The following is a 49,205-nucleotide window of genomic DNA, read 5'->3' on the forward strand; positions in this document are numbered from 1 at the left end:
CCTTTTCCGGCGCAGCAAAATCCCCGCACTGGCCTTATCATCGCGCTGTAATCCGCCGACCGGCCCATGCCATGAAATTCGCCATTGCCCTCTTCGCTCCTCCCCACTCGCCCGCCGCCCGGCGCGCCCTGCGCTTCGCCGAGGCGGTGCTCGCCGGCGGCCACGAGATCGTCCGCCTGTTCTTCTACCAGGACGGCGTGCACAGCGCCTCGAGCAACCCGGTGAGCGGCCAGGACGAGCTGGACGTGGCGGCGGCCTGGACGCGCTTCGTCGAAGAGCACCGGCTCGACGCCGTGGTATGCATCGCCGCCGCCCTGCGCCGTGGCGTGCTCAACGCCGAGGAGGCCGCGCGCTACCAGCGCCCGGCGGCCAACCTGCAGGCGCCCTGGGAGCTGTCCGGCCTCGGCCAGCTGCATGAAGCGGCACAACTGGCGGACCGCCTGGTCTGCTTCGGAGGCGACTGATGGCCAAGTCCCTGCTGATCGTCAGCCGCCAGGCCCCGTGGAGCGGCCCCGGAGCCCGCGAGGCGCTGGACATCGCCCTGGCCGGCGGTGCCTTCGACCTGCCCATCGCCTTCCTCTTCCTCGACGATGGGGTGTTCCAGCTGGCGCCCGGCCAGGCCCCCGCCAGCCTCGAACAGAAGGACCTGCAGGCCAACCTGCAGGCCCTGCCGCTGTTCGGTGTCGAAAGGCTCTACGCCGCCGCCCGTAGCCTCGCCGAGCGCGGCCTGCCCAGTGCAGGCCTGAACCTGCCGGTGGAAGTGCTGGACGACCTCGCGCTGCGCCAGCTGACCCAGCAATACGACCAGGTGATCACCCTCTGATGAGCACGCTGCATCTGCTTTCCCACTCCCCGTTCGGCGATGGCCGCTTCGACAGCTGCCTGCAACTGCTGTCCCACGACGACGGCCTGCTGCTCAGTGGCGATGCCGTCTACGCCCTTGCCGCCGGCAGCGCCCCGCGCCAGCGCCTGGAGCACCTGTCCAACGCCTGCTTCGCCCTCGCCGAGGACCTGCAGGCGCGCGGCCTGCAGGCACAGCTGCCGGCCAACCTGAAGGCGCTGGACTACCCCGCCTTCGTCGAACTCTGCACCCGCTACGACAAGGTCAACGCCTGGCTATGACTACCCTGATGGTGGAAGGGCGCGGCATCGCCCTGGACAAGGACGGCTACCTGCAGTACCTGGACGACTGGTCGGTGCCGGTCGCCGAGGCCCTGGCCCAGCAGGAAGGCCTGCACCTCTCGCCGGAGCACTGGGAAATCCTCCACCTGCTGCGCGAGTTCTATGCGCAGTTCCAGCTGTCGCCGGCCAACCGCCCGCTGATCAAGTACGTAGCCCAGCGCCTGGGCGCGGAAAAGGGCAGCAGCCTGCACCTCAACCTCCTGTTCAAGGGCACCCCGGCCAAGCTTGCCGCCAAGCTCGCCGGCCTGCCGAAGCCGACCAATTGCCTATGACCGCCGCTCCCCTCGTCCTGCAGACACCCGCCGAACACCCCTTCGCGCAGTTCGTGCGCATCCTCGGCAAGGGCAAGCGCGGCGCGCGCAGCCTGACCCGCGAGGAAGCCCGCGAGGCCCTCGGCATGATCCTCGATGGCCAGGTCGAGGAGGCGCAGCTGGGCGCCTTCCTGATGCTGCTGCGGCACAAGGAGGAAAGCGCCGACGAGCTGGCCGGCTTCACCGAAGCCGTGCGCGCCCGCCTGGACGCACCGCGGATCGCCGTCGATCTCGACTGGCCCAGCTATGCCGGCAAGAAGCGCCACCTGCCCTGGTACCTGCTGGCCGCCAAGTGCCTGGCCGGCAGCGGCACCCGCGTGCTCCTGCACGGCGGCGGCGCGCACACCGCCGGGCGCCTGTACACCGAGCAGTTGCTGCAGGCGCTGGACATCCCGCTGTGCCGCGACTGGAACGCGGTGGGCGAAGCGCTCGACCGCGGCGGCCTGGCCTTCGCCCCGCTGGTGGACTGGATGCCGGTGCTGCAGCGGGTGATCGACCTGCGCAACACCCTCGGCCTGCGCTCGCCCATCCACTCCCTGGTGCGCCTGCTCAACCCGCTGGGGGCCACCTGCATCCTGCAGAGCATCTTCCACCCCGGCTACCAGGAGACCCACCGCGAAGGCAGCCGCCTGCTCGGCGACCGCGCCATCGTGATCAAGGGCGAAGGCGGCGAGATCGAGATCAACCCGGACAGCCCGGCGCACCTCTACGGCACCGAGGCGGGCCAGAGCTGGGACGAGGAATGGCCGGCCCTCTCGGCGCTGCGCCACGTCAAGCCGGAGCGGCTGGAGCCGCAGGTGCTGGCGGAGGTCTGGCGCGGCGAACGGGAGGACGCCTACGGCGAACTGGCGGTGGTCGCCACCATCGCCCTGGGCCTGCGCGGGCTGGGCCGCGACCGCGAGGCGGCCTTCGCCGAGGCCCGGCAACGCTGGGCTGCCCGTGACAAATCGATCGGATAGATAGTTTCCACCCTGTTTTTGCAGCGATCCATCGATGGCAAGGGCGTAGACTGGCTCCCATACCCTTTCATGAGGAGCCAGTCATGGGACAGCTCATCGATGGCCGCTGGCATGACCAGTGGTACGACACCAGCAAGGACGGCCACTTCCAGCGCGAGAACGCGCAACGCCGCAACTGGGTCACCGCCGACGGCAGCGCCGGCCCCAGCGGTGAAGGCGGCTTCCGCGCCGAGGCCGGGCGCTACCACCTGTACGTTTCCCTGGCCTGCCCCTGGGCGCACCGCACGTTGATCTACCGCCAGCTCAAGGGCCTGGCCGGGCTGATCGACGTCTCGGTGGTCAGTTGGCTGATGCTGGAGAACGGCTGGACCTTCGACCGCAGCCTGGGCTCCACCGGCGACGCCCTGGACGGCCTGGAGTTCCTGCACCAGCGCTACACCCGCGACGACCCGCACTACACCGGCCGCGTCACCGTGCCGGTGCTGTGGGACAAGCAGCGCAAGCGCATCGTCAGCAACGAGTCGGCGGAAATCATCCGCATGTTCAACTCGGCCTTCGACGGCCTGACCGGCAACGACCTGGACCTCTACCCCACGCCGTTGCAGGGCGAGATAGACGCGCTGAACGAGCGCATCTACCCGGCGGTGAACAACGGCGTGTACCGCGCCGGCTTCGCCACCACCCAGGCGGCCTATGAAGAGGCCTTCGTCACCCTGTTCGAGGAACTCGACTGCCTGGAGAAGCGCCTGGGCGAGCGGCGCTACCTGGCCGGCGAGTACCTGACCGAGGCCGACATCCGCCTGTTCACCACGCTGGTGCGCTTCGACGCCGTGTACCACGGGCACTTCAAGTGCAACCTGCGGCGCCTGGCGGATTACCCGAACCTGTCCGGCTGGCTGCGCGAGCTTTACCAGTTGCCGGGAGTGGCGAGCACGGTGAACTTCCAGCACATCAAGAACCACTATTACGGCAGCCACCGCACCATCAACCCGACCGGCATAGTGCCGCTGGGGCCACAGCAGGACTTCAGCGGGCCGCACGGGCGCGGGCACCTGCCGGGCAAGGGGATTGCGCGCAAGGGTTGAAGGCGCAACGGTCTTGAACCTCGGCGAGGCCCATGCGGCATGGCGATGGGTATCGCTTCGCTCCACCCATCCTACGGAATCGGCGCTTCGGGTTCGGCCACGGCGTTGGCGGCAAGAACAGCAATGGCGTACAACCGCGAACGGTTGTACGCCCTACGGGTGGGCCTGGCGTAGGGCGCATAACGCCTCCGGCGTTATCCGCCGTTTGACCTTGGCCGCATTCCGCTCGGTGCCGGGCACGGAGCCGCCGTCGGAGGCGCGCCACGGAGTTGCCGACAGGAAAGGTGTAGCGGCGGATAACCGCGAACGGTCATTCGCCCTACGGTCAGGAATTCGGCGCCTCAGAGCGGCTTGTCGATGCCGTCGTAGATTTTCTGCAGGGCGTCCAGGCGTTCCTGGTAGCGTTTCTTCAGGCAGGCCTTGTTGCTGCCGCAGGCGCGGCGCTGGTCCAGCCAGGCCAGCTGGGCGTCGCCCATGTTGCCGCGCATGCCCATGGCGAACAGGCCGCTGAGCAGGCGGTAGGTGGTGGCCATCTGCACGTCCAGCTCGGACAGCTGGCGGTCGGCGCAGATGGCTTTTTCATCGGTGTGGCGCGCCTTCCTGCAGTCGAAGCTGGCGGCGCCGGCCGGCAAGGCCGCGGCAGCCAGGGCGCAGGCCGCGCCCCAGGCCATCGTAGCGCGCCAGGCTTTCATCGCTGACCTTCGAACCAGGCGAGCTTGTCGCGCAGGGTGACCACCTCGCCGACTATCACCAGCGTCGGCGCGTGCACCTCGTGCTCGGCGACCAATTGCGGCAGATTGGCCAGGGTACCGGTGAACACCCGCTGGTGTTCGGTGGTGCCCTGCTGGATCAACGCGGCGGGCGTGTCGGCGGAGCGGCCGTGGCGCACAAGCTCCTCGCAGATCACCGGCAGGCCCACCAGGCCCATGTAGAACACCAGGGTCTGGCCCGGGGCCACCAGGTTGTTCCACGGCAGGTCGCTGGTGCCGTCCTTCAGGTGGCCGGTGACGAAGCGCACCGACTGGGCGTAGTCGCGGTGGGTCAGCGGGATGCCGGCGTAGGCCGCGCAGCCGCTGGCCGCGGTGATGCCCGGCACCACCTGGAAGGGGATGCCGTTGGCCGCCAGCTCGTCGATTTCCTCGCCGCCGCGGCCGAAGATGAACGGGTCGCCGCCCTTCAGGCGCAGCACGCGCTTGCCCTGTTTGGCCAGCTCGACCAGCTTGCGGTTGATCTCGTCCTGGGGCACCGCGTGGTCCGCGCGGCGCTTGCCGACGTACAGGCGGTCGGCGTCGCGGCGGCACAGTTCGAGGATGGCCGGGGCCACCAGGCGGTCGTAGAGCACCACGTCGGCCTGCTGCATCAGGCGCAGGGCGCGGAAGGTCAGCAGGTCCGGGTCGCCGGGGCCTGCGCCGACCAGGTAGACCTCGCCACGGGCTTCGGCCTGGCCTTTTTCCAGCTTGTCCGCCAGCAGGCGCTCGGCTTCCGCCGGCTGGCCGGCGAGCATGCGTTCGGCCACCGGGCCCTGGAACACCTCTTCCCAGAACTGGCGGCGCTGTTGCAGGTCCGGCAGGCGCCGCTTGACCGCTTCGCGGAAGCGGCTGGCCAGCCCGGCCAGCTGGCCGTAGGTGGCGGGGATCCAGGTTTCCAGCCGTGCCCGCAGCAGGCGCGCCAGCACCGGCGCGTCGCCGCCGCTGGAGACGGCCACCAGCAAGGGCGAGCGATCGACGATGGCGGGGAAGATCACGCTGCACAGCGCCGGCGCGTCCACCACGTTGACCGGCACGCCGCGGGCGTGGGCATCGCGGGAGACCTGGGCATTCAGCGGCTCGTCGTCGGTGGCGGCGATGGCCAGCACGCAGTCGGCCAGGTCGCCCTCGGCGTAGCGGCGTTCGAGCAGTTCGCCAGCGCCCTGCTCCACCAGTTCGCGCAGCTCGCTGTGGACCTGGGGCGCGACCACCCGCAGCACGGCGCCCGCGCTGTCGAGCAGGCGCGCCTTGCGCAGGGCGACCTCACCGCCGCCGACCAGGAGTGCGCGACGCCCGCGCAGGACGTGGAACAGCGGCAGCGCATCCATCTCAGCCGATCACCTCGATGCCGCCCATGTAGGGCTTGAGCACCTCGGGGACGCGGATGCTGCCGTCGGCCTGCTGGTAGTTCTCCAGCACGGCGACCAGGGTGCGGCCCACCGCCAGGCCGGAGCCGTTGAGGGTGTGCAGCAGTTCCGGCTTGCCGGTTTCCGGGTTGCGGAAGCGCGCCTGCATGCGGCGGGCCTGGAAGTCGCCGCAGTTGGAGCAGGAGGAAATCTCGCGGTACTTGTCCTGGCTCGGCACCCAGACTTCCAGGTCGTAGGTCTTGGCCGCGCTGAAGCCCATGTCGCCGGTGCACAGCGCCAGCACGCGGTACGGCAGCTCCAGGGCCTGCAGCACCTTCTCGGCGTTGCCGACCAGGCTTTCCAGGGCTTCCCAGGACTTGGCCGGGTCGACGATCTGCACCATCTCGACCTTGTCGAACTGGTGCTGGCGGATCATCCCGCGGGTATCGCGGCCCGAGGCGCCGGCTTCGCTGCGGAAGCACGGGGTGTGGGCGACGAACTTCAGCGGCAGCTCCCGGGCGTCGAGGATCTGCCCGGCGACGATGTTGGTCAGCGAGACTTCGGCGGTGGGGATCAGGTACAGGTCGGCCTCGCCATCGCGGCCGATCTTGAACAGGTCTTCCTCGAACTTCGGCAGCTGGCCGGTGCCCTGCAGCGCCGGCGCCTGCACCAGGTACGGGGTGTAGGCCTCCTCGTAGCCGTGCTCGCGGGTGTGCAGGTCGATCATGAACTGCGCCAGGGCGCGGTGCAGGCGGGCGATGGGGCCGCGCATCAGGGCGAAGCGGGCGCCGGACAGCCGCGCGGCGGTCTCGAAGTCCAGCCAGCCGTGCTGCTCGCCGAGGGCGACGTGGTCCTTGATGGCGAAGTCGAAGCTGCGCGGGGTGCCCCAGCGGCGCACTTCGAGGTTGTCTTCCTCGTCCGCGCCCACCGGCACCGACTCGTGGGGCAGGTTGGGGATGGTCAGCAGCAGCGCGTCCAGCTCGGCCTGGATCACGTCCAGCTCGCGCTTGCCGGCTTCCAGCTCGTCGGCCATGCGGTTGACCTCGGCCTTGAGCGGCTCGACGTCCTCGCCACGCTTCATGGCCTGGCCGATCGACTTGGAACGCGCGTTGCGCTCGGCCTGCAGGGTCTCGGTGCGGGTCTGCACGGACTTGCGCTGGTTCTCCAGCGCCTCGATGCGCGCCACGTCCAGGGTGAAACCGCGGGCGGCGAGGCGGTCGGCCACTTCCTGCGGCTGGGTGCGTACCAGTTTGGAATCGAGCATGGTCTGTTCTCGTGTCTAGTGTCGGCGGCGCTCGGGCGCCGCTCAGGATTTTCTGCGTTTTCTCGGGCTGGCCCGGTCCAGGGCCGCCAGGTGCTTGAGCTTCTCGCCGATCTTCAGTTCCAGGCCACGGGGCACGGGCTGGTAATACTGGCGCGGTTCGAGCCCTTCGGGGAAGTAGTCTTCCCCGGCGGCGTAGGCGTCGGGTTCGTCATGGGCGTAACGATACTCCTCGCCGTAGCCGAGGTTCTTCATCAGTTTGGTCGGTGCGTTGCGCAGGTGCAGCGGCACTTCCAGCGAGCCGTTCTCGGCGACGTCGCGGCGCGCCGTGTTGTAGGCGTTGTAGACCGCGTTGCTCTTCGGCGCGCAGGCCAGGTAGACGATGGCCTGGGCGATGGCCAGTTCGCCTTCCGGGCTGCCCAGGCGCTCCTGCACGTCCCAGGCGTGCAGGCACAGGGTCAGGGCGCGGGGGTCGGCGTTGCCGATGTCCTCGCTGGCCATGCGCACCACGCGGCGGGCGATGTACAGCGGGTCGCAGCCGCCGTCGAGCATGCGCGCGTACCAGTAGAGCGCGCCGTCGGGGCTCGAGCCGCGCACCGACTTGTGCAGGGCGCTGATCTGGTCGTAGAAGGCCTCTCCGCCCTTGTCGAAGCGCCGGCGGCTGTCGCCCAGCAGGTTCTGCAGCAGCTCGGGGCTGATCTCGCCGCCGTCCTCGGCCAGGTCGGAGGCGTTCTCCAGCAGGTTGAGCAGGCGTCGGCCGTCACCGTCGGCGGCGGCCATGAGGATGGCGAAGCTTTCCTCCGGCAGGCTCAGGTGGCGCTTGCCGAGGCCCTTGTCCTCGCTCAGCGCGCGCTGCACCAGCTTGCGCAGGGCGGCCTCGTCCAGGCTTTTCAGCACGTAGACGCGGGCCCGCGAGAGCAGTGCGTTGTTCAGCTCGAACGAGGGGTTCTCGGTGGTGGCGCCGATGAAGATCAGGGTGCCGTCTTCGACGTAGGGCAGGAAGGCGTCCTGCTGGCTCTTGTTGAAGCGGTGCACCTCGTCGACGAAGAGGATGGTGCGGCGGCCGTACTGCGCGGCCTGCTGCTTGGCCATCTCCACCGACTGGCGGATTTCCTTCACCCCCGAGAGCACCGCGGAGATGGTCTCGAAGTGGGCGTCGGAGACCTGCGCCAGCAGCTTGGCCAGGGTGGTCTTGCCCACCCCCGGCGGGCCCCAGAAGATCATCGAGTGCAGCGCGCCCTGCTCCAGCGCCTCGCGCAGCGGCTTGCCGCGGGCGAGCAGGTGCTCCTGGCCGACGTATTCGTCCAGGCTGGCGGCGCGCAGGCGCGCGGCCAGGGGCTGGGCTACGGGTTCGGAACGGAACAGGTCCACGCTGCTACCTCACAGGCGCCGGCGGCGCCCGCTCACTCCTGGATGACGTCGACGCCCTTGGGCGCCTCGAAGACGAACTGCTTGGCGTCCACCGGCTGGTTCATCTTCACGTCGAAGAACAGGATGTTGGTGCGCTGGCCGACGCTGTCGATCAGCTGCATGTCGTTGACCACCCCGTTGCGGAAGGAAATCCGCAGGTTGTCGAACAGGGTGTCCTTGTCCTTCGGCTTGAGGATGAAGTCGACCACGTTGCCGCCGTCCTTGCTGGTGATGTCGAAGCTCTCGTGGATCTTCGAGATGTCACCGGAGAGCAGCAGCGCCGGGGTCTGGGTCAGGCGCTGGTCGAGCTTCTGGATGGTCACCTGCTGCAGGTCCGGGTCGTACAGCCAGATCTTCTCGCCGTTGGAGATCAACAGCTGCTCCTGGGGCGCGTCGGTGTGCCAGCGGAACAGGCCCGGGCGCTTGAGCGCCAGGTTGCCGGCGGTCTCCTGCAGGCGGGTGCCGCTGCCGTCCAGGGTCAGCTGGGAGAAGCGCGCGCTCAGGGTCTGGGCCTTGCTCAGCATCGCACTCAGGCGCTGGGTGGCGGCATCGTCGGCGTGGGCCTGGATGCCGGCGACGGCCAGCGCGGCAAGCACGAGCATGCGGATCAGTCGCATGGAAATCCTCGATCAGTCGCGGATGGGGGCCGGCGCGGTCACTTCGCGCGAGCCGTTGGAATTCATCGGGGTGACCACACCGGCCATTTCCATCGCCTCGATCATGCGCGCGGCGCGGTTGTAGCCGATCTTCAGCTTGCGCTGCACCGCGGAGATGGAGGCGCGGCGGCTCTCGGTGACGAAGCGTACGGCCTCGTCGTACAGCGGGTCGTCCTCGCTACCCTCGCCACCTTCACCGCCGCCGCCACCTTCGAAGCTGCCGCCACCGCCTTCATCGGCGCCGGCGAGGATGTCCTCGATGTAGTCGGGCGCGCCGCGCAGCTTCCAGGCCTCGACCACGCGGTGTACCTCGTCGTCGGAGACGAAGGCGCCGTGGACGCGGATCGGCAGGCCGGTGCCCGGCGGCAGGTAGAGCATGTCGCCGTGGCCCAGCAGCTGTTCGGCGCCACCCTGGTCGAGGATGGTCCGCGAGTCGATCTTGCTCGACACCTGGAAGGCGATGCGGGTCGGGATGTTGGCCTTGATCAGGCCGGTGATCACGTCCACCGAGGGGCGCTGGGTGGCGAGGATCAGGTGGATGCCCGCGGCCCGCGCCTTCTGCGCGATACGGGCGATCAGCTCTTCGACCTTCTTGCCGACGATCATCATCATGTCGGCGAATTCGTCCACCACCACCACTATGGTCGGCAGCGTGTGCAGCAGCGGCGCCTCGTCTTCCATGCTTTCGCGGCGGTACAGCGGGTCGGTCAGCGGCGTGCCGGCCTCCTCGGCGTCCTTCACCTTGCGGTTGAAGCCGGCCAGGTTGCGCACGCCCATGGCGGCCATCAGCTTGTAGCGCCGCTCCATCTCGGCGACGCTCCAGCGCAGGGCGTTGGCCGCCTCCTTCATGTCGGTGACCACCGGGCAGAGCAGGTGCGGGATGCCCTCGTAGATCGACAGTTCGAGCATCTTCGGGTCTATCATGATCAGCCGCGCATCCTGGGGCGTGGACTTGAACAGGATCGACAGCAGCATGGCGTTCACCCCCACCGACTTGCCCGAGCCGGTGGTACCGGCCACCAGCAGGTGCGGCATCTTCGCCAGGTCAGTGATGACCGGGTGGCCGCCGATGTCGTGGCCCAGGGCCAGCGGCACGGTGGACTTGTGCTCGTCGTACTCCGGGGTCATCAGCACTTCGGAGAAGCGCACCATCTGCCGGTCTTCGTTGGGGATCTCGATGCCCACGGTGGTCTTGCCGGGGATGACCTCGACCACCCGCACGCTGATCACCGCCAGCGAGCGCGCCAGGTCCTTGGCCAGGTTGGAGATGCGGCTGACCTTCACCCCCGCCGCCGGCTGGATTTCGAAACGGGTGATCACCGGGCCCGGATGCACCGACTCGACCACCACCTCGACGCCGAACTCCTTGAGCTTGATCTCCAGCAGGCGCGACATGGCCTCCAGCGACTCCGGGGAGTAGCTGCGCTTCTTCTCGCCGGCCGGATCGAGGATCGACAGCGGCGGCAGGGTGCCTTCGACGGCGGTGTCGACGAACAGCGGCGCCTGTTTTTCCTTGAGCACGCGCTTGCTGGGCTCGGCGGGCTTGGGCGGCGGCGGCGCGTCGATCTTCGGCGCCGGGCGCTTCTCGCGCTCCTGCACGCTCTTGGCCAGGGCCTCCTCGCGCTCGATCAGGCGTTCCTTGACCTTGGCCTGCTCGCGGCGGTCCGGCACCACGGGCGCAGCCACCTCGGCAACGCGCTCGTCCACCTCGCGCAATTGCGCGACCAGCTGCCGGTGCTCGCTGCGCGCGCTCCACCAGCGGTTGAAGGCGTTCTGGATCAGCTCGAAGAGGTCCAGGGTGATCTTCCCGGTGACGTCCATCACCTGGAACCAGGACAGGTCGGCGAACACGGTCAGGCCGAACAGGAACAGGGCGATGAACAGCAGGGTGCTGCCCTGCACGTTGAGGGCGTTCAGCGCCAGTTGGCCGAGGCTCTCGCCCACGGCGCCGCCGGCGGAGGCCGGCAGGTGGCCGCCACCGATGTGGAAATGGATGTAGGCCAGCGCCGAGCCGGAGAGGATCAGGAACACCAGGCCGATCAGCCGCCAGGAGAACAGCCAGCCGCTGAACTCCCAGGACATGTGGCGCTTGCGGAAGATCTGCCAGGTCTTGACCCCCAGCAGCAGCGGGAACAGGTAGGCGAAGTAGCCCAGCGCGACGAAGAGGATGTCGGCGCTCAGGGCCCCCAGGCGACCAGCGGCGTTCTGCACCTGCTCGACGTGGCTGGAATGGCTCCAGCCCGGATCGGACGAATCGTAGGTGAGCAGCGCCATCCACAGGTAGAGGCAGAGCGCGCCGAGCGCGATCAGGGCCCCTTCCTTCAGGCGAATGTGCAATTGCTGACGCCAGGCTGCGGCGTGGCTAGCGGTGGTCGAGTCCTTCAAAACGCGTCTATTCCTGCGCACTGGGCGCGTCCGAGAGTCATCTGGCGACAAAACGGGCCTATTGTACGGCTTTGGCCGCTCGATGCCACAGGGCCCGCCACGGCGCCTTTTGCCGCCTTTTCCAGGTTCGGTGTAGCATAGCCCACCAAGGTTTCACGGCAGCTCAATTGGAGCATGCATTCTCTTACGTGACAAAGGCTTATGGAGTCTTTTTATGAGTGAAGTCAAGCATTCGCGCCTGATCGTCCTGGGCTCCGGCCCGGCGGGTTACACCGCTGCCGTGTACGCCGCGCGGGCCAACCTCAAGCCTGTTGTCATCACCGGCATCCAGCCCGGCGGCCAGCTCACCACCACCACCGAGGTCGACAACTGGCCCGGCGACGTCGAGGGCCTGACCGGTCCCGCCCTGATGGAGCGCATGGAGCAGCACGCCAAGCGTTTCGATACCGAGATCGTCTACGACCACATCCACACCGCCGAGTTGCAGCAGAAGCCGTTCATCCTCAAGGGTGACAGCGGCACCTACAGCTGCGACGCCCTGATCATCGCCACCGGCGCCTCCGCGCAATACCTGGGCATGGCTTCGGAAGAGGCCTTCATGGGCAAGGGCGTCTCCGCCTGCGCCACCTGCGACGGCTTCTTCTACCGCAACCAGGTGGTCTGCGTGGTCGGCGGCGGCAACACCGCGGTCGAGGAAGCGCTGTACCTGGCCAACATCGCCAAGGAAGTGCACCTGATCCACCGCCGCGACAAGCTGCGCTCGGAGAAGATCCTCCAGGACAAGCTGTTCGAGAAGGCGAAGAACGGCAACGTGCGCCTGCACTGGAACACCACCCTGGACGAAGTCCTGGGCGACGACATGGGCGTGGTCGGCGTGCGCCTGAAGGACGTGAACAGCGGCGAGACCCGCCAGTTGGACCTGGCCGGCGTGTTCATCGCCATCGGCCACAAGCCCAACACCGACCTGTTCACCGGCCAGCTGGAAATGCGCGACGGCTACCTGGTGGTCAAGGGCGGCGGCGAAGGCAATGCCACCGCCACCAGCATCCCCGGCGTGTTCGCCGCCGGCGACGTGGCCGACCACGTCTACCGCCAGGCCATCACCTCGGCGGGCGCCGGCTGCATGGCCGCGCTGGACGCCGAGAAATACCTCGACGACAGCCACTGACAGGCCCGGGGAGGGCCCCGCCCTCCCCTACCCCGCCATGCTCAGCTGGCTTTCCCGCGGCAATTTCGACTTCCCGCCCCTCGACCAGGCCCTGCACGAGCCCAACGGCCTGCTCGCGGCCGGTGGCGACCTCGACCCGCGCCGCCTGGTGGCCGCCTACCGCCACGGCTGCTTCCCCTGGTACCAGGACGACCAGCCGATCCTCTGGTGGTCGCCGGACCCGCGCACCGTGCTCTTCCCCGACGAACTGCACGTCTCCCGCAGCCTGGCCAAGTGCCTGCGCCAGGGCCGCTACCGGGTGACCTTCGATACCGCCTTCGACCAGGTCATCGCCGCCTGCGCCGCCCCGCGCGACTATGCCGACGGCACCTGGATCACCCAGCCGATGCAGGACGCCTACCGCCAGTTGCACCGCCAGGGCATCGCCCACTCGGTGGAAAGCTGGGACGGCGAGCAGCTGGTCGGCGGCCTCTACGGCCTGACCATGGGCCGGCTGTTCTTCGGCGAGTCCATGTTCAGCCGCGCCGACAACGCCTCCAAGGTGGCATTCGTCACCCTGGTGCAACATCTGCGCGCCGCCGGGTTCGTATTGATCGACTGCCAGATGCCCACCCAGCACCTGCACAGCTTCGGCGCCCGCGCCATCAGCCGCGCCGACTTCGCCAGCCACCTGCGCCGTCATCTCGACGAAACGCCGCTCTGCGACTGGCGTTCGCAAGCGGACTCGCGCGGACTGGCATAAACTTGCCAGAGGGTTATCGCGGGGGTTGACCATGACCGAACTGGCCCGACTGAAGTTCTACGCGACGCAGCCGCACCCATGCAGCTACCTGCCCGAGGAGCAGGCCACCACTCTGTTCCTCGATCCCAGCCAGCCCATGGATGCGCAGCTGTATGCCTCGCTGTCGGAAGTCGGTTTCCGTCGCAGCGGCGAGCACCTCTATCGCCCGCACTGCCAGCACTGCACCGCCTGCATCCCGGCGCGCATCCCCGCCGGCGGCTTCCAGCCCAACCGCCAGCAGAAGCGCATCATCAAGCGCAACGCCGACCTCAAGGTGCTCAAGCGCCGCCCGGCCTTCACCGAGGAGTACTACGCGCTGTACATGCGCTACATCGAGCAGCGCCACGCCGACGGCGACATGTACCCGCCCAGCCGCGACCAGTTCAGCACCTTCCTGGTGCGCGACCTGCCGTTCAGCTGCTTCTACGAGTTCCGCCTGCAGGGCCGCCTGCTCGCCGTGGCGGTCACCGACGTGCTGCCCAACGGCCTGTCGGCGGTCTACACCTTCTACGACCCCGACGAGGAACGCCGCAGCCTGGGGCGCTACGCCATCCTCTGGCAGATCGCCGAGACCGAGCGCCTGGGCCTGTACGCGGTGTACCTGGGCTACTGGATCAAGAACTGCCGGAAGATGAACTACAAGACCCAGTACCGGCCCATCGAACTCTTCGTCAACCAGCGCTGGGTGGCGCTCAGCTGAAGCCGGTGCGCCGCTTCTGGCGTATGACATGGATTTCAGGCACAATACTCGCCTTTTTTCAGGCCACCCAGGCCATTCATAGACACCGAGGGCTCTACTGCATGTCGAAAGAAGACAGCTTCGAAATGGAAGGCACTGTCGTCGACACCCTGCCCAACACCATGTTCCGCGTGGAGTTGGAGAACGGGCACGTCGTTACCGCGCACATCTCCGGCAAGATGCGCAAGAACTACATCCGCATCCTGACCGGCGACAAGGTTCGCGTCGAACTGACTCCCTACGACCTGAGCAAGGGTCGCATCACCTACCGCGCACGCTGAGCGCCGAGCGCAAGGTGAAACCGGGCTCCGGCCCGGACGAATAGCAAAACGCCCGGCATTGCCGGGCGTTTGCGTTTGGGCCGAAAAGCCGACCGTCAGGCCGGCTCCGCGGTGACCACCTCGTACTCGAAGACCAGCTCGCCGTCCTTCAGGTCGATGTGCGCCACGCCACCGTGCTCGGCCAGTTCGCCGAACAGGATCTGCTCGGCCAGGGGCCGCTTGATCTTGTCCTGGATCAGCCGCGCCATCGGGCGAGCGCCCATCTGCGGGTCGTAGCCCTTCTCCGCCAGCCAGTTGCGCGCCGTGTCGCTGACCTCGAGCTGGACGCGCTTGTCCTCCAGCTGCGCCTGCAGCTCGGTGAGGAACTTGTCGACCACGCTCTTGATCGTCTCGTGGCTGAGCCGGCCGAACTGGATAATGGTGTCCAGGCGGTTGCGGAACTCCGGCGTGAAGCTCTTCTTGATCACTTCCATGGCATCGCTGGTGTGGTCCTGCTGGCTGAAGCCGATGGAGGCCCGTGCCGCGGTTTCCGCGCCGGCGTTGGTGGTCATGATGACGATGACGTTGCGGAAGTCCGCCTTGCGCCCGTTGTTGTCGGTCAGGGTGCCGTGGTCCATCACCTGCAGCAGCAGGTTGAAGACTTCCGGGTGGGCCTTCTCGATCTCGTCCAGCAACAGCACGCAGTGCGGCGTCTTGGTGATGGCCTCGGTGAGCAGGCCGCCCTGGTCGAAGCCGACGTAGCCCGGCGGGGCGCCGATCAGCCGCGATACCGTGTGCCGCTCCATGTACTCGGACATGTCGAAGCGCACCAGTTCCACGCCCAGCGCCTTGGCCAGCTGGCGCGCCACCTCGGTCTTGCCCACCCCGGTGGGGCCGGCGAAGAGGAAGGAGCCGACCGGCTTGTCCGGCGACTTCAGCCCCGCCCGGGACAGCTTGATGGCGGTGGACAGCGACTCGATGGCCGCGTCCTGGCCGAACACCGTCAGCTTGAGGTCGCGCTCCAGGTTGCGCAGCAGCTCCTTGTCCGAACTGGTGACGTGCTTGGGCGGGATCCGCGCGATCTTCGCCACTATGTCCTCGACCTGGGCCACCTCGATGCGCTTCACGCGCTTCTCTTCCGGCTGCAGGCGCTGGTAGGCGCCAGCCTCGTCGATGACGTCGATGGCCTTGTCCGGCATGTGCCGGTCATTGATGTAGCGTGCGGCCAGCTCGGCGGCGGCGCGCAGGGCCTCGTCGCTGTACTCGACGTGGTGGTGCTGCTCGAAGCGCGGCTTGAGCCCCTTGAGGATGCCCACGGTGTCTTCCACCGATGGCTCGGTGACGTCGACCTTCTGGAAGCGTCGCGCCAGGGCGCGGTCCTTCTCGAAGATGCCACGGAATTCCTGGAAGGTGGTCGAGCCGATGCAGCGGATCTCGCCCGAGGAAAGCAGCGGCTTGAGCAGGTTGGACGCATCCATCACCCCGCCGGACGCCGCGCCGGCGCCGATGATGGTGTGGATCTCGTCGATGAACAGTACCGCGTGCGGGCGCTTGCGCAACTCGTTGAGCAGCGCCTTGAAGCGCTTCTCGAAGTCACCGCGGTACTTGGTTCCGGCCAGCAACGCGCCCAGGTCCAGGGAATAGACCACGCTGTCGGCCAACAGGTCCGGCACCTGGCCGTCGACGATGCGCTTGGCCAGGCCTTCGGCGATGGCAGTCTTGCCGACACCGGCCTCGCCCACCAGCAGCGGGTTGTTCTTGCGCCGCCGGGCGAGGATCTGCGCCACGCGCTCCACCTCGGATTCGCGGCCGACCAGCGGGTCGATGCGGCCCTGGCGCGCCAGGTCGTTGAGGTTGCTGGCGTAGGCGTCCAGCGGGTGGCTGGAAGTGGAGGACTCGCCGCCCTCCTCGTCCTGCATCTCCTGGTCGCTTTCCTGGTGCTCGGCATGGCCGGGCACCTTGGAGATGCCGTGGGCGATGTAGTTCACCACGTCGATGCGGGCGACGCTCTGCTGCTTGAGCAGGAACACCGCCTGGCTCTCCTGCTCGCTGAAGATGGCCACCAGCACGTTGGCGCCGGTCACTTCGCGCTTGCCGGAGCTCTGCACGTGGAACACCGCGCGCTGCAGCACGCGCTGGAAGCCCAGGGTCGGCTGGGTCTCGCGGTCCTCGTCGTGCTGCGGGATCAGCGGCGTGGTGGAATCGATGAATTCCTGCAGATCACGACGCAGCTTGTCCAGGTTCGCCCCGCAGGCGCGCAGCACGGTGGCCGCCGCCTCGTTGTCCAGGAGCGCCAGCAGCAGGTGCTCGACGGTCATGAACTCATGCCGTTTTGCCCGCGCTTCCTTGAAGGCGAGATTGAGGGTGACTTCGAGCTCTCGATTCAACATGGCTTCACCTCGCTCCAAACATCCGCATCAGCTTTCTTTCTCAATCTCACACAACAGTGGATGCTGGCTCTCCCTCGCATACTGATTGACCTGCATGGCCTTGGTCTCGGCGATGTCACGGGTGAACGTGCCGCAGACCGCCTTGCCCTGAGTATGTACGGTCAACATGACCTTGGTCGCCTGCTCCCGGTTCATGTTGAAGTACAGCTCCAGTACCTCTACCACGAAATCCATCGGCGTGTAGTCATCGTTGAACATGATGACCCTGTACATCGGCGGAGGTTTCAGGGCCGGCTTGGATTCCTCGACCGCGAGCCCGGCCCCCTCTTCCTCAAGGGGATCGGGACGGTCCTGATTGAATGTTAGTCGAATCTGGCTACTTGCATGCATGCTGGAATAAATGGGTTCGCAACGTGGGAATTAAAGGCCTGAGTGGAGTTTGACCTGAATCTCAGGCGCGGACGAGAGCGCCTTGACTAACCCCAAAACGGTGTTACAAACAAAGGATACCCCACAGCGGGTATCAGGCGTTCTGCGGCCCTGGAATCTCTAGGGTTGGAGCGGAATCGTAGTGGATGATACTCCAGCGATGGAGTCCTTTGCAGAGGGATATCAGCATGCTCAGCGGTAAGGTCAAGTGGTTCAACAACGCCAAGGGCTATGGGTTCATCCTGGCCGACGGCCGAGATGAGGACCTGTTCGCTCATTACTCGGCGATCCAGATGGATGGCTACAAGACGCTCAAGGCCGGCCAGCCGGTCAGCTTCGAGATCCTGCAAGGTCCGAAGGGTCTGCATGCGGTGAACATCCAGCCGATCGGCGCCAGCGCGCCGGCCAGCACCGCCCAGGCCAGCCCCAGCAGCGAGGTGCAGAGCGTCACCGCAGAAGCCTGATCCCCCTGCCCCGCCATTACCGGCGAAGCAAATGAAGAAAGGCCGGCGAGCACCGGCCTTTTTTCGTTGTCTCACGCCTGTTACATCTTGGCGATCATGGCCTCGCCGAACTCCGAGCAGGACGCCAGCTTGGCGCCTTCCATCAGCCGCTCGAAGTCGTAGGTCACGGTCTTGGCCGCGATGGCGCCGTTCATCCCCTTGATGATCAGGTCGGCCGCCTCGCTCCAGCCCATGTGCCGCAGCATCATCTCGGCGGAGAGGATCAGCGAGCCCGGGTTGACCTTGTCCTGCCCGGCGTACTTGGGCGCGGTGCCGTGGGTCGCCTCGAACATGGCCACCGAATCCGACAGGTTGGCCCCCGGGGCGATGCCGATGCCGCCCACTTCCGCCGCCAGGGCGTCGGAGAGGTAGTCGCCGTTCAGGTTCAGGGTGGCGATCACGTCGTATTCGGCCGGACGCAGCAGGATCTGCTGCAGCATGGCGTCGGCGATCACGTCCTTGACCACGACGTTGCGCCCGGTCAGCGGATTCTTGAACTGCATCCAGGGGCCGCCGTCCAGCAGTTCGGCGCCGAACTCCTCGCGGGCCAGCTCGTAGCCCCAGTCCTTGAAGGCCCCCTCGGTGAACTTCATGATGTTGCCCTTGTGCACCAGGGTGACCGAGCTGCGGTCGTTGTCCACGGCGTACTGCAGGGCCTTGCGCACCAGGCGCCGGGTGCCTTCCCGGGATACCGGCTTGATGCCGATGCCGCAATCCTCGGTGAAGCGGATCTTCTTGACGCCCATCTCCTCGGTGAGGAACTTGATGATCTTCTGCGCCTCGGGCGAGCCGGCCTTCCACTCGACGCCGGCGTAGATGTCCTCGGAATTCTCGCGGAAGATCACCATGTCCACGTCGCCGGGCTTCTTCACCGGGCTGGGCACGCCTTCGAACCAGCGCACCGGGCGCAGGCAGACGTAGAGGTCGAGCTGCTGGCGCAAGGCCACGTTGAGGGAGCGGATGCCGCCGCCGACGGGGGTGGTCAGCGGCCCCTTGATGGACACCACGTAGTCGCGCACGGCCTCCAGGGTCTCTTCGGGCAGCCAGGTGTCCTGGTCGTAGACCTGGGTGGCCTTCTCGCCGGCATAGACCTCCATCCAGGCGATCTTGCGCTGGCCCTTGTAGGCCTTTTCCACGGCTGCATCGACGACGTCTATCATCACCGGGCTGATATCAACGCCGATGCCGTCGCCTTCGATGTAGGGAATGATCGGGTTGTTCGGTACATTCAGGGAATTGTCGGCATTGACGGTGATGCGCTCACCTGCGGCCGGCACCTGGATCTTCTGGTATCCCATGCTGAACTCCGTGTTGTGGTTGAACCCTGTTGCAGCCCCTGAGGGTAGCCCAGTTGCCCGCCCCTAACCACAAACTTATGCCTTAGTCTAAAAGCCTCGGATGCGTCACCCCGCCGATAGAGTGGTATACTGCGCGCCGTGACTTCACAGTCATCGAGGTCCGGGCCGTCTGGGACCAGACCCCTCTCCTCGCAACGGCCACGTCGCCACCCTGACGTGGTCGTACAACGCTCTACTGGCGCCCCAATATCCCCGCGGCAATTCTCGAATGCCGGCACCTTGCCGTGTCGGACGAAAGCGCCCACCAAGGCGTATCGAGACTCTGTGCGCGCCCAGCAAAGAAGAGAGTCATAGTAGATGTCCAACCGCTCGAAGATCACCTACACCTTCACCGACGAAGCACCCGCCCTCGCCACCTACTCGCTCCTCCCGATCGTCAAGGCCTTCGCCGCCTCCGCCGACATTGACGTCGAAACCCGCGACATCTCTCTTGCAGGACGCATCCTCGCCGCCTTCACCGACAAGCTCGGCGACAAGACCATCGAAGACGACCTGGCCTACCTGGCCAAGCTGGCCACCGCCCCCGACGCCAACATCATCAAGCTGCCGAACATCAGCGCCTCGGTACCCCAGCTCAAGGGCGCCATCGCCGAGCTGCAGGCCCTGGGCTACGCCGTCCCGGACTTCCCGGAAGACCCGCAGACCGACGAAGAGAAAGACACCCGCGCCCGTTACGCCAAGATCCTCGGCAGCGCCGTGAACCCGGTCCTGCGCGAAGGCAACTCCGACCGCCGCGCCCCGGCCGCGGTCAAGGCGTACGCCCGCAAGCACCCGCACAGCATGGGCAAGTGGAGCATGGCCTCGCGTTCGCACGCCGACTACATGCGCGGCGGCGACTTCTTCTCCAGCGAGCAGTCGGTCACCGTTCCCAAGGCCGGTGAAGTGCGCATCGAGTTCGTCGGCAAGGACGGCAAGGTCGAGCTGAAGAAGAAGCTGGCCCTGCAGGAAGGCGAAGTCCTCGACAGCATGTTCATGAGCTGCAGCAAACTGCGCGCCTTCTTCGAGAAGACCCTGCAGGACTGCAAGGAAACCGGCGTCATGTGGTCCCTGCACGTCAAGGCGACCATGATGAAGATTTCCCACCCGATCGTCTTCGGCCACGCCGTCACCGTCTACTACAAGGACGTGTTCGACAAGTACGGCAAGCTGTTCGAAGAGCTGGGCGTGAACCCGAACAACGGCATCTCCAGCGTCTACGACAAGATCAAGTCGCTGCCGGCCTCCCAGCAGGAAGAAATCCTCCACGACATCCACGAGGTGTACAGCCACCGCCCGGAAATGGCGATGGTCGACTCGGTCAAGGGCATCACCAACCTGCACATCCCCAGCGACGTGATCGTCGACGCCTCCATGCCGGCGATGATCCGCAACTCCGGCCAGATGTGGGGCAAGGACGGCAAACAGAAGGACACCAAGGCGGTGATGCCGGAGAGCACCTACGCCCGCATCTACCAGGAGATGATCAATTTCTGCAAGACCAACGGCGCCTTCGACCCGACCACCATGGGCAGCGTGCCGAACGTCGGCCTGATGGCGCAGAAGGCCGAGGAATACGGCTCCCACGACAAGACCTTCGAGATGGAAGCCGACGGCACCATGCGCGTGGTCGACGCCGACGGCAAGGTGCTGATGCAGCACGAAGTCGAAGCCGGCGACATCTGGCGCGCCTGCCAGACCAAGGACGCCCCGATCCGCGACTGGGTCAAGCTGGCCGTCACCCGCGCCCGCCAGTCCAACACCCCGGCCATCTTCTGGCTGGACCCGGAGCGCGCCCACGACAACGAGCTGCGCAAGAAGGTCGAGCTGTACCTGAAGGACCACGACCTGACCGGCCTGGACATCAGCATCAAGGGCTACAACGAAGCCATCCGCACCAGCATGGAGCGCATGATCCGCGGCCAGGACACCATCTCGGTGACCGGCAACGTACTGCGCGACTACCTGACCGACCTGTTCCCGATCATGGAACTGGGCACCTCGGCCAAGATGCTCTCCATCGTTCCGCTGATGGCCGGTGGCGGCATGTACGAGACCGGTGCCGGCGGTTCGGCGCCCAAGCACGTGCAGCAGCTGGTTGAAGAGAACTACCTGCGCTGGGACTCCCTGGGCGAGTTCCTGGCCCTGGCCGTGTCCCTGGAGGAAGAAGGCATCAAGACCGGCAACGCCAAGGCCAAGGTCCTGGGCAAGACCCTCGACGAAGCCACCGGCAAGCTGCTGGACAACAACAAGTCCCCGGCGCGCAAGGTCGGCGAGATCGACAACCGCGGCAGCCACTTCTACCTGGCGCTGTACTGGGCCCAGGCCCTGGCCGCGCAGAACGACGACGCCGAGCTGAAAGCCCACTTCACCCCGCTGGCCAAGACCCTGACCGAGCAGGAAGCGACCATCGTCGCCGAACTGAACGGCGCCCAGGGCAAGGCCGTGGACATCGGTGGCTACTACCGCTCCAACCCGGAGAAAACCAGCCAGGTGATGCGCCCCAGCGCCACCTTCAACGCCGCCATCGACTCGCTGAACTGAGCCGACGGCTAGCGTGACCGACGAAAACCCCGGCCTTGTGCCGGGGTTTTTCATTTCAGGGCGTTAGCGCATACGTTTTTCGGCTTTTCGTAGGAGCGAGCTTGCTCGCGAACAGGCTCCCGGTTGTTTCGGCGTCAGGCTGCGCTCCGCACCCTCTCCCCAGCCCTCTCCCTGAAGGGAGAGGGGGCTAGTCCGTGCCGGCTGGGAGCATGGTTTTAGCCGGATACTTCAGGAGCTGCCGGCGAACTCAGGAGTATCCGAGCATACCGATCGGTCCCCTCTCCCTTCAGGGAGAGGGCTGGGGAGAGGGTTGCGGAGTCAACCCAACACACCGCACCCGCCGGGAGGCACTGTTCGCGAGCAAGCTCGCTCCTACAAAAGCCTCCACCCAACACCGTCCCCACCCTCCAGGGTTATCATGCCCATTTCCCCCGGAGGACCACCCATGCGCTGGCAACCGCATATCACAGTCGCAACCATCGTCGAGGATCAGGGCCGCTTCCTGCTGGTGGAGGAAACCTCCCACGGCAAGGCCGTGCTGAACCAGCCCGCCGGCCACCTGGAGGCCGACGAGAGCCTGCTGCAGGCCGCCGTGCGCGAAACCCTCGAGGAAACCGGCTGGGAAGTCGAACTGACCGCGGTCACCGGCATCTACCTCTATACCGCGCCGAGCAACGGCGTCACCTACCAGCGCGTGTGCTTCGCCGCCCGCCCGCTGCGGCATCGCCCGGAGCTGCCGCTGGACGACGGCATCATCGGCCCGCGCTGGCTGACCCGCGAGGAGCTGGAAGCCCGCAAGGACAGCTGGCGCAGCCACCTGGTAGCGCGCTGCATCGACGACTACCTGGCCGGCGGACGCTTCCCCCTGGCACTGATCCGCGATGCCGAACTGCCCGTGCCGAACCCGGCCTGATAGAATCCCGCTTTTGCACCGAAGCCCGCGATAGCCTGCCATGTCCGATTCCAGCCCCACCTCCCCCGTCCAGCCCGGCAAGGGCCGCGTCATCGTCGGCATGTCCGGCGGCGTGGACTCCTCGGTTTCCGCCCTCCTGCTCAAGGAGCAGGGCTACGAGGTGGAAGGCCTGTTCATGAAGAACTGGGAAGAGGACGACGGCACCGAGTACTGCACAGCCATGACCGACCTGGCGGACGCCCAGGCCGTCTGCGACCGCATCGGCATCAGGCTGCACACTGCCAACTTCGCCGCCGAGTACTGGGACAACGTCTTCGAGTACTTCCTCGCCGAGTACAAGGCCGGGCGCACGCCGAACCCGGACATCCTGTGCAACCGCGAGATCAAGTTCAAAGCCTTCCTCGACTACGCCCTGGCCCTGGGCGCCGACCTGATCGCCACCGGCCACTACGTGCGCCGCCGCGACATCGACGGCCGCACCGAGCTGCTCAAGGGCCTGGACCCGAACAAGGACCAGAGCTACTTCCTCCACGCCGTGGGCGGCGAGCAGATCGCCCGCACGCTGTTCCCGGTGGGCGAGCTGGAGAAGCCGGAAGTGCGCGCCATCGCCGAGAAATACGGCCTGGCCACGGCGAAGAAGAAGGACTCCACCGGCATCTGCTTCATCGGCGAGCGGCGCTTCAGCGACTTCCTCAAGCAGTACCTGCCGGCGCAGCCGGGCGATATCGAGACCACCGGCGGCACCGTCATCGGCCGCCACGCCGGGCTGATGTACCACACCATCGGCCAGCGCCAGGGCCTGGGCATCGGCGGCATGAAGAACGCCGACGACAGCCCCTGGTACGTACTGGAGAAGGACCTGGCGCGCAACGTGCTGGTCGTCGGCCAGGGCAACGACCACCCCTGGCTGTTCTCCCGCGCCCTGCACGCCTCCAGCATCTTCTGGGTGAACCCGCTGGAGCTGCCCGAGCCGCGCGCATTGCGCGCCAAGGTGCGCTACCGCCAGGCCGACCAGGACTGCCTGCTGGAGCGCACCGCCGACGGCTACCGCGCGGTGTTCGACGAGCCGCAGCGCGCCGTCACCCCGGGCCAGTCCGTGGTGTTCTACGACGGCGAGGTGTGCCTGGGCGGTGGCGTGATCGAATCGGCCGAGCCGGCCTACCCCAAGGAGCGTGCATGAGCGAGTTGCGCGACCAACTGATCGCCCTCGCCGGCGTCTTCGAAGCCGCCGCCCTGGTGGACCGCCTGGCCCGCACCGGGCAGATTCCCGAAGCCCCGCTGGGCTGCATGCTCGGCAGCCTGCTGGTGCGCGAGCCGAAGACCACCCTGGACGTGTTCGGCGGCGACATCCACAACCTGCGCGAGGGCTTCCGCGCCCTGGCCAGCGCCCTGGAGCGCGACCCCAACAGCCTGCAGCGCGAACCGCTGCGCTACGCGCTGTCGCTGATCGGCCTGGAGCGCCAGTTGGCCAAGCGCGACGACATGCTCGACCTGATCGGCTCGCGCCTGGACCAGGTGCAGCAGCAGGTGCAGCACTTCGGCCTGGTCCACGAGAACGTCATCGCCTCCTGCGCCGGCCTCTACCAGGACACCCTGAGCACCTTCCGCCAGCGCATCCAGGTGCACGGCGACATGCGCTACCTGCAGATCAACGCCAACGCCGCGCGCATCCGCGCCCTGCTGCTGGCCGGCATCCGCTCGGCGCGCCTGTGGCGGCAGCTGGGCGGCAACCGCTGGCAAATGGTGTTCAGCCGGCGCAAGCTGCTGGGCGAACTGCGCCCGATCCTGCGCGGCGCCGACTGAAGCCGCCGGGGCGCCCGCACGGGCGCCTTCCGTATGGCAGCAAGTACGGGCGAAGGCGCGCCCATTCGTATATGATGTGCGCCCTTTTCGTTGACCGACAGCCACGAGAACGCCCCATGCAGCTTTCCTCCCTTACCGCGGTTTCCCCCGTCGACGGCCGCTACGGCAGCAAGACCAGCGCCCTGCGTCCGATCTTCAGCGAATACGGCCTGATCCGTTTCCGCGTCCTGGTGGAGGTCCGCTGGCTGCAGCGCCTCGCGGCGCACGCCGGCATCCCCGAGGTCGCGCCCTTCTCCGGCGAAGCCAACGCCCTGCTCGACAAGCTGGCCGAGGACTTCCAGCTGGAGCACGCGCAGCGCATCAAGGAAATCGAGCGCACCACCAACCACGACGTCAAGGCCGTGGAGTACCTGCTCAAGGAGCAGGCCGCCAAGCTGCCGGAACTGGCCAAGGTCAGCGAGTTCATCCACTTCGCCTGCACCAGCGAGGACATCAACAACCTGTCCCACGCCCTGATGCTGCGCGAAGGCCGCGACCAGGTGCTGCTGCCGCTGATGCGCCGGATCGCCGAGTCGATCCGCGAGCTGGCGGTCCAGTTCGCCGACGTCCCCATGCTCTCGCGCACCCACGGCCAGCCGGCCTCGCCGACCACCCTGGGCAAGGAACTGGCCAACGTGGTCTACCGCCTGGAGCGGCAGATCAAGCAGGTCGCCGAAGTCGAACTGCTGGGCAAGATCAACGGCGCGGTGGGCAACTACAACGCCCACCTGTCGGCCTACCCGCAGGTGGACTGGGAAGCCAACGCCCGCGAGTTCATCGTCCATGACCTCGGCCTGGCCTGGAACCCCTACACCACCCAGATCGAGCCGCACGACTACATCGCCGAGCTGTTCGACGCCATCGCCCGCTTCAACACCATCCTCATCGACTTCGACCGCGACGTCTGGGGCTACATCTCCCTGGGCTACTTCAAGCAGAAGACCGTGGCCGGCGAGATCGGCTCCTCGACCATGCCGCACAAGGTCAACCCGATCGACTTCGAGAACTCCGAGGGCAACCTGGGCATCGCCAACGCGATCTTCCAGCACCTGGCCAGCAAGCTGCCGATCTCCCGCTGGCAGCGCGACCTGACCGACTCCACCGTGCTGCGCAACCTCGGCGTCGGCTTCGCCCACAGCGTCATCGCCTACGAAGCCAGCCTCAAGGGCATCGGCAAGCTGGAGCTGAACGCCGCGCGCATCGCCGAAGACCTGGACGCCTGCTGGGAGGTCCTGGCCGAGCCGGTGCAGACCGTGATGCGCCGCTACGGCATCGAGAACCCCTACGAGAAGCTCAAGGAGCTGACCCGCGGCAAAGGCATCAGCGCCGAGGCCCTGCAGGTGTTCATCGACGGCCTCGACATGCCCGCCGAAGCCAAGGCCGAGCTGAGGAAGCTGACCCCGGCGAATTACATCGGCAACGCCGCCGCCCAGGCCAAGCGCATCTGACATGCGCTGAACATTTGCACGCCCGGCTGTGCCGGGCGTTTTTGTTTCAAGGACTTACATATGAATCCTGCTATTCCTCTTCAGCTCCTGGGCGGCATCAGCGCCGATGAATTCCTCCGCGACTACTGGCAGAAGAAACCCCTGCTGGTGCGCCAGGCCATCCCCGGTTTCGAAAGCCCGCTGGAGGCCGACGAACTGGCCGGCCTGTCCCTGGAAGACAGCGTCGAGTCGCGCATCATCCTCGAACACGGCAAGACGCCCTGGGAAATGCGCCGCGGCCCCTTCAGCGAGGACACCTACAAGGAACTGCCCGAGCGCGACTGGACCCTCCTGGTGCAGGCCGTCGACCAGTTCGTGCCGGAGGTCGCCGAACTGCTGGAGCACTTCAAGTTCCTGCCCAGCTGGCGCATCGACGACGTGATGATCAGCTATGCCGCGCCAGGCGGCGGCGTAGGGCCGCACTTCGACAACTACGACGTGTTCCTGCTGCAGGGCCATGGCCGCCGCCGCTGGAAGATCGGCCAGCTGTGCGATGCCGACAGCCCGATGCTGCAGCACGCCGACCTGCGCATCCTGGCCGACTTCCAGCAGAGCGACGAATGGGTGCTGGAACCCGGCGACATGCTCTACCTGCCGCCGCGCGTGGCCCACTACGGCATCGCCGAGGACGAGTGCATGACCTACTCGGTGGGCTTCCGCGCGCCCAGCGCCGCCGAAGTGCTGACCCACTTCACCGACTTCCTCGCCCAGTTCCTCTCCGACGAGGAGCGCTACACCGATGCCGGCATGGCCGCGGTGAAGAGCGGCGAGGACCAGCACAAGATCCAGCGCGACGCCCTCGACCGCCTGAAGAACCTGCTGCAGGAGCACATGAGCGACGAACGCCTGCTGCTCACCTGGTTCGGCCAGTTCATGACCGAGCCGCGCTACCCGGAACTGGTGGCCGGCGAGGAAATCGACGACGCGGACCTGCGCCAAGCCCTCGAGGACGGCGCCGTGCTGGTGCGCAACCCCAGCGCGCGCCTGGCCTGGAGCGAAGTGGACGTCGGCCTGCTGCTGTTCTCCAGCGGCCAGAGCGTGGTTCTGCCCAAGACCATGGAGCCGCTGCTCAAACTGGTCTGCTCGGCGGACGCACTGCACAGCGACAACCTCGGCCAATGGCTGGGCGATGAGGATGGGCGTAAGCTGTTGGCAGAATTGGTCAAACAGGGCAGTTTGGAGTTTGCCGATGAGTAACAAGATCAGGGTTCGCCTGGCCGACTGGCAGAAGGACAATGCCGACCTGCGGCGCATCCGCGAGGCGGTCTTCATCGCAGAGCAATCGGTGCCGCCGGAACTGGAATGGGACGCCGAGGATGCGGAAGCCGTGCACTTCCTCGCCTTCGAGGGGGACTACGCGATCGGCACGGCGCGCCTGCTGCCCGACGGCCACATCGGCCGGGTGTCGGTACTCAGGGACTGGCGCGGGCTGAAGGTCGGCGACCTGCTGATGCGCGCCGCCATCGAGGAAGCCGAGCGCCGCCAGCTCAAGCGCCAGCTGCTGACCGCCCAGGTCTACGCCATCCCCTTCTACGAGCGGCTAGGCTTCAAGGTGGCCAGCGGCGAATTCCTCGAAGCCGGCCTGCCCCACGTCGACATGGTGCGCGAAAGCGCCTGAGGAAACCGCGATGAAAGACGCCCCGGAACCTGAAGGCATCGACTTCCATTCCCCGGGGCGTTTTACCGTGCACAACCCGGAACCCGAGCTGCCGGCCTCCCGCCCCTGGGAGCCGGCGCCCTTCCGCCTCGGCGACGACAGCGGCCTGCAGCGTTTCGGCGAACCCGAAGCGGCCCGCGCCCACGCCCTGGCGCTGATGCAGCAGGCCCAGCGCAACCTGTGCCTGTACAGCCCGGACCTGGAAGCCTGGCTGTACAACCACAGCAGCATCCAGCAGGCCTGCACCCGCCTGCTGCTGCGCCACCCGCAGAACCGCCTGCGCATCCTCCTGCGCGACAGCACCCGCCCGGTCAAGGAAGGCCACCGCCTGCTCAACCTCAGCCGGCGCCTGTCCAGCAACCTGCACATCCGCCTGCTCAACCCGGACTACCCCAGCCCGGAACAGGCTTTCCTGCTCGCCGACCAGCTCGGCCTGCTGCTGCGAACCGAACCGGCGCTGCCCGCCGGCCACGCCCACTACAACGACCCCGGCCGCGTCCGCCAGTTGCAGGCGCAGTTCGACCAGGCCTGGGACACCAGCCGGTCCGACCCGAACCTGCGGAGCTTCCTGTTGTGAGCCATCACCGAACCGCCCTGCTCCTCGCCTGCGCCATCAGCCTGGCCGCCCAGGCCGCGCCGCGCACCGAGATCCTGCCGCTGAGCTACCGCACCGCCGACGAAATACTGCCGGTGGCCCAGCAGGTCCTGGGCAACGAAGGCCGGGTGACCGCCTACGGCAACCAGTTGGTGGTCAACGCCGAGCCGGCGAAGATCCGCGAACTGCAGCAGGTGCTGGAGCAACTGGACACCCGCCCCCACCGCCTGCTGATCAGCGTCGACACCAGCGACTCCAGCCAGCGCAGCCGCAGCGGCTACTCGGTGAACGGCTCGGCCAGCGTCGGCAACGTCGAGATCCAGAGCGGCCGCGGCGAGGTCCACGGCCGCGACCAGGTGCGCATCATCGACAGCTCCACCGCCAGCCGCAGCGGCGGCGTGCAGCAGGTCCAGACCACCGAGGGCTCGCCGGCGCTGATCCAGGTCGGCCAGAGCCAGCCGGTGTACAACGTCGGCGTCGGCCCCTACGGCCAGGTCTACAGCCAGACCGAGTACCGCGACGCCAACCGCGGCATGTACGTGACCGCCACCCTCAGCGGCAACATCGTCCACATCGACCTGGACACCCGCAACGACCGCTTCAACAACAGCGCCCCCGGCGCCATGGACACCGCCGGCACCAGCACCCGCCTCAGCGGCCGCCTCGGCGAGTGGATCGAGGTGGGCGGCACCAGCGAAAACAGCCGTAGCGACCAGGGCGGCCTGACGCGCAACTACAGCACCCAGGGGCGCAGCGACAGTAGCCTGCGGGTGAAGGTCGAAGTGCTCGACTGAGCCTTCCGGAGGTGACCGGGGAGTCCTCCTTAGACCTTCGTGTAGTAGTCCAAAAAAAACACTACAAAACGTTTGACGAACGATTGTTCGAAAGGCATGATGGCCTCGCTCCCGCTAACCAGGGGCCCTGAACCGGGCCTCCGGGCCGAGGCCACAGCCCACTCGTTGTGCCGGTCCGTGTTGTTACAGCCCACAAGGCGAAATGACGAGGTTGCGACTGGCAAGAAGTTGTCCTGAGGGACGGGGAAGCAAAGAACGTATCAGCAAGATGGTCGAATGCAGCCATTCGCCCTCGCCCAACGGCAGCCACGAGCCGGCAAGCGATCCCGAATGCCATCGCTGCGATCATCTACCTGTTCGCCCGCTCCACCCCCTCTCCCTCTGCGTCAATCCTTCCAGTCGTCATTTCGCCATCTGCGGCGAGCAACCCGCTCCACTACCGTGACTACACACAGGTCTGGCGTGGGAAGTCGGTGCTCAACCAACACATTTTTTGAAGGATTGTTGACCATGTCCGCATATCAGAACGACATCAAGGCCGTTGCCGCCCTGAAAGAGAAGTTCGGCAGCAGCTGGAGCGCTATCAACCCCGAGTCCGTCGCCCGTATGCGCGCCCAGAACCGCTTCAAGACTGGGCTGGACATCGCCAAGTACACCGCGGCCATCATGCGCAAGGACATGGCCGAGTACGACGCCGACGCTTCCGTCTACACCCAGTCGCTGGGTTGCTGGCACGGCTTCATCGGTCAGCAGAAGCTGATCTCCATCAAGAAGCACCTGAAGACCACCAACAAGCGCTACCTCTACCTGTCCGGCTGGATGGTCGCCGCGCTGCGTTCGGACTTCGGCCCGCTGCCCGACCAGTCCATGCACGAGAAGACCGCGGTTTCCGGCCTGATCGAAGAGCTCTACACCTTCCTGCGCCAGGCTGACGCCCGCGAACTGGACCTGCTCTTCACCGCCCTGGACGCCGCCCGCGAAGCCGGCGACAAGGCCAAGCATGAAGAAATCCAGAACCAGATCGACAACTACGAAACCCACGTGGTACCGATCATCGCCGACATCGACGCCGGCTTCGGCAACCCGGAAGCCACCTACCTGCTGGCCAAGAAAATGATCGAGGCCGGTGCCTGCTGCATCCAGATCGAGAACCAGGTTTCCGACGAGAAGCAGTGCGGCCACCAGGACGGTAAAGTGACCGTTCCGCACGAAGATTTCCTCGCCAAGATCAACGCGGTTCGCTACGCCTTCCTCGAGCTGGGCGTGGACGATGGCGTGATCGTCGCCCGTACCGACTCCCTGGGTGCCGGCCTGACCAAGCAGATCGCCGTGACCAAGCAACCGGGCGACCTGGGCGACCAGTACAACTCCTTCCTCGACTGCGACGAAATCAGCGCCGCCGAGCTGCAGAACGGCGACGTGGTGATCAACCGCGGCGGCAAGCTGCTGCGTCCCAAGCGCCTGCCGTCCAACCTGTTCCAGTTCCGCAAGGGCACCGGCGAAGACCGTTGCGTGCTGGACTGCATCACCTCGCTGCAGAACGGCGCCGACCTGCTGTGGATCGAAACCGAGAAGCCGCACGTTGGCCAGATCAAGGGCATGGTTGACCGCATCCGCGAAGTCATCCCGAACGCCAAGCTGGTGTACAACAACAGCCCGTCGTTCAACTGGACCCTGAACTTCCGCCAGCAGGTGTTCGATGCGTTCGTCGCCGAAGGCAAGGACGTTTCCGCCTACGACCGCGCCAAGCTGATGAGCGTCGAGTACGACGAGACCGAGCTGGCCCAGATCGCCGACGAGAAGATCCGCACCTTCCAGCGCGACGGCTCGGCCCACGCCGGCATCTTCCACCACCTGATCACGCTGCCGACCTACCACACCGCGGCCCTGTCCACCGACAACCTGGCCAAGGGCTACTTCGCCGACCAGGGCATGCTGGCCTACGTGAAGGGCGTGCAGCGTCAGGAAATCCGCCAGGGCATCGCCTGCGTCAAGCACCAGAACATGGCCGGCTCCGACATCGGCGACAACCACAAGGAGTACTTCGCTGGCGAAGCCGCTCTGAAGGCCTCGGGCAAAGACAACACCATGAACCAGTTCCACTAAGGACAGGTTCATCCGGTCCCTCGGGGCCGGGATGCGGCCCGGCCGCAAAGGTGTAGCTCCAGAAAAACGCCGTTCCCCCAGGGGAACGGCGTTTTTTCATGTCCGGCGCGCGAATCGCGGGCAGGGCCCGCTCCTACAGTTGCCGTGAGGCATGGCATCCCCCCCTTTTTCCGCAATAGCCGGACGTCCAGGCGCGTTTCGCGGATGAGATCCGCTCCTCCCCCCCTACCCCACCATCCCCCGTAGGAGCGCGCCCTGCGCGCGAAATCGCGGACGGAGTCCGCTCCTACGGGCCCGCCGTGAGGCACGGCGCGTCCTGCGCGCCATACGCGCCCCACCCCGCAACGGCTCATTGGGAAATTCCCGACGACAATTGACGCCCATAAACCCATAAAACGGCCGACAATAAAAAGTACGACGCCTATATGTAGTAAAGTTACGGATAAACGACACCGCGAATGATAATATTTATCATTTATAGAGCAACAGAAATACTTTCTTCTTATCTGCAAAAGTGCCATTCGACCAAAGCCTCACCCGCGCCAGCCCAGGCGCGGAGCGGCCTGCAGCCGCGGGCCGGACAAAAATGCAAAAGGCTTTTGCCGGATTTGGAAGCATCTGTTTGTGTTAGAAAAATTTACTTGCCGGAGGCTTTGGGCATAAAATTGGAAAGATCACTCGAACCCTTAGCTCGCTATCTTGAGCCCTAGGTTCATGCAGACGGGCAAATGCCCGGAATCCAAGACCACCGCTAATTTTTGTAGGAAGGAGTATCGGCATGCCCAACCCAGCTGAACTTGCAGCTCAACACTGGGGACTCGCCGCCTTCCTTCTAGGCGTGGTCGGCCTGCTGGCCTTCATGCTAGGGGTTTCCTCGCTGCTGGGCAGCAAGGCATTTGGTCGCAGCAAGAACGAGCCCTTCGAATCCGGCATCGTTCCCACCGGCAGCGCACGCCTGCGCCTGTCGGCAAAATTCTATCTGGTCGCGATGCTCTTCGTGATCTTCGACGTCGAAGCCCTCTTCCTCTTCGCCTGGTCCGTGTCCGTCCGTGAAAGCGGTTGGGCCGGTCTGGTCGAGGCCACCATTTTCATTGCAATTCTGTTGGCAGGTCTTGTCTATCTATGGCGGGTCGGCGCGCTCGATTGGGCGCCGGCGGCTCGTCGCGAGCGGCAGGCGAAGCTAAAACAATGAGGCTTTGGCGATGCAATACAAACTTACCCGGATCGACCCCGATGCGGCCAACGATCAGTACCCGATCGGCCAGCGCGAAACGGTAGACGACCCCCTCGTAGAGGGGCAGGTCCACAAGAACATCTTCATGGGCAAGCTCGAGGATGTTCTCAACGGCGCCGTCAACTGGGGTCGCAAGAACTCGCTGTGGCCCTACAACTTCGGCCTGTCCTGCTGCTACGTGGAGATGACCACGGCGTTCACCGCGCCCCACGACATCGCCCGCTTCGGCGCCGAAGTGATTCGTGCGTCGCCGCGCCAGGCGGACTTCATGGTCATCGCCGGCACCTGCTTCATCAAGATGGCCCCGGTCATCCAGCGCCTGTACGAGCAGATGCTGGAACCCAAGTGGGTGATCTCCATGGGCTCGTGCGCCAACTCCGGCGGCATGTACGACATCTACTCGGTGGTCCAGGGGGTCGACAAGTTCCTCCCCGTGGACGTCTACATCCCCGGCTGCCCGCCCCGCCCCGAGGCGTTCCTGCAAGGCCTGATGCTGCTGCAGGAATCCATCGGCCAGGAGCGTCGCCCGTTGTCCTGGGTGGTTGGCGATCAAGGCATCTACCGTGCCGAAATGCCTGCCCAGAAGGACCTCAAGCGCGAACAGCGCATTGCGGTCACCAACCTGCGCAGCCCCGACGAAGTGTGAAGCGGACCTCCACGAGAGGCCCTTCTTCACTCCACCGTTGACCGATAGCGACCGAGACCATGACCGCAGACTCCGCTCTGTACATCCCGCCTTACAAGGCGGACGACCAAGACATAGTCGTCGAACTGAATTCCCGCTTTGGCGCCGAGACCTTCACCGTCCAGGCCACCCGCACCGGCATGCCGGTCCTGTGGGTGAGCCGCGAGAAGCTGATCGACGTCCTCACCTTCCTGCGCAACGTACCCAAGCCCTACGTGATGCTCTACGACCTCCACGGGGTCGACGAGCGCCTGCGCACCCACCGTCGCGGCCTGCCGGGCGCCGACTTCAGCGTGTTCTACCACCTGATGTCGCTCGAGCGTAACAGTGACGTGATGATCAAGGTGGCCTTGTCCGAAGGCGACCTCAACCTGCCCACCGCCACCCGTATCTGGCCGAACGCCAACTGGTACGAGCGTGAGGTCTGGGACATGTACGGCATCCACTTCAACGGCCATCCGCACCTGGTCCGTATGCTGATGCCGCCGACCTGGCAGGGCCACCCGCTGCGCAAGGACTACCCGGCGCGCGCCACCGAGTTCGACCCCTACTCCCTCTCCGTCGCCAAGCAGGAGCTGGAGCAGGAGGCCCTGCGCTTCAAGCCCGAGGACTGGGGCATGAAGCGCCACGGCGAGAACGAGGACTTCATGTTCCTCAACCTCGGCCCGAACCACCCGTCCGCCCACGGTGCCTTCCGCATCATCCTGCAGCTCGACGGCGAGGAAATCCTCGACTGCGTGCCGGAGATCGGCTACCACCACCGCGGCGCCGAGAAGATGGCCGAGCGCCAGTCCTGGCACAGCTTCATCCCCTACACCGACCGCATCGACTACCTCGGCGGGGTGATGAACAACCTGCCGTACGTGCTCTCGGTGGAGAAGCTCGCCGGCATCAAGGTGCCGCAGCGCGTCGACGTCATCCGCATCATGATGTCGGAGTTCTTCCGCATCCTGAACCACCTGCTGTACCTGGGCACCTACATCCAGGACGTGGGCGCCATGACCCCGGTGTTCTTCACCTTCACCGACCGCCAGCGCGCCTACAAGGTGGTCGAGGCCATCACCGGCTTCCGCCTGCACCCGGCCTGGTACCGCATCGGCGGCGTCGCCCACGACCTGCCGCGCGGCTGGGACAAGCTGGTCCGCGAATTCCTCGACTGGATGCCCAAGCGCCTCAACGAGTACGAGAAGGCCGCCCTGCAGAACAGCATCCTGCGCGGCCGTACCATCGGCGTTGCGCAGTACAACACCAAGGAAGCCCTCGAGTGGGGCACCACCGGCGCCGGCCTGCGCGCCACCGGTTGCGACTTCGACCTGCGCAAGGCCCGCCCCTACTCCGGCTACGAGAACTTCGAGTTCGAAGTGCCGCTGGCGGCCAACGGCGACGCCTACGACCGCTGCATGGTCAAGATGGGCGAGATGCGCCAGAGCCTGCGCATCATCGAGCAGTGCCTGAACAACATGCCCGAAGGCCCGTACAAGGCCGACCACCCGCTGACCACGCCGCCGCCCAAAGAGCGCACGCTGCAGCACATCGAGACGCTGATCACCCACTTCCTGCAGGTTTCCTGGGGCCCGGTCATGCCGGCCAACGAAGCCTTCCAGATGGTCGAAGCGACCAAGGGCATCAACAGCTACTACCTGACGAGCGATGGCAGCACCATGAGCTACCGGACCCGCATCCGCACGCCCAGCTTCGCGCACCTGCAACAGATTCCGTCGGTCATCAACGGCAGCATGATCGCCGACCTGATCGCCTATCTGGGCAGCATCGACTTCGTTATGGCTGACGTGGACCGCTGATCATGAGCACCATCATCCAGACTGACCGTTTCGCCCTGAGCGAAACCGAGCGCTCGGCCATCGAGCACGAACTGCACCACTACGAGGACTCCCGCGCGGCGTCCATCGAAGCCCTGAAGATCGTCCAGAAGGAACGTGGCTGGGTGCCGGACGGCGCCATCCCGGCGATCGCCGAGATCCTCGGCATCCCCGACAGCGACGTCGAGGGCGTGGCCACCTTCTACAGCCAGATCTTCCGCCAGCCGGTGGGCCGCCACATCATCCGCGTGTGCGACAGCATGGTCTGCTACATCGGCGGCCACGAGTCGGTGGTCGGCGAAATCCAGAAGCAGCTCGGCATCGGCCTCGGCCAGACCACCGCCGATGGCCGCTTCACCCTGCTGCCGGTGTGCTGCCTGGGCAACTGCGACAAGGCCCCGGCGCTGATGATCGACGACGATACCCACGGCAACCTCGAGCCGTCGGCGGTCGCCAAACTGCTGGAGGCCTACGCATGACCGTCCTCACCTCCTACGGCACGCCCAACCGCACCGCGCGCGCCGCGGAAACCCACCCGCTGACCTGGCGCCTGCGTGACGACGGCGCCCCGGTCTGGCTGGAGGAATACCAGGCCAAGAACGGCTATGCCGCCGCGCGCAAGGCGCTGGCCGAGATGGCCGCCGACGACATCGTCCAGACCGTCAAGGACTCCGGCCTCAAGGGCCGCGGCGGTGCGGGCTTCCCCACCGGCGTGAAGTGGGGCCTGATGCCCAAGGACGAATCCCTCAACATCCGCTACCTGCTGTGCAACGCGGACGAGATGGAGCCCAACACCTGGAAGGACCGCATGCTCATGGAGCAGCTGCCGCACCTGCTGGTGGAAGGCATGCTGATCTCCGCGCGGGCGCTGAAGGCCTACCGCGGCTACATCTTCCTGCGTGGCGAGTACGTCGACGCGGCGCGCAACCTCAACCGCGCCATCGACGAAGCCAAGGCCGCGGGCCTGCTGGGCAAGAACATCCTCGGCAGCGGCTTCGACTTCGAGCTGTTCGTCCACACCGGCGCCGGCCGCTACATCTGCGGCGAAGAAACCGCGCTGATCAACTCCCTGGAAGGCCGCCGCGCCAACCCGCGCTCCAAGCCGCCGTTCCCGGCCGCCGTCGGCGTGTGGGGCAAACCCACCTGCGTCAACAACGTCGAGACCCTGTGCAACGTCCCGGCCATCGTCGCCAACGGCGTCGAGTGGTACAAGGGCCTGGCGCGCCCGGGCAGCGAAGACATGGGCACCAAGCTCATGGGCTTCTCCGGCAAGGTGCAGAACCCCGGCATCTGGGAACTGCCCTTCGGCATCCCGGTGCGCGAGGTCTTCGAGGACTACGCCGGCGGCATGCGCGAGGGCTACAAGCTCAAGGCCTGGCAGCCCGGCGGCGCCGGCACCGGCTTCCTGCTCCCCGAGCACCTGGACGCCCTGTTCTACGCCGGCGGCATCGCCAAGGTCGGCACCCGCATGGGCACCGGCCTGGCCATGGCGGTGGACGACAGCATCAACATGGTCTCGCTGCTGCGCAACATGGAAGAGTTCTTCGCCCGCGAGTCGTGCGGCTGGTGCACCCCGTGCCGCGACGGCCTGCCGTGGAGCGTGAAGCTCCTGCGCGCGCTGGAACGTGGCGAAGGCCAGCCCGGCGACCTCGAGACCCTCGAGCAGCTGGTCAACTTCCTCGGCCCCGGCAAGACCTTCTGCGCCCACGCACCGGGCGCCGTCGAACCGCTGGGCAGTGCCTTGAAATATTTCCGTCCCGAGTTCGAAGCGGGCGTCTCCCGCCAGGCTCAGGCCGCGCCGCAACCGCAACGCGTCGGCGCGTAAAGCTTTGGATGCCGGGCCCGCGGGCCCGGCGATGTTCCGTCGTAGCGCCGCGGCTCGCCGCCGGCCCGACGGAGCCGTGATTTCCCTTAGCCAAGCCCGCTGACAACGGGCCAACGAAGAACTTGAACCATGGCCACTATCCACGTAGACGGCAAGACGTTAGAAGTCGATGGGGCGGACAACCTGTTGCAGGCCTGCCTGTCCCTCGGACTCGACATCCCCTACTTCTGCTGGCACCCGGCGCTCGGTAGCGTCGGCGCCTGCCGGCAGTGCGCGGTCAAGCAGTACACCGACGAGAACGACAAGCGTGGTCGCCTCGTCATGTCCTGCATGACCCCCGCCACCGACAACACCTGGATCTCCATCGAGGACGAGGAGGCCAAGGCCTTCCGCGAAAGCGTCGTCGAATGGCTGATGACCAACCACCCGCACGACTGCCCGGTGTGCGAGGAAGGCGGCCACTGCCACCTGCAGGACATGACGGTGATGACCGGCCACAACAAGCGCCGGTACCGCTTCACCAAGCGCACCCACCAGAACCAGGAGCTCGGCCCGTTCATCGCCCACGAGATGAACCGCTGCATCGCCTGCTACCGCTGCGTGCGCTACTACAAGGACTACGCCGGCGGCACCGACCTGGGCGTCTACGGCGCGCACGACAACGTGTACTTCGGCCGCATCGAGGACGGCGTGCTGGAGAGCGAGTTCTCCGGCAACCTGACCGAGGTCTGCCCGACCGGCGTGTTCACCGACAAGACCCACTCAGAGCGCTACAACCGCAAGTGGGACATGCAGTTCGCCCCGAGCATCTGCCATGGCTGCTCCAGCGGCTGCAACATCAGCCCCGGTGAGCGCTACGGCGAGATCCGCCGCATCGAGAACCGCTACAACGGCTCGGTGAACCACTACTTCCTCTGCGACCGCGGCCGCTTCGGCTACGGCTACGTCAACCGCGAGGACCGCCCGCGCCAACCGATGCTGGTGCTGAGCAAGCAGAAGCTGAGCCTGGACGGCGCCCTCGACCAGTCCGCCGCCCTGCTCAAGGGCCGCAAGGTGATCGGCATCGGCTCGCCGCGCGCCAGCCTGGAAAGCAACTACGCGCTGTCCGAGCTGGTCGGCGCCGGCAACTTCTACAGCGGCATCGCCGCCGACGAGCTGCAGCGCCTGCGCCTGGTGCTCAAGGTCATGCAGGACGGCCCGCTGCCCTCCCCCACCATCCGCGACATGGAAGACCATGACGCGGTCTTCGTGCTCGGCGAGGACCTGACCCAGACCGCCGCCCGCATCGCCCTGGCCCTGCGCCAGTCGGTGAAGGGCAAGGGCGAGGACATGGCCGCCGCGATGAAGATCCAGCCGTGGCTCGACGCCGCGGTGAAGACCATCGCCCAGCACGAGAAGAACCCGCTGTTCATCGCCAGCCTGGCCGAGACCCGCCTGGACGACGTCGCCGCCGAGTGCGTGCACGCCGCCCCCGAGGACCTGGCCCGCCTGGGCTTCGCCGTGGCCCATGCGATCGACCCGAGCGCCCCGGCCGTGGCCGGCCTGGAGCCCGAGGCGCAGGCCCTGGCCCAGCGCATCGCCGACGCCCTGGTGGCCGCCAAGCGCCCGCTGGTGGTATCCGGCGTATCGCTGCGCAGCAACGCCCTGATCGAAGCCGCGGCGAACATCGCCAGCGCCCTGAAGCAGCGCGAGAAGAACGGCTCGCTGAGCCTGGTGGTCCCGGAAGCCAACAGCCTGGGCCTGGCCCTCTTCGGCGGCGAATCCGTCGAAGCCGCGCTGGAACAGCTGACCTCCGGCGCCGCCGACGCCGTGGTGGTGCTGGAGAACGACCTGTACCGCCGCGCCGACGCCGCCAAGGTGGACGCCGCCCTGGCCGCCGCCAGGCTGGTGATCGTCGCCGACCACCAGAGCACCGCGACCGCCGCCAAGGCGCACATCGTCCTGCCGGCCGCCAGCTTCGCCGAGGGCGACGGCACCCTGGTCAGCCAGGAAGGCCGCGCCCAGCGCTTCTTCCAGGTGTTCGACCCGACCTACTACAACGCCGACAACCTGGTCCGCGAAGGCTGGCGCTGGCTGCACGCCCTGCACAGCACCCTCGAGGGCAAGCACGTCGACTGGACGCAGCTGGACCACGTGATCGACGCCGTGGTCGCCGCCAAGCCGCAACTGGCCGGCATCCGCGACGCCGCGCCGAACGCCGCGTTCCGCATCAAGGGCCTGAAGCTGGCGCGCGAGCCGCACCGCTACTCCGGGCGTACCGCCATGCGCGCCAACATCAACGTCAGCGAGCCGCGCACGCCGCAGGACATCGACAGCGCGTTCGCCTTCTCCATGGAAGGCTACTCCGGCAGCACCGAGCCGCGTCAGCAGATTCCCTTCGCCTGGTCCCCGGGCTGGAACTCGCCGCAGGCCTGGAACAAGTTCCAGGACGAGGTCGGCGGCCACCTGCGCGCCGGTGACCCGGGCGTGCGCCTGATCGAGGCCAAGGGCGAGGCCCTGTGGTTCAGCGACGTACCGGCGCCGTTCCACACCCCGGCCAGCCAGTTCAAGGTGGTGCCCTTCTACCACCTGTTCGGCAGCGAGGAGAACAGCTCCCGCGCCGCCCCGGTGCAGGAACGCATCCCGGCGACCTACGTGGCCCTGGGCCGCGAGGAGGCCGAGCGCCTGGGCCTGGCCGAAGGCAAGCTGCTGCGCCTGAAGGTCGCCGGCCACGAGCTGCGCCTGCCGCTGCGCATCAGCGAAGAGCTGGGCGCGGGCCTGGTCGCCCTGCCGGCCGGCCTGGCCGGTATCCCCGCCGGTGTGTTCGGCGGTGTCGCTGAAGGTCTGCAGGAGGCTGCCCAATGAGCTGGCTGACACCCGCCATCGTCGACATCATCATCGAGGTCATCAAGGCCATCGTCATCCTGCTCGCCGTGGTCGTCTGCGGTGCGCTGCTGAGCTGGGTCGAGCGCCGCCTGCTGGGTCTCTGGCAGGACCGCTACGGTCCCAACCGGGTCGGCCCGTTCGGCGCCTTCCAGCTCGGCGCGGACATGATCAAGATGTTCTTCAAGGAAGACTGGACGCCGCCGTTCGCCGACAAGATGATCTTCACCCTCGCCCCGGTCATCGCCATGGGCGCGCTGCTGATCGCCTTCGTGATCATCCCGATCACCCCCACCTGGGGCGTCGCGGACCTGAACATCGGCATCCTGTTCTTCTTCGCCATGGCCGGCCTGACCGTGTACGCGGTGCTCTTCGCCGGCTGGTCGAGCAACAACAAGTTCGCCCTGCTCGGCAGCCTGCGCGCCTCGGCCCAGACCATCTCCTACGAGGTGTTCCTGGCCCTGTCGCTGATGGGCATCGTGGCCCAGGTCGGCTCGTTCAGCATGCGCGACATCGTCGAATACCAGGCCCAGCACCTGTGGTTCATCATTCCGCAGTTCTTCGGCTTCTGCACCTTCATCATCGCCGGCGTCGCCGTGACCCACCGTCACCCGTTCGACCAGCCCGAAGCCGAGCAGGAACTGGCCGACGGCTACCACATCGAGTACGCCGGGATGAAATGGGGCATGTTCTTCGTCGGCGAGTACATCGGCATCGTGCTGATCTCGGCGCTGCTGGTGACGCTGTTCTTCGGTGGCTGGCACGGCCCGTTCGGCCTGCTGCCGCAGATCCCGTTCATCTGGTTCGCCCTGAAGACCTCCTTCTTCATCATGCTGTTCATCCTGATCCGCGCCTCGCTGCCGCGCCCGCGCTATGACCAGGTGATGGCCTTCAGCTGGAAGGTCTGCCTTCCGCTGACCCTGATCAACCTGCTGGTGACCGGCGCCTGTGTGCTGGCCGCGGCCCAGTAAGGAGAACCACCATGATCAAAGAAATCCTGCACATCGTGCATGGCACCTACACCCAGCTGCGCAGCCTGGTGATGATCTTCGGCCATGCCTTCCGCAAGCGTGACACCCTGCAGTACCCGGAAGAGCCCGTGTACCTGCCGCCGCGCTACCGCGGCCGCATCGTCCTCACCCGCGACCCCGACGGCGAGGAACGCTGCGTGGCCTGCAACCTGTGCGCCGTGGCCTGCCCGGTCGGCTGCATCTCGCTGCAGAAGGCCGAGACCGACGACGGCCGCTGGTACCCCGAGTTCTTCCGCATCAACTTCTCCCGCTGCATCTTCTGCGGCCTGTGCGAGGAAGCCTGCCCGACCACCGCGATCCAGCTGACGCCGGATTTCGAGATGGGCGAGTTCAAGCGCCAGGACCTGGTGTACGAGAAGGAAGACCTGCTGATCTCCGGCCCCGGCAAGAACCCGGACTACAACTTCTACCGCGTCGCCGGCATGGCCATCGCCGGCAAGCCCAAGGGCAGCGCGCAGAACGAGGCCGAACCGATCAACGTCAAGAGCCTGCTGCCGTAAGGAGACGTCGCGTGGAATTCGCTTTCTACTTCGCCGCCGGCGTCGCCGTGCTGGCAACCCTGCGGGTCATCACCAACAGCAACCCGGTGCATGCCCTGCTCTACCTCATCGTTTCGCTGCTCGCCGTGTCGATGACCTTCTTCAGCCTCGGCGCCCCGTTCGCCGCGGCCCTGGAGATCATCGTCTACGCCGGCGCGATCATGGTGCTGTTCGTCTTCGTGGTGATGATGCTCAACCTGGGCCCGGCGATCGCCGAGCAGGAGCGCAAGTGGCTCAAGCCCGGGGTCTGGATCGGCCCGGGCGTGCTCTCCGCCGTCCTGCTGGTCGAACTGCTGCTGGTCCTGTCGCGCAACCCCAGCGGTGCCGGCATCGGCCACACCACCGTGGACGCCAAGGCCGTGGGCATCAGCCTGTTCGGCCCCTACCTGCTGGTCGTCGAACTGGCCTCGATGCTGCTGCTGGCGGCACTGGTCGCCGCCTTCCACCTCGGCCGCCACGACGCGAAGGAATAACACCATGAATGCAATCCCCCTGGAACACGGGCTGGCACTCTCCGGCGTGCTGTTCTGCCTCGGGCTGGCCGGCCTGATGGTCCGGCGCAACATCCTGTTCGTACTCATGAGCCTGGAAGTGATGATGAACGCCGCCGCGCTGGCCTTCGTGGTCGCCGGCAGCCGCTGGGGCCAACCCGACGGCCAGGTGATGTTCATCCTGGTGCTCAGCCTGGCCGCGGCCGAGGCGAGCATCGGTCTGGCGATCCTGCTGCAACTGTATCGCCGCTTCCATACCCTCGATGTCGACGCTGCCAGCGAGATGCGCGGATGAACCTGCTGCCCCTCACTTTCCTGTTCCCCCTGGTCGGCTTCCTGCTGCTGTCTTTCTCCCGCGGCAAGTGGTCGGAAAATCTCTCCGCGCTGGTCGGCGTCGGCTCGGTCGGCCTGTCCGCGCTATCCGCCTTCTGGGCGATCTGGAGCTTCCACAGCGCCCCGCCGGAAGGCGGCGCCTACACCCTGGTGCTCTGGCAGTGGATGAACGTCGACGGCTTCGCGCCGAACTTCGCCCTGTACCTGGACGGCCTGTCGGTCACCATGCTCGGCGTGGTCACCGGCGTCGGCTTCCTGATCCACCTGTTCGCCAGCTGGTACATGCGCGGTGAAGCCGGCTACTCGCGCTTCTTCGCCTACACCAACCTGTTCATCGCCAGCATGCTGTTCCTGGTGCTGGGCGACAACCTGCTGTTCCTGTACTTCGGCTGGGAAGGCGTGGGCCTGTGCTCCTACCTGCTGATCGGCTTCTACTACAGCCACGTACCGAACGGCAACGCGGCGCTGAAGGCCTTCATCGTCACCCGCGTGGGCGACGTGTTCATGGCCTTCGGCCTGTTCATCCTGTTCCAGCAGCTGGGCACCCTGAACATCCAGGAACTGCTGGTGCTGGCGCCGCAGCACTTCGCCCAGGGCGACCTGTGGGTGAGCCTGGCGGCCCTGGCGCTGCTCGGCGGCGCGGTCGGCAAGTCCGCCCAGCTGCCGCTGCAGACCTGGCTGGCGGATGCGATGGCCGGCCCCACCCCGGTTTCCGCACTGATCCACGCGGCGACCATGGTGACCGCGGGCGTGTACCTGATCGCCCGCTGCCACGGCATCTTCACCCTGGCTCCGAACGTGCTGGAACTGGTCGGCGTGGTCGGCGCCGTCACCCTGGTCCTGGCCGGCTTCGCCGCCCTGGTGCAGACCGACATCAAGCGCATCCTCGCCTACTCGACCATGAGCCAGATCGGCTACATGTTCCTGGCCCTGGGCGTCGGCGCCTGGGACGCGGCGATCTTCCACCTGATGACCCACGCCTTCTTCAAGGCCCTGCTGTTCCTCGCCTCCGGTGCGGTGATCGTCGCCTGCCACCACGAGCAGAACATCTTCAAGATGGGCGGCCTGTGGAAGAAGCTGCCGCTGGCCTACGCCAGCTTCATCGTCGGTGGTTCGGCCCTGGCCGCCCTGCCGCTGCTGACCGCCGGCTTCTACTCCAAGGACGAGATCCTCTGGGAAGCCTTCGCCAGCGGTCACCAGAACCTGCTGATCGCCGGCCTGGTGGGCGCCTTCCTGACCTCGATCTATACCTTCCGCCTGATCTTCATCGCCTTCCACGGCGAGCAGAAGACCGAGGCCCATGCCGGCCATGGCATCAGCCACTGGCTGCCGCTGTCGGTGCTGATCGTGCTGTCCACCTTCGTCGGCGCGCTGATCACCCCGCCGCTCTCCGGCGTGCTGCCGGAAAGCGCCGGCCATGCCGGCGGCGAAGCCCAGCACAGCCTGGAAATCGCCTCGGGCGCCATCGCCCTGGCCGGTATCCTGCTGGCCGGCCTGCTGTTCCTCGGCAAGCGCCGCTTCGTCAGCGCCCTGGCCAAGAGCGCACCGGGCCGCTTCTTCGGCACCTGGTGGTACCACGCCTGGGGCTTCGACTGGCTGTACGACAAGCTGTTCGTGAAACCCTACCTGCTGATCTGCCGCCTGCTCGGCCGCGACCCCATCGACCAGACCCTGGTCCTGGTGCCGCTGTCCGCCCGCGGTGGGCACACCCTTCTGAGCCTGACCGAGAACGGCCGCCTGCGCTGGTATGCCGCTTCCCTGGTCGGCGGCGCGGTGCTGCTGCTCGCGCTGCTACTGGCCTAACGCATTCACGAAAGAGATCGAGCCCGTCATGATTCTGCCCTGGCTAATCCTGATCCCCTTCATCGGCGGCTTCCTCTGCTGGATCGCCGAGTACACCAGCAAGACCCTGCCCCGCTGGGTCGCGCTGGGTTCCATGACCCTGACCCTGGCCCTGAGCCTGTGGCTGTGGCACACCGGCGACTTCCACCTGGCGCCCGCGCCGGGTAGCGAGCCGCAGTGGACCGCCCAGTTCCAGCTGCAATGGATCGAGCGCTTCGGCATCAGCGTGCACCTGGCCATCGACGGCCTGTCGCTGCTGATGGTCGCCCTCACCGGCCTGCTCGGCGTGCTGTCCGTACTGTGCTCGTGGAACGAGATCCAGCGCCGCATCGGCTTCTTCCACCTGAACCTGCTGTGGATCCTCGGTGGCGTGATCGGTGTGTTCCTCGCCGTCGACCTGTTCCTGTTCTTCTTCTTCTGGGAAATGATGCTGGTGCCGATGTACTTCCTCATCGCGCTCTGGGGCCATAGCTCGGACGACGGCAAGAAGACGCGCATCTACGCCGCCACCAAGTTCTTCATCTTCACCCAGGCCAGCGGCCTGGTGATGCTGGTGGCGATCCTCGGCCTGGTGTTCGTGCACTACAACAGCACCGGCGTGCTGACCTTCAACTACGCCGACCTGCTGAAGACGCAGATGAGCGAGCACGTCGAGTGGCTGCTGATGCTCGGCTTCTTCGTCGCCTTCGCGGTGAAGATGCCGGTGGTGCCGGTGCACTCCTGGCTGCCGGACGCCCACGCCCAGGCGCCGACCGCCGGTTCCGTGGACCTGGCGGGCATCCTGCTGAAGACCGCCGCCTACGGCCTGATCCGCTTCGCCCTGCCGCTGTTCCCCAACGCTTCGGCGGAGTTCGCCCCGATCGCCATGACGCTCGGCCTGATCGGCATCTTCTACGGCGCCCTGCTGTCCTTCGCGCAGACCGACATCAAGCGCCTGGTGGCCTACTCCAGCGTGTCGCACATGGGCTTCGTGATGATCGGCATCTACTCCGGCAGCCCGCAGGCGCTGCAGGGCGTGGTGGTGCAGATGATCGCCCACGGCCTGTCCGCCGCCGCGCTGTTCATCCTCTGCGGCCAGCTGTACGAGCGCCTGCACACCCGTGACATGCGCAAGATGGGCGGCCTGTGGTCGCGCATCCCGTACCTGCCGGCCGTGGCGCTGTTCTTCGCCACCGCGTCGCTGGGCCTGCCGGGTACCGGCAACTTCGTCGGCGAGTTCCTGATCCTGCTGGGCACCTTCAAGGTGGTGCCGGTGATCATCGTCATCGCCACCTTCGGCCTGGTGTTCGGATCGGTCTACTCGCTGATCATGATCCACCGCGCCTACTTCGGCCCGTCGAAGGCGGACACGCCGATCGCCGGCCTGAACGCCCGCGAACTGAGCATGGTGCTGGGCCTCGCCGCCCTGCTGGTCCTGCTCGGTGTCTACCCGCAGCCGGTCCTCGATACCTCCGCCGCCACCATGCATGGTGTGCAGCAGTGGTTCGACGCCGCCCTTTCCACCCTTGCCGCACGGTAGCCGCGAAATGACTTTCACGATCCAACACTTCATCGCGCTCCTGCCGCTGCTCATCACCAGCGCCACCCTGGTGGTGGTGATGCTGGCGGTCGCCTGGAAACGCAATCACCGCCTGATCGCCACCCTCTCGATGATCGGCCTGAACCTGGCGCTGGTCTCGATCCTCTGGGCGATCAAGGCGACACCCATCGTCGTCACCCCGCTGCTGCTGATCGACAACTTCGCGCTGTTCTACTCGGCGCTGATCCTGGTCGCCGCCCTCGCCTGCTCGACCCTCGCCCATGCCTACATGGAGAGCTACCCGGGCAACCGCGAGGAACTCTACCTGCTCCTGCTGCTGTCCACCGCCGGCGGCCTGGTGCTGGTGGCGGCGCAGAACCTGGCCGGCCTGTTCATCGGCCTGGAACTGCTGTCGGTACCGGTCTACGGCATGGTGGCCTACGCCTTCTTCAACAAGCGCAGCCTGGAAGCCGGCATCAAGTACACCGTGCTGTCCGCCGCGGGCTCGGCCTTCCTGCTGTTCGGCATGGCCATGCTCTACGCCGAAGCCGGCACCCTGGACTTCGCCGGCCTGGGCAGCGCCCTGGCCGAAGGCACCGTGCACAGCCCGCTGCTGACCATCGGCGTGGGCATGATGCTGGTGGGCCTGGGCTTCAAGCTGTCGCTGGCGCCCTTCCACCTGTGGACCCCGGACGTCTACGAAGGCGCCCCGGCCCCGGTGGCGGCGTTCCTCGCCACCGCCGCCAAGGTCGCCGTGTTCGCCGTGCTGCTGCGCCTGTTCCAGATCGCCCCGGCGGCCCTGCACAGCGGCGTGCTGCACGTCGCCCTGGCGGTCATCGCGGTCATCTCGATCCTGGTCGGCAACCTGCTGGCGCTGACCCAGAGCAACCTCAAGCGCCTGCTCGGCTACTCCTCCATCGCCCACCTGGGCTACCTGCTGATCGCCGTGGTGGCCAGCAACGGCCTGGCCGTGGAGACCGTCGGCGTCTACCTGACCACCTACGTGGTCACCACCCTGGGCGCCTTCGGCGTGGTCACCCTGATGTCCACCCCCTACGGCGGCCGCGACGCCGATGCCCTGTTCGAGTACCGCGGCCTGTTCTGGCGCCGCCCGGTGCTGACCGCGGTGATGACCGTGATGATGCTGTCCCTGGCCGGCATCCCGCTGACCGCCGGCTTCATCGGCAAGTTCTACGTCATCGCCAGCGGCGTCGAGTCGCACCTGTGGTGGCTGGTCGGCGCCCTGGTCCTGGGCAGCGCCATTGGCCTGTACTACTACCTGCGCGTCATGGTCACCCTGTTCCTGGTCGAGCCGAACATGAAGCGCCACGACGCGCCCCTGGACTGGGCCCAGCGCGCCGGCGGCATCATGCTGGTGGCCATCGCCCTGCTGGCCTTCTTCCTCGGCGTGTACCCGCAGCCGCTGCTGGACATCCTCCAGCACTCCGGCCTGGCGATCGCCGCCGCCGGCTGATAGCCAGAGCAGTAATGAAAAACCCCGCCTCGGCGGGGTTTTTCATTTCCAGCGTAGGGCGCATAACCGTTCGCGGTTATCCGCCGACGGCCGCCGCCCCCATGATCGACGGCGGATAACGCTCCGCGTTATTCGCCCTACGAAGGGCTGTCGTTTCCGTAGGATGGCGTGGAGCGAAGCGATACCCATCAATGGCTATCGCCCCTACCCTACCCCGCCGCTTCCTCGCTTTCCTCGCGGCCGGTGAACAGGTCCCAGCAGGCGATGAACAGCGCGGCGATCAGCGGGCCGATGACGAAGCCGTTCAAGCCGAACAGCGACATGCCGCCGAGGGTGGAGATCAGCACCACGTAGTCGGGCATCTTGGTGTCCTTGCCCACCAGGATCGGGCGCAGGATGTTGTCCACCAGGCCGATCACCAGCACGCAGAAGAGGACCAGCACCACGCCCTGCCAGATCGCCCCGGTGAGCAGGAACCAGGCCGCCACCGGCACCCACACCAGCCCCGCGCCTATGGCCGGCAGCAGCGACAGGAAGGCCATCAGCGTGCCCCACAGCAGCGAACCCTGGATGCCGAGGAACCAGAAGATCAACCCGCCCAGCGCGCCCTGGGTGGCGGCCACGGCGATGTTGCCCTTCACCGTGGCGCGCACCACGGTGGTGAATTTGGTGAACAGGTGTTGCTTGTGCTCGTGGTCCAGCGGCACCGCCTGCTTGATCCGCCGGCCCAGGGTGCGGCCGTCGCGCAGCAGGAAGAACAGCAGGTAGAGCATCACGCCGAAGCTGATGACGAAGTCGAAGGTATTCTGGCCGATGCTGAAAGCCTTGGTGGCGACGAACTGGCTGGCCTGCATGGCGCCGCTGGAGAGCTTCTCCTGCAGGCTCGACAGGTCACCCAGGTCGAAGCGCTCCAGCCATTGGTGGGCCCACGGCGGCAAGGCGGCAAAGGCCTGCTGCACCAGGCCGGCGAGGTTCAGCTGGCCGGACTTCAGGCTCTGGTAGAGGTTGGCGCCTTCCTGCACCAGCGAACCGGTGATGAAGATCACCGGCAGGATCACGATGAGGATGCAGGCGCTCAGGGTGATCAGCGCCGCCAGGTTCCTGCGCCCGCCCAGGCGCACCTGCAGCCGGCGGTGCACGGGGGCGAAGATGATGGCCAGGATGGTGCCCCAGAACACCGCGCCGTAGAACGGCAGCAGCAGCCAGGCGAAAGCGATGCTGACCACCGCCAGCAGTATCAGGAACGTCCGGTTTTCCAGTTTCGAATCGAGCATGTGCAATCCCATCTGCCGAGAGTGGCCTGCACATTAGTCAGCAGATGGGTGGCGAAGTGCAACCCGGCGCGCGCCTGGCTTCCAGGGGCCCCAGCCGACGGACGGCAGCGATGACTGTAAAGAAAATCGCACAGCCGCCGATATTTCCGAACACCCCCAAGGTTCCCGCAGAGGACACCCCCATGCCTTTTCGTCGCCTCTCCATCCAGTGGAAGATCACCTTGCTCGCGGGCCTGTGCCTGCTCGGCGTGGTTTCGCTGCTCGCCGGCCTGTCGATCTACCGCATGCAGCACAGCACCGCGCTGGTGAAGGAATCCAGCACCCGCATGCTGGACGACGCCGCCGAGGCCCGCCTGCGCGCCCGCGGCGAGATCCAGGCGATGCGCATCCAGCGTTACTTCAGCGACGCCTACCGCTACGCGCAGAGCTTCGCCCGGCAGGCCCTGGCCATGCGCCAGCTCGCCGCCCAGCGCGGCCTGGATACCCTGGCCCTGCGCGAGGAGCTGAACCGGCAGATGCGCGATGCGGTGGCGGCCAACCCCGAGTTGCTCGGCCTGTACCTGGCCTTCGAGCCCGACGCCCTGGATGGCCGCGACGCCCAGGCCGAGGGTCGCACCGAGATCGGCAGCAACGAGAAGGGGCGCTTCTCGCAATACTGGGCCCAGGCCACCCCCGGCCAGTTGGAGGCCGAGCCGATGGACGAGAAGATGCTCGCCGACACCAGCCCCGGCCCCAGCGGCGCGGCCTACAACGCCTGGTACACCTGCCCGAAGGCCGCCGGCAAGACCTGCGTGCTGGAGCCCTACGTCGACGAGGTGGGCAACCGCAAGATCCTCATGACCAGCATCGCCCTGCCCCTGCAGGTCGACGGCAAGCTGGTCGGCGTGCTGGGGGTGGACATCGCCCTCGACCGCCTGCAGGAAATCGCCCGTGAAGGCAGCCAGGAACTCTACGAGGGCCAGAGCCGCGTCGCCATCATCAGCCCCGCCGGCCTGCTCGCCGGCTACAGCGCCGACGCCGGCAAGCTCGGCAAGAAGCTGCAGGAGGTCTACCCCGCCCAGGGCGAGCAGTTGCTGCAACTGCTCGGCGCCGGCCAGCACAAGATCCTCGAACACGACGGCGAGCTGCGCGCCCTGCAACCGCTGCGCCCGATCCCCGAGGCCGAGGCCTGGGGCGTGCTCATCGACGTGCCGCTGCAGGCCCTGCAGGGCCCGGCGGTGAAGCTGCAGCAGGAGCTGGACCAGCAACGCACCCAGGGCACCGTCGTCGAACTCGGCCTGGGCCTGCTCGCCGCGCTCCTCGGCCTGCTGCTCGTATGGCTGACCGCCCGCGGCGTGACCCGCCCGATCCTCGGCGTGGCCGGCATGCTGCGCGACATCGCCAGCGGCGAGGG

General features: G+C 66.6%; 45 protein-coding genes. 35 read left to right on the forward strand and 10 right to left on the reverse strand.

Translation table 11 applies throughout. The features are described 5' to 3' along the window. The first annotated feature begins 71 nt into the window (after nt 1-71). The 6 genes from tusD (at nt 72) to VV867_RS24755 (ending at nt 3,537) form a co-directional block, all read left to right on the forward strand. Complete coding sequence (gene tusD, locus VV867_RS24730; RefSeq protein WP_328567823.1) at nt 72-464, forward strand: sulfurtransferase complex subunit TusD; 393 nt, start codon at nt 72-74, stop codon at nt 462-464. Continuing rightward, on the forward strand, nt 464-823 hold the full coding sequence (tusC, locus tag VV867_RS24735; protein ID WP_089394858.1) for a sulfurtransferase complex subunit TusC: 360 nt from the start codon (nt 464-466) through the stop codon (nt 821-823). The genes tusD and tusC overlap by 1 nt, the downstream gene beginning before the upstream one ends. Beyond that, on the forward strand, nt 823-1,122 hold the full coding sequence (tusB, locus tag VV867_RS24740) for a sulfurtransferase complex subunit TusB (protein WP_109935857.1): 300 nt from the start codon (nt 823-825) through the stop codon (nt 1,120-1,122). Before tusC ends, tusB begins: the two co-directional genes overlap by 1 nt. Then, nucleotides 1,119-1,454 carry a TusE/DsrC/DsvC family sulfur relay protein gene (locus VV867_RS24745; RefSeq protein ID WP_109935856.1) on the forward strand — a complete coding sequence of 112 codons (336 nt, stop codon included), beginning with the start codon at nt 1,119-1,121 and terminating at the stop codon, nt 1,452-1,454. The genes tusB and VV867_RS24745 overlap by 4 nt, the downstream gene beginning before the upstream one ends. Continuing rightward, entirely contained in the window at nt 1,451-2,452 is a 1,002-nt protein-coding gene (locus VV867_RS24750) for a glycosyl transferase family protein (RefSeq protein WP_328567824.1), read from the forward strand. The genes VV867_RS24745 and VV867_RS24750 overlap by 4 nt, the downstream gene beginning before the upstream one ends. 83 nt (nt 2,453-2,535) lie before the next feature. Further along, complete coding sequence (locus tag VV867_RS24755; protein WP_109935854.1) at nt 2,536-3,537, forward strand: glutathione S-transferase family protein; 1,002 nt, start codon at nt 2,536-2,538, stop codon at nt 3,535-3,537. 341 nt (nt 3,538-3,878) lie between these two features. Here the strand turns inward: VV867_RS24755 and VV867_RS24760 are convergent, their stop codons facing one another. From VV867_RS24760 to ftsK, 6 genes are read right to left on the reverse strand one after another with little or no spacing between them, the layout of a single operon-like run. Then, a complete protein-coding gene (locus tag VV867_RS24760) occupies nt 3,879-4,208 on the reverse strand; it encodes a lysozyme inhibitor LprI family protein (protein ID WP_109935853.1) in 330 nt (109 codons plus the stop codon). 17 nt (nt 4,209-4,225) lie between these two features. Continuing rightward, nucleotides 4,226-5,611: a siroheme synthase CysG gene (gene cysG / locus VV867_RS24765; RefSeq protein ID WP_328567825.1), complete on the reverse strand. Its 1,386-nt coding sequence runs from the start codon at nt 5,609-5,611 to the stop codon at nt 4,226-4,228. 1 nt (nt 5,612) lies between these two features. Beyond that, nucleotides 5,613-6,893 (reverse strand): serine--tRNA ligase, encoded by a 1,281-nt coding sequence (gene serS, locus VV867_RS24770; RefSeq protein ID WP_275626929.1) that lies wholly within the window; start codon nt 6,891-6,893, stop codon nt 5,613-5,615. Between the two features lie 42 nt (nt 6,894-6,935). Beyond that, entirely contained in the window at nt 6,936-8,261 is a 1,326-nt protein-coding gene (locus tag VV867_RS24775) for a replication-associated recombination protein A (protein WP_328567826.1), read from the reverse strand. 32 nt (nt 8,262-8,293) lie between these two features. Continuing rightward, complete coding sequence (lolA, locus tag VV867_RS24780) at nt 8,294-8,917, reverse strand: outer membrane lipoprotein chaperone LolA (protein WP_089394866.1); 624 nt, start codon at nt 8,915-8,917, stop codon at nt 8,294-8,296. A gap of 12 nt (nt 8,918-8,929) precedes the next feature. After that, entirely contained in the window at nt 8,930-11,362 is a 2,433-nt protein-coding gene (gene ftsK / locus VV867_RS24785; protein ID WP_328567827.1) for a DNA translocase FtsK, read from the reverse strand. 193 nt (nt 11,363-11,555) lie between these two features. Here ftsK and trxB point away from each other — a divergent pair, with 193 nt between their 5' ends. The 4 genes from trxB to infA all read left to right on the forward strand — a co-directional run bounded on the left by trxB (nt 11,556) and on the right by infA (nt 14,310). After that, entirely contained in the window at nt 11,556-12,509 is a 954-nt protein-coding gene (gene trxB / locus VV867_RS24790; RefSeq protein WP_275626931.1) for a thioredoxin-disulfide reductase, read from the forward strand. A 37-nt stretch (nt 12,510-12,546) separates the two neighbouring features. Further along, nucleotides 12,547-13,251 carry a leucyl/phenylalanyl-tRNA--protein transferase gene (gene aat, locus VV867_RS24795; RefSeq protein WP_328567828.1) on the forward strand — a complete coding sequence of 235 codons (705 nt, stop codon included), beginning with the start codon at nt 12,547-12,549 and terminating at the stop codon, nt 13,249-13,251. Between the two features lie 31 nt (nt 13,252-13,282). Continuing rightward, nucleotides 13,283-13,990 carry an arginyltransferase gene (locus VV867_RS24800; RefSeq protein WP_089394870.1) on the forward strand — a complete coding sequence of 236 codons (708 nt, stop codon included), beginning with the start codon at nt 13,283-13,285 and terminating at the stop codon, nt 13,988-13,990. Between the two features lie 101 nt (nt 13,991-14,091). Next, complete coding sequence (gene infA, locus VV867_RS24805; RefSeq protein ID WP_002553999.1) at nt 14,092-14,310, forward strand: translation initiation factor IF-1; 219 nt, start codon at nt 14,092-14,094, stop codon at nt 14,308-14,310. Between the two features lie 95 nt (nt 14,311-14,405). Here infA and clpA read toward each other — a convergent pair whose 3' ends face one another. Continuing rightward, nucleotides 14,406-16,679, reverse strand: coding sequence for an ATP-dependent Clp protease ATP-binding subunit ClpA (gene clpA / locus VV867_RS24810; RefSeq protein WP_275626932.1), 2,274 nt, complete (start codon nt 16,677-16,679; stop codon nt 14,406-14,408). Nucleotides 16,680-16,706: 27 nt separating this feature from the next. Continuing rightward, nucleotides 16,707-17,069, reverse strand: coding sequence for an ATP-dependent Clp protease adapter ClpS (clpS, locus tag VV867_RS24815; RefSeq protein ID WP_024128657.1), 363 nt, complete (start codon nt 17,067-17,069; stop codon nt 16,707-16,709). Between the two features lie 227 nt (nt 17,070-17,296). Here clpS and cspD point away from each other — a divergent pair, with 227 nt between their 5' ends. After that, nucleotides 17,297-17,572 carry a cold shock domain-containing protein CspD gene (cspD, locus tag VV867_RS24820; RefSeq protein WP_109933562.1) on the forward strand — a complete coding sequence of 92 codons (276 nt, stop codon included), beginning with the start codon at nt 17,297-17,299 and terminating at the stop codon, nt 17,570-17,572. Between the two features lie 80 nt (nt 17,573-17,652). On the opposite strand, the gene icd is transcribed toward cspD, so the two are convergent. Beyond that, on the reverse strand, nt 17,653-18,909 hold the full coding sequence (gene icd, locus VV867_RS24825) for an NADP-dependent isocitrate dehydrogenase (protein ID WP_109933561.1): 1,257 nt from the start codon (nt 18,907-18,909) through the stop codon (nt 17,653-17,655). 357 nt (nt 18,910-19,266) lie between these two features. Here icd and VV867_RS24830 point away from each other — a divergent pair, with 357 nt between their 5' ends. From VV867_RS24830 to nuoN, 23 genes are all read left to right on the forward strand, one after another. After that, nucleotides 19,267-21,489, forward strand: a complete 2,223-nt coding sequence (locus tag VV867_RS24830) for an NADP-dependent isocitrate dehydrogenase (protein ID WP_109933560.1) — start codon at nt 19,267-19,269, stop codon at nt 21,487-21,489. Between the two features lie 445 nt (nt 21,490-21,934). Then, nucleotides 21,935-22,402, forward strand: coding sequence for an NUDIX hydrolase (locus VV867_RS24835; RefSeq protein WP_109933558.1), 468 nt, complete (start codon nt 21,935-21,937; stop codon nt 22,400-22,402). Between the two features lie 40 nt (nt 22,403-22,442). Continuing rightward, entirely contained in the window at nt 22,443-23,582 is a 1,140-nt protein-coding gene (gene mnmA / locus VV867_RS24840) for a tRNA 2-thiouridine(34) synthase MnmA (protein WP_328567829.1), read from the forward strand. Continuing rightward, entirely contained in the window at nt 23,579-24,205 is a 627-nt protein-coding gene (hflD, locus tag VV867_RS24845) for a high frequency lysogenization protein HflD (protein WP_089394794.1), read from the forward strand. Before mnmA ends, hflD begins: the two co-directional genes overlap by 4 nt. Nucleotides 24,206-24,321: 116 nt before the next feature. After that, nucleotides 24,322-25,692 (forward strand): adenylosuccinate lyase, encoded by a 1,371-nt coding sequence (gene purB / locus VV867_RS24850; RefSeq protein WP_328567830.1) that lies wholly within the window; start codon nt 24,322-24,324, stop codon nt 25,690-25,692. A gap of 60 nt (nt 25,693-25,752) precedes the next feature. After that, nucleotides 25,753-26,928: a ribosomal protein uL16 3-hydroxylase gene (locus VV867_RS24855; RefSeq protein ID WP_328567831.1), complete on the forward strand. Its 1,176-nt coding sequence runs from the start codon at nt 25,753-25,755 to the stop codon at nt 26,926-26,928. Then, the gene (locus tag VV867_RS24860; RefSeq protein WP_109933554.1) at nt 26,921-27,349 is read left to right on the forward strand and encodes a GNAT family N-acetyltransferase; all 429 of its coding nucleotides are present in this window, start codon (nt 26,921-26,923) and stop codon (nt 27,347-27,349) included. Before VV867_RS24855 ends, VV867_RS24860 begins: the two co-directional genes overlap by 8 nt. 10 nt (nt 27,350-27,359) lie before the next feature. After that, entirely contained in the window at nt 27,360-27,965 is a 606-nt protein-coding gene (locus VV867_RS24865; RefSeq protein ID WP_109933553.1) for a DUF7931 domain-containing protein, read from the forward strand. Continuing rightward, a complete protein-coding gene (locus VV867_RS24870) occupies nt 27,962-28,777 on the forward strand; it encodes a secretin N-terminal domain-containing protein (RefSeq protein ID WP_328567832.1) in 816 nt (271 codons plus the stop codon). Before VV867_RS24865 ends, VV867_RS24870 begins: the two co-directional genes overlap by 4 nt. Before the next feature lie 510 nt (nt 28,778-29,287). Beyond that, a complete protein-coding gene (locus VV867_RS24875; protein ID WP_328567833.1) occupies nt 29,288-30,883 on the forward strand; it encodes an isocitrate lyase in 1,596 nt (531 codons plus the stop codon). Nucleotides 30,884-31,661: 778 nt separating this feature from the next. After that, complete coding sequence (locus VV867_RS24880) at nt 31,662-32,075, forward strand: NADH-quinone oxidoreductase subunit A (RefSeq protein ID WP_009623254.1); 414 nt, start codon at nt 31,662-31,664, stop codon at nt 32,073-32,075. 10 nt (nt 32,076-32,085) lie between these two features. Next, nucleotides 32,086-32,763, forward strand: a complete 678-nt coding sequence (locus VV867_RS24885; protein ID WP_089394801.1) for a NuoB/complex I 20 kDa subunit family protein — start codon at nt 32,086-32,088, stop codon at nt 32,761-32,763. A 59-nt stretch (nt 32,764-32,822) separates the two neighbouring features. Next, nucleotides 32,823-34,604 carry an NADH-quinone oxidoreductase subunit C/D gene (gene nuoC, locus VV867_RS24890; protein ID WP_109932209.1) on the forward strand — a complete coding sequence of 594 codons (1,782 nt, stop codon included), beginning with the start codon at nt 32,823-32,825 and terminating at the stop codon, nt 34,602-34,604. 2 nt (nt 34,605-34,606) lie between these two features. Next, on the forward strand, nt 34,607-35,101 hold the full coding sequence (gene nuoE, locus VV867_RS24895) for an NADH-quinone oxidoreductase subunit NuoE (RefSeq protein ID WP_116424017.1): 495 nt from the start codon (nt 34,607-34,609) through the stop codon (nt 35,099-35,101). Continuing rightward, nucleotides 35,098-36,447 (forward strand): NADH-quinone oxidoreductase subunit NuoF, encoded by a 1,350-nt coding sequence (gene nuoF / locus VV867_RS24900; RefSeq protein WP_109932205.1) that lies wholly within the window; start codon nt 35,098-35,100, stop codon nt 36,445-36,447. Before nuoE ends, nuoF begins: the two co-directional genes overlap by 4 nt. A 129-nt stretch (nt 36,448-36,576) precedes the next feature. Then, complete coding sequence (gene nuoG / locus VV867_RS24905; protein ID WP_328567834.1) at nt 36,577-39,291, forward strand: NADH-quinone oxidoreductase subunit NuoG; 2,715 nt, start codon at nt 36,577-36,579, stop codon at nt 39,289-39,291. Beyond that, nucleotides 39,288-40,280: an NADH-quinone oxidoreductase subunit NuoH gene (nuoH, locus tag VV867_RS24910; protein WP_109932201.1), complete on the forward strand. Its 993-nt coding sequence runs from the start codon at nt 39,288-39,290 to the stop codon at nt 40,278-40,280. Before nuoG ends, nuoH begins: the two co-directional genes overlap by 4 nt. 11 nt (nt 40,281-40,291) lie before the next feature. Next, nucleotides 40,292-40,840, forward strand: a complete 549-nt coding sequence (gene nuoI / locus VV867_RS24915; protein WP_089394807.1) for an NADH-quinone oxidoreductase subunit NuoI — start codon at nt 40,292-40,294, stop codon at nt 40,838-40,840. An 11-nt stretch (nt 40,841-40,851) separates the two neighbouring features. Continuing rightward, entirely contained in the window at nt 40,852-41,352 is a 501-nt protein-coding gene (gene nuoJ, locus VV867_RS24920) for an NADH-quinone oxidoreductase subunit J (protein ID WP_089394808.1), read from the forward strand. A gap of 4 nt (nt 41,353-41,356) precedes the next feature. Continuing rightward, nucleotides 41,357-41,665, forward strand: coding sequence for an NADH-quinone oxidoreductase subunit NuoK (nuoK, locus tag VV867_RS24925; RefSeq protein ID WP_043253249.1), 309 nt, complete (start codon nt 41,357-41,359; stop codon nt 41,663-41,665). Next, nucleotides 41,662-43,506, forward strand: a complete 1,845-nt coding sequence (gene nuoL, locus VV867_RS24930) for an NADH-quinone oxidoreductase subunit L (RefSeq protein ID WP_275626940.1) — start codon at nt 41,662-41,664, stop codon at nt 43,504-43,506. Before nuoK ends, nuoL begins: the two co-directional genes overlap by 4 nt. 28 nt (nt 43,507-43,534) lie before the next feature. After that, nucleotides 43,535-45,064, forward strand: a complete 1,530-nt coding sequence (gene nuoM, locus VV867_RS24935; protein ID WP_328567835.1) for an NADH-quinone oxidoreductase subunit M — start codon at nt 43,535-43,537, stop codon at nt 45,062-45,064. 7 nt (nt 45,065-45,071) lie between these two features. Then, entirely contained in the window at nt 45,072-46,538 is a 1,467-nt protein-coding gene (nuoN, locus tag VV867_RS24940; protein WP_328567836.1) for an NADH-quinone oxidoreductase subunit NuoN, read from the forward strand. Between the two features lie 209 nt (nt 46,539-46,747). On the opposite strand, the gene VV867_RS24945 is transcribed toward nuoN, so the two are convergent. Next, the gene (locus VV867_RS24945; protein WP_328567837.1) at nt 46,748-47,812 is read right to left on the reverse strand and encodes an AI-2E family transporter; all 1,065 of its coding nucleotides are present in this window, start codon (nt 47,810-47,812) and stop codon (nt 46,748-46,750) included. A 182-nt stretch (nt 47,813-47,994) separates the two neighbouring features. Between VV867_RS24945 and VV867_RS24950 the strand changes: the two genes are divergently transcribed. Continuing rightward, nucleotides 47,995-49,205, forward strand: a 1,211-nt coding sequence (locus VV867_RS24950; RefSeq protein ID WP_328567838.1) for a cache domain-containing protein, incomplete at its 3' end; no start/stop codon positions are given.

The organism is Pseudomonas sp. JH-2, assembly GCF_036231725.1.
Lineage (GTDB): Bacteria > Pseudomonadota > Gammaproteobacteria > Pseudomonadales > Pseudomonadaceae > Pseudomonas > Pseudomonas delhiensis.

Bases quoted from the DNA above. Each gene is read 5' to 3' on its own strand.
- tusD (WP_328567823.1), top strand. From the start codon at position 72: ATGAAATTCGCCATTGCCCTCTTCGCTCCTCCCCACTCGCCCGCCGCC.
- tusC (WP_089394858.1), top strand. From the start codon at position 464: ATGGCCAAGTCCCTGCTGATCGTCAGCCGCCAGGCCCCGTGGAGCGGC.
- tusB (WP_109935857.1), top strand. From the start codon at position 823: ATGAGCACGCTGCATCTGCTTTCCCACTCCCCGTTCGGCGATGGCCGC.
- VV867_RS24745 (WP_109935856.1), top strand. From the start codon at position 1,119: ATGACTACCCTGATGGTGGAAGGGCGCGGCATCGCCCTGGACAAGGAC.
- VV867_RS24750 (WP_328567824.1), top strand. From the start codon at position 1,451: ATGACCGCCGCTCCCCTCGTCCTGCAGACACCCGCCGAACACCCCTTC.
- VV867_RS24755 (WP_109935854.1), top strand. From the start codon at position 2,536: ATGGGACAGCTCATCGATGGCCGCTGGCATGACCAGTGGTACGACACC.
- VV867_RS24760 (WP_109935853.1), bottom strand. From the start codon at position 4,208: ATGGCCTGGGGCGCGGCCTGCGCCCTGGCTGCCGCGGCCTTGCCGGCC.
- cysG (WP_328567825.1), bottom strand. From the start codon at position 5,611: ATGGATGCGCTGCCGCTGTTCCACGTCCTGCGCGGGCGTCGCGCACTC.
- serS (WP_275626929.1), bottom strand. From the start codon at position 6,893: ATGCTCGATTCCAAACTGGTACGCACCCAGCCGCAGGAAGTGGCCGAC.
- lolA (WP_089394866.1), bottom strand. From the start codon at position 8,917: ATGCGACTGATCCGCATGCTCGTGCTTGCCGCGCTGGCCGTCGCCGGC.
- trxB (WP_275626931.1), top strand. From the start codon at position 11,556: ATGAGTGAAGTCAAGCATTCGCGCCTGATCGTCCTGGGCTCCGGCCCG.
- aat (WP_328567828.1), top strand. From the start codon at position 12,547: ATGCTCAGCTGGCTTTCCCGCGGCAATTTCGACTTCCCGCCCCTCGAC.
- VV867_RS24800 (WP_089394870.1), top strand. From the start codon at position 13,283: ATGACCGAACTGGCCCGACTGAAGTTCTACGCGACGCAGCCGCACCCA.
- infA (WP_002553999.1), top strand. From the start codon at position 14,092: ATGTCGAAAGAAGACAGCTTCGAAATGGAAGGCACTGTCGTCGACACC.
- clpA (WP_275626932.1), bottom strand. From the start codon at position 16,679: ATGTTGAATCGAGAGCTCGAAGTCACCCTCAATCTCGCCTTCAAGGAA.
- clpS (WP_024128657.1), bottom strand. From the start codon at position 17,069: ATGCATGCAAGTAGCCAGATTCGACTAACATTCAATCAGGACCGTCCC.
- cspD (WP_109933562.1), top strand. From the start codon at position 17,297: ATGCTCAGCGGTAAGGTCAAGTGGTTCAACAACGCCAAGGGCTATGGG.
- icd (WP_109933561.1), bottom strand. From the start codon at position 18,909: ATGGGATACCAGAAGATCCAGGTGCCGGCCGCAGGTGAGCGCATCACC.
- VV867_RS24830 (WP_109933560.1), top strand. From the start codon at position 19,267: ATGTCCAACCGCTCGAAGATCACCTACACCTTCACCGACGAAGCACCC.
- VV867_RS24835 (WP_109933558.1), top strand. From the start codon at position 21,935: ATGCGCTGGCAACCGCATATCACAGTCGCAACCATCGTCGAGGATCAG.
- mnmA (WP_328567829.1), top strand. From the start codon at position 22,443: ATGTCCGATTCCAGCCCCACCTCCCCCGTCCAGCCCGGCAAGGGCCGC.
- hflD (WP_089394794.1), top strand. From the start codon at position 23,579: ATGAGCGAGTTGCGCGACCAACTGATCGCCCTCGCCGGCGTCTTCGAA.
- purB (WP_328567830.1), top strand. From the start codon at position 24,322: ATGCAGCTTTCCTCCCTTACCGCGGTTTCCCCCGTCGACGGCCGCTAC.
- VV867_RS24855 (WP_328567831.1), top strand. From the start codon at position 25,753: ATGAATCCTGCTATTCCTCTTCAGCTCCTGGGCGGCATCAGCGCCGAT.
- VV867_RS24860 (WP_109933554.1), top strand. From the start codon at position 26,921: ATGAGTAACAAGATCAGGGTTCGCCTGGCCGACTGGCAGAAGGACAAT.
- VV867_RS24865 (WP_109933553.1), top strand. From the start codon at position 27,360: ATGAAAGACGCCCCGGAACCTGAAGGCATCGACTTCCATTCCCCGGGG.
- VV867_RS24875 (WP_328567833.1), top strand. From the start codon at position 29,288: ATGTCCGCATATCAGAACGACATCAAGGCCGTTGCCGCCCTGAAAGAG.
- VV867_RS24880 (WP_009623254.1), top strand. From the start codon at position 31,662: ATGCCCAACCCAGCTGAACTTGCAGCTCAACACTGGGGACTCGCCGCC.
- VV867_RS24885 (WP_089394801.1), top strand. From the start codon at position 32,086: ATGCAATACAAACTTACCCGGATCGACCCCGATGCGGCCAACGATCAG.
- nuoC (WP_109932209.1), top strand. From the start codon at position 32,823: ATGACCGCAGACTCCGCTCTGTACATCCCGCCTTACAAGGCGGACGAC.
- nuoE (WP_116424017.1), top strand. From the start codon at position 34,607: ATGAGCACCATCATCCAGACTGACCGTTTCGCCCTGAGCGAAACCGAG.
- nuoF (WP_109932205.1), top strand. From the start codon at position 35,098: ATGACCGTCCTCACCTCCTACGGCACGCCCAACCGCACCGCGCGCGCC.
- nuoG (WP_328567834.1), top strand. From the start codon at position 36,577: ATGGCCACTATCCACGTAGACGGCAAGACGTTAGAAGTCGATGGGGCG.
- nuoH (WP_109932201.1), top strand. From the start codon at position 39,288: ATGAGCTGGCTGACACCCGCCATCGTCGACATCATCATCGAGGTCATC.
- nuoI (WP_089394807.1), top strand. From the start codon at position 40,292: ATGATCAAAGAAATCCTGCACATCGTGCATGGCACCTACACCCAGCTG.
- nuoK (WP_043253249.1), top strand. From the start codon at position 41,357: ATGAATGCAATCCCCCTGGAACACGGGCTGGCACTCTCCGGCGTGCTG.
- nuoL (WP_275626940.1), top strand. From the start codon at position 41,662: ATGAACCTGCTGCCCCTCACTTTCCTGTTCCCCCTGGTCGGCTTCCTG.
- nuoM (WP_328567835.1), top strand. From the start codon at position 43,535: ATGATTCTGCCCTGGCTAATCCTGATCCCCTTCATCGGCGGCTTCCTC.
- nuoN (WP_328567836.1), top strand. From the start codon at position 45,072: ATGACTTTCACGATCCAACACTTCATCGCGCTCCTGCCGCTGCTCATC.
- VV867_RS24945 (WP_328567837.1), bottom strand. From the start codon at position 47,812: ATGCTCGATTCGAAACTGGAAAACCGGACGTTCCTGATACTGCTGGCG.